General features: G+C 70.2%; 48 protein-coding genes, 1 tRNA gene and 5 pseudogenes (1 of these 54 running past the window's edge). 24 read left to right on the forward strand and 30 right to left on the reverse strand.

Annotation, left to right across the window (positions count from 1 at the left end; all coding sequences use genetic code 11):
* The first annotated feature begins 154 nt into the window (after positions 1–154).
* Complete coding sequence (locus tag ALLO2_RS13410) at positions 155–1,879, forward strand: transposase (RefSeq protein ID WP_157493382.1); 1,725 nt, start codon at positions 155–157, stop codon at positions 1,877–1,879.
* Between the two features lie 57 nt (positions 1,880–1,936).
* Here ALLO2_RS13410 and ALLO2_RS24535 read toward each other — a convergent pair whose 3' ends face one another.
* Positions 1,937–2,422, reverse strand: a complete 486-nt coding sequence (locus ALLO2_RS24535; protein ID WP_023840027.1) for a polyprenyl synthetase family protein — start codon at positions 2,420–2,422, stop codon at positions 1,937–1,939.
* 542 nt (positions 2,423–2,964) lie between these two features.
* Here ALLO2_RS24535 and ALLO2_RS24540 point away from each other — a divergent pair.
* Positions 2,965–3,573 (forward strand): annotated as a pseudogene (locus ALLO2_RS24540) (IS6 family transposase); the annotation flags it as partial.
* Between the two features lie 117 nt (positions 3,574–3,690).
* Here the strand turns inward: ALLO2_RS24540 and ALLO2_RS13425 are convergent.
* Positions 3,691–5,484 carry a reverse transcriptase domain-containing protein gene (locus ALLO2_RS13425; protein WP_051875230.1) on the reverse strand — a complete coding sequence of 598 codons (1,794 nt, stop codon included), beginning with the start codon at positions 5,482–5,484 and terminating at the stop codon, positions 3,691–3,693.
* A gap of 693 nt (positions 5,485–6,177) precedes the next feature.
* Between ALLO2_RS13425 and ALLO2_RS25655 the strand changes: the two are divergent.
* From ALLO2_RS25655 to ALLO2_RS13450, 5 genes and pseudogenes are all read left to right on the forward strand, one after another.
* Positions 6,178–6,279 (forward strand): annotated as a pseudogene (locus ALLO2_RS25655) (IS6 family transposase); the annotation flags it as partial.
* Between the two features lie 178 nt (positions 6,280–6,457).
* The gene (locus ALLO2_RS13435; RefSeq protein WP_023840030.1) at positions 6,458–7,306 is read left to right on the forward strand and encodes a hypothetical protein; all 849 of its coding nucleotides are present in this window, start codon (positions 6,458–6,460) and stop codon (positions 7,304–7,306) included.
* A 1,186-nt stretch (positions 7,307–8,492) separates the two neighbouring features.
* Positions 8,493–8,750 (forward strand): hypothetical protein, encoded by a 258-nt coding sequence (locus ALLO2_RS13440; RefSeq protein ID WP_131728916.1) that lies wholly within the window; start codon positions 8,493–8,495, stop codon positions 8,748–8,750.
* The gene (locus ALLO2_RS13445; RefSeq protein WP_011438401.1) at positions 8,747–9,175 is read left to right on the forward strand and encodes a type II toxin-antitoxin system VapC family toxin; all 429 of its coding nucleotides are present in this window, start codon (positions 8,747–8,749) and stop codon (positions 9,173–9,175) included. The genes ALLO2_RS13440 and ALLO2_RS13445 overlap by 4 nt, the downstream gene beginning before the upstream one ends.
* Positions 9,176–9,233: 58 nt before the next feature.
* The gene (locus tag ALLO2_RS13450) at positions 9,234–9,755 is read left to right on the forward strand and encodes an SAM-dependent methyltransferase (protein WP_023840032.1); all 522 of its coding nucleotides are present in this window, start codon (positions 9,234–9,236) and stop codon (positions 9,753–9,755) included.
* Between the two features lie 177 nt (positions 9,756–9,932).
* On the opposite strand, the gene ALLO2_RS13455 is transcribed toward ALLO2_RS13450, so the two are convergent.
* Together ALLO2_RS13455 and ALLO2_RS13460 are read right to left on the reverse strand one after the other, a co-directional pair.
* Positions 9,933–10,442 carry an ester cyclase gene (locus tag ALLO2_RS13455; RefSeq protein ID WP_023840033.1) on the reverse strand — a complete coding sequence of 170 codons (510 nt, stop codon included), beginning with the start codon at positions 10,440–10,442 and terminating at the stop codon, positions 9,933–9,935.
* Positions 10,443–10,722: 280 nt separating this feature from the next.
* Positions 10,723–11,565: an alpha/beta fold hydrolase gene (locus ALLO2_RS13460; protein WP_023840035.1), complete on the reverse strand. Its 843-nt coding sequence runs from the start codon at positions 11,563–11,565 to the stop codon at positions 10,723–10,725.
* Positions 11,566–11,641: 76 nt separating this feature from the next.
* Between ALLO2_RS13460 and ALLO2_RS27270 the strand changes: the two genes are divergently transcribed.
* The gene (locus tag ALLO2_RS27270; protein ID WP_232235087.1) at positions 11,642–12,517 is read left to right on the forward strand and encodes a helix-turn-helix transcriptional regulator; all 876 of its coding nucleotides are present in this window, start codon (positions 11,642–11,644) and stop codon (positions 12,515–12,517) included.
* 171 nt (positions 12,518–12,688) lie between these two features.
* Here the strand turns inward: ALLO2_RS27270 and ALLO2_RS13470 are convergent, their stop codons facing one another.
* On the reverse strand, positions 12,689–14,398 hold the full coding sequence (locus ALLO2_RS13470) for an AMP-binding protein (protein ID WP_035732475.1): 1,710 nt from the start codon (positions 14,396–14,398) through the stop codon (positions 12,689–12,691).
* A gap of 217 nt (positions 14,399–14,615) precedes the next feature.
* On the opposite strand from ALLO2_RS13470, the gene ALLO2_RS13475 reads away from it, so the two are divergent.
* Positions 14,616–15,479 carry a LuxR C-terminal-related transcriptional regulator gene (locus tag ALLO2_RS13475; protein ID WP_023840038.1) on the forward strand — a complete coding sequence of 288 codons (864 nt, stop codon included), beginning with the start codon at positions 14,616–14,618 and terminating at the stop codon, positions 15,477–15,479.
* A 248-nt stretch (positions 15,480–15,727) separates the two neighbouring features.
* Here ALLO2_RS13475 and ALLO2_RS24545 read toward each other — a convergent pair whose 3' ends face one another.
* The 4 genes and pseudogenes from ALLO2_RS24545 to ALLO2_RS13495 all read right to left on the reverse strand — a co-directional run bounded on the left by ALLO2_RS24545 (position 15,728) and on the right by ALLO2_RS13495 (position 17,815).
* Positions 15,728–16,354, reverse strand: a complete 627-nt coding sequence (locus tag ALLO2_RS24545) for a transposase (protein WP_023840039.1) — start codon at positions 16,352–16,354, stop codon at positions 15,728–15,730.
* A gap of 134 nt (positions 16,355–16,488) precedes the next feature.
* Positions 16,489–16,704: pseudogene (locus ALLO2_RS28275) on the reverse strand (IS66 family transposase); the annotation flags it as partial.
* 80 nt (positions 16,705–16,784) lie between these two features.
* Positions 16,785–16,922 (reverse strand): annotated as a pseudogene (locus ALLO2_RS28280) (hypothetical protein); the annotation flags it as partial.
* Between the two features lie 816 nt (positions 16,923–17,738).
* Positions 17,739–17,815: transfer RNA gene (locus tag ALLO2_RS13495), tRNA-Ala, on the reverse strand.
* A gap of 1,561 nt (positions 17,816–19,376) precedes the next feature.
* On the opposite strand from ALLO2_RS13495, the gene ALLO2_RS13505 reads away from it, so the two are divergent.
* Positions 19,377–20,705 carry a phosphoribosyltransferase family protein gene (locus ALLO2_RS13505; protein WP_023840043.1) on the forward strand — a complete coding sequence of 443 codons (1,329 nt, stop codon included), beginning with the start codon at positions 19,377–19,379 and terminating at the stop codon, positions 20,703–20,705.
* A gap of 36 nt (positions 20,706–20,741) precedes the next feature.
* Positions 20,742–20,954: a DUF1918 domain-containing protein gene (locus tag ALLO2_RS13510; protein WP_023840044.1), complete on the forward strand. Its 213-nt coding sequence runs from the start codon at positions 20,742–20,744 to the stop codon at positions 20,952–20,954.
* Positions 20,955–20,964: 10 nt separating this feature from the next.
* Here the strand turns inward: ALLO2_RS13510 and ALLO2_RS13515 are convergent, their stop codons facing one another.
* From ALLO2_RS13515 to ALLO2_RS13525, 3 genes are all read right to left on the reverse strand, one after another.
* On the reverse strand, positions 20,965–21,708 hold the full coding sequence (locus ALLO2_RS13515; RefSeq protein WP_023840045.1) for an ABC transporter ATP-binding protein: 744 nt from the start codon (positions 21,706–21,708) through the stop codon (positions 20,965–20,967).
* Entirely contained in the window at positions 21,705–22,721 is a 1,017-nt protein-coding gene (locus ALLO2_RS13520) for an ABC transporter permease (RefSeq protein ID WP_035732535.1), read from the reverse strand. The genes ALLO2_RS13515 and ALLO2_RS13520 overlap by 4 nt, the downstream gene beginning before the upstream one ends.
* 29 nt (positions 22,722–22,750) lie before the next feature.
* Positions 22,751–23,158, reverse strand: coding sequence for a molybdopterin-binding protein (locus tag ALLO2_RS13525; RefSeq protein WP_035732480.1), 408 nt, complete (start codon positions 23,156–23,158; stop codon positions 22,751–22,753).
* Positions 23,159–23,412: 254 nt separating this feature from the next.
* Here ALLO2_RS13525 and ALLO2_RS13530 point away from each other — a divergent pair, with 254 nt between their 5' ends.
* Positions 23,413–23,898, forward strand: a complete 486-nt coding sequence (locus tag ALLO2_RS13530) for an NUDIX hydrolase (protein ID WP_035732482.1) — start codon at positions 23,413–23,415, stop codon at positions 23,896–23,898.
* 268 nt (positions 23,899–24,166) lie between these two features.
* On the forward strand, positions 24,167–24,733 hold the full coding sequence (locus tag ALLO2_RS13535) for a hypothetical protein (RefSeq protein WP_369808156.1): 567 nt from the start codon (positions 24,167–24,169) through the stop codon (positions 24,731–24,733).
* Positions 24,734–27,213: 2,480 nt separating this feature from the next.
* On the opposite strand, the gene ALLO2_RS13545 is transcribed toward ALLO2_RS13535, so the two are convergent.
* Positions 27,214–27,972 carry a TetR/AcrR family transcriptional regulator gene (locus ALLO2_RS13545; protein WP_232235089.1) on the reverse strand — a complete coding sequence of 253 codons (759 nt, stop codon included), beginning with the start codon at positions 27,970–27,972 and terminating at the stop codon, positions 27,214–27,216.
* Positions 27,973–28,170: 198 nt separating this feature from the next.
* Between ALLO2_RS13545 and ALLO2_RS13550 the strand changes: the two genes are divergently transcribed.
* The gene (locus ALLO2_RS13550) at positions 28,171–29,754 is read left to right on the forward strand and encodes an MFS transporter (protein WP_011438353.1); all 1,584 of its coding nucleotides are present in this window, start codon (positions 28,171–28,173) and stop codon (positions 29,752–29,754) included.
* Between the two features lie 25 nt (positions 29,755–29,779).
* On the opposite strand, the gene ALLO2_RS13555 is transcribed toward ALLO2_RS13550, so the two are convergent.
* From ALLO2_RS13555 to ALLO2_RS13585, 7 genes are all read right to left on the reverse strand, one after another.
* Entirely contained in the window at positions 29,780–30,658 is an 879-nt protein-coding gene (locus ALLO2_RS13555; protein ID WP_232235090.1) for an acyl-CoA thioesterase II, read from the reverse strand.
* Between the two features lie 288 nt (positions 30,659–30,946).
* On the reverse strand, positions 30,947–31,351 hold the full coding sequence (locus ALLO2_RS13560) for a VOC family protein (protein ID WP_011438351.1): 405 nt from the start codon (positions 31,349–31,351) through the stop codon (positions 30,947–30,949).
* 162 nt (positions 31,352–31,513) lie between these two features.
* Positions 31,514–32,644 carry a family 43 glycosylhydrolase gene (locus ALLO2_RS13565; protein WP_035732488.1) on the reverse strand — a complete coding sequence of 377 codons (1,131 nt, stop codon included), beginning with the start codon at positions 32,642–32,644 and terminating at the stop codon, positions 31,514–31,516.
* Positions 32,645–32,716: 72 nt separating this feature from the next.
* Positions 32,717–34,297 (reverse strand): SulP family inorganic anion transporter, encoded by a 1,581-nt coding sequence (locus ALLO2_RS13570; protein ID WP_035732490.1) that lies wholly within the window; start codon positions 34,295–34,297, stop codon positions 32,717–32,719.
* Between the two features lie 110 nt (positions 34,298–34,407).
* Entirely contained in the window at positions 34,408–35,223 is an 816-nt protein-coding gene (locus tag ALLO2_RS13575; protein ID WP_035732492.1) for a DUF305 domain-containing protein, read from the reverse strand.
* Between the two features lie 40 nt (positions 35,224–35,263).
* Positions 35,264–36,754 (reverse strand): FHA domain-containing protein, encoded by a 1,491-nt coding sequence (locus ALLO2_RS13580; protein WP_035732493.1) that lies wholly within the window; start codon positions 36,752–36,754, stop codon positions 35,264–35,266.
* A 230-nt stretch (positions 36,755–36,984) separates the two neighbouring features.
* Positions 36,985–38,769, reverse strand: coding sequence for a glycoside hydrolase family 15 protein (locus ALLO2_RS13585; protein WP_011438346.1), 1,785 nt, complete (start codon positions 38,767–38,769; stop codon positions 36,985–36,987).
* Positions 38,770–39,159: 390 nt separating this feature from the next.
* Here ALLO2_RS13585 and ALLO2_RS13590 point away from each other — a divergent pair, with 390 nt between their 5' ends.
* Entirely contained in the window at positions 39,160–39,708 is a 549-nt protein-coding gene (locus tag ALLO2_RS13590; RefSeq protein WP_035732495.1) for a hypothetical protein, read from the forward strand.
* 41 nt (positions 39,709–39,749) lie between these two features.
* On the opposite strand, the gene ALLO2_RS13595 is transcribed toward ALLO2_RS13590, so the two are convergent.
* The gene (locus tag ALLO2_RS13595) at positions 39,750–39,947 is read right to left on the reverse strand and encodes a hypothetical protein (protein WP_006541195.1); all 198 of its coding nucleotides are present in this window, start codon (positions 39,945–39,947) and stop codon (positions 39,750–39,752) included.
* A gap of 401 nt (positions 39,948–40,348) precedes the next feature.
* Positions 40,349–42,058, reverse strand: coding sequence for a dolichyl-phosphate-mannose--protein mannosyltransferase (locus ALLO2_RS13600; protein WP_011438343.1), 1,710 nt, complete (start codon positions 42,056–42,058; stop codon positions 40,349–40,351).
* A gap of 40 nt (positions 42,059–42,098) precedes the next feature.
* Here ALLO2_RS13600 and rsmI point away from each other — a divergent pair, with 40 nt between their 5' ends.
* Positions 42,099–43,013: a 16S rRNA (cytidine(1402)-2'-O)-methyltransferase gene (rsmI, locus tag ALLO2_RS13605; RefSeq protein WP_035732497.1), complete on the forward strand. Its 915-nt coding sequence runs from the start codon at positions 42,099–42,101 to the stop codon at positions 43,011–43,013.
* Positions 43,014–43,026: 13 nt separating this feature from the next.
* Here the strand turns inward: rsmI and ALLO2_RS13610 are convergent, their stop codons facing one another.
* Both ALLO2_RS13610 and ALLO2_RS13615 read right to left on the reverse strand, forming a co-directional pair.
* Positions 43,027–43,578 carry a YdcF family protein gene (locus ALLO2_RS13610; RefSeq protein WP_023840053.1) on the reverse strand — a complete coding sequence of 184 codons (552 nt, stop codon included), beginning with the start codon at positions 43,576–43,578 and terminating at the stop codon, positions 43,027–43,029.
* 169 nt (positions 43,579–43,747) lie between these two features.
* Positions 43,748–44,908 carry an ABC transporter substrate-binding protein gene (locus ALLO2_RS13615; RefSeq protein WP_035732499.1) on the reverse strand — a complete coding sequence of 387 codons (1,161 nt, stop codon included), beginning with the start codon at positions 44,906–44,908 and terminating at the stop codon, positions 43,748–43,750.
* Between the two features lie 124 nt (positions 44,909–45,032).
* Between ALLO2_RS13615 and ALLO2_RS13620 the strand changes: the two genes are divergently transcribed.
* Positions 45,033–45,857 (forward strand): TatD family hydrolase, encoded by an 825-nt coding sequence (locus tag ALLO2_RS13620; RefSeq protein WP_011438339.1) that lies wholly within the window; start codon positions 45,033–45,035, stop codon positions 45,855–45,857.
* A 116-nt stretch (positions 45,858–45,973) separates the two neighbouring features.
* Positions 45,974–46,729 (forward strand): 16S rRNA (adenine(1518)-N(6)/adenine(1519)-N(6))-dimethyltransferase RsmA, encoded by a 756-nt coding sequence (rsmA, locus tag ALLO2_RS13625; RefSeq protein ID WP_011438338.1) that lies wholly within the window; start codon positions 45,974–45,976, stop codon positions 46,727–46,729.
* Positions 46,730–46,791: 62 nt separating this feature from the next.
* Here the strand turns inward: rsmA and ALLO2_RS13630 are convergent, their stop codons facing one another.
* The 3 genes from ALLO2_RS13630 to glmU all read right to left on the reverse strand — a co-directional run bounded on the left by ALLO2_RS13630 (position 46,792) and on the right by glmU (position 50,783).
* On the reverse strand, positions 46,792–47,817 hold the full coding sequence (locus ALLO2_RS13630; RefSeq protein ID WP_035732503.1) for a tryptophan--tRNA ligase: 1,026 nt from the start codon (positions 47,815–47,817) through the stop codon (positions 46,792–46,794).
* Positions 47,818–47,928: 111 nt separating this feature from the next.
* A complete protein-coding gene (locus ALLO2_RS13635) occupies positions 47,929–48,903 on the reverse strand; it encodes a ribose-phosphate diphosphokinase (RefSeq protein WP_011438336.1) in 975 nt (324 codons plus the stop codon).
* Between the two features lie 269 nt (positions 48,904–49,172).
* Positions 49,173–50,783, reverse strand: a complete 1,611-nt coding sequence (glmU, locus tag ALLO2_RS13640; protein WP_084588434.1) for a bifunctional UDP-N-acetylglucosamine diphosphorylase/glucosamine-1-phosphate N-acetyltransferase GlmU — start codon at positions 50,781–50,783, stop codon at positions 49,173–49,175.
* 702 nt (positions 50,784–51,485) lie between these two features.
* Here glmU and ALLO2_RS13650 point away from each other — a divergent pair.
* A complete protein-coding gene (locus ALLO2_RS13650) occupies positions 51,486–52,505 on the forward strand; it encodes an acyl-CoA desaturase (RefSeq protein WP_023840057.1) in 1,020 nt (339 codons plus the stop codon).
* Between the two features lie 25 nt (positions 52,506–52,530).
* On the opposite strand, the gene ALLO2_RS13655 is transcribed toward ALLO2_RS13650, so the two are convergent.
* The 3 genes and pseudogenes from ALLO2_RS13655 to ALLO2_RS13660 form a co-directional block, all read right to left on the reverse strand.
* Positions 52,531–53,814 (reverse strand): ABC-F family ATP-binding cassette domain-containing protein, encoded by a 1,284-nt coding sequence (locus tag ALLO2_RS13655; protein ID WP_369808158.1) that lies wholly within the window; start codon positions 53,812–53,814, stop codon positions 52,531–52,533.
* A gap of 83 nt (positions 53,815–53,897) precedes the next feature.
* Positions 53,898–54,369, reverse strand: a pseudogene (locus ALLO2_RS28285) (ATP-binding cassette domain-containing protein); the annotation flags it as partial.
* Positions 54,366–55,415 carry a 4-(cytidine 5'-diphospho)-2-C-methyl-D-erythritol kinase gene (locus ALLO2_RS13660; RefSeq protein ID WP_023840058.1) on the reverse strand — a complete coding sequence of 350 codons (1,050 nt, stop codon included), beginning with the start codon at positions 55,413–55,415 and terminating at the stop codon, positions 54,366–54,368. The pseudogene ALLO2_RS28285 and the gene ALLO2_RS13660, both read right to left, overlap by 4 nt.
* Before the next feature lie 425 nt (positions 55,416–55,840).
* Here ALLO2_RS13660 and ALLO2_RS13665 point away from each other — a divergent pair, with 425 nt between their 5' ends.
* The 5 genes from ALLO2_RS13665 to ALLO2_RS13685 form a co-directional block, all read left to right on the forward strand.
* Positions 55,841–56,326: an Asp23/Gls24 family envelope stress response protein gene (locus ALLO2_RS13665; protein ID WP_023840059.1), complete on the forward strand. Its 486-nt coding sequence runs from the start codon at positions 55,841–55,843 to the stop codon at positions 56,324–56,326.
* Between the two features lie 56 nt (positions 56,327–56,382).
* Positions 56,383–56,820 (forward strand): hypothetical protein, encoded by a 438-nt coding sequence (locus ALLO2_RS13670; protein WP_198031003.1) that lies wholly within the window; start codon positions 56,383–56,385, stop codon positions 56,818–56,820.
* Complete coding sequence (locus tag ALLO2_RS27275; RefSeq protein WP_049760994.1) at positions 56,817–57,155, forward strand: hypothetical protein; 339 nt, start codon at positions 56,817–56,819, stop codon at positions 57,153–57,155. Before ALLO2_RS13670 ends, ALLO2_RS27275 begins: the two co-directional genes overlap by 4 nt.
* 60 nt (positions 57,156–57,215) lie before the next feature.
* Positions 57,216–57,515 (forward strand): DUF2273 domain-containing protein, encoded by a 300-nt coding sequence (locus ALLO2_RS27280; RefSeq protein WP_011438329.1) that lies wholly within the window; start codon positions 57,216–57,218, stop codon positions 57,513–57,515.
* Positions 57,512–57,671 carry the beginning of an Asp23/Gls24 family envelope stress response protein gene (locus ALLO2_RS13685; protein WP_023840061.1) on the forward strand. It continues 224 nt past the right edge of the window, so the window shows 160 of its 384 coding nt (coding positions 1–160); the start codon lies at positions 57,512–57,514; its stop codon lies beyond the right edge, outside the window. The genes ALLO2_RS27280 and ALLO2_RS13685 overlap by 4 nt, the downstream gene beginning before the upstream one ends.

Genomic DNA, 57,671 nt, shown 5'->3' on the forward strand with positions numbered 1-57,671 from the left:
GTAAACCTTCAGCCGGTTCGCGCGGCGTGACGATCATGGGTTTGTTGTGGCTGTCGGTGACGGTCTGCCGGGGCTGGCGGGTTGTCAGACGGATTGGGTGAGTGATGGCCCTGTCGCTGCGTGGCGTGGGGTTGCGGCCCGTTAGATCCGTGGTGTGCCCACACCGGACGGCCCNTCCCACGACNGGCCAGCGCCCGCCGCGTCGGCGGCTGTGCCGTGGCTGGTCTGGGTGCTGGTTGCCCGTCTGGCGGAGGAGAACACGGCGTTGCGGGCCGAGAACGAGCGGCTGGTCGCGGTGAACGAGAAGCTCGCCGCGGTCAACGAGGACCTCGCGGCCCGGCTCGACCGGCTGGNGCACCTGATGTCGCGGAACAGCGGCAACTCCTCGTTCCCGTCGTCGAAGGACGACCAGCCCGGGAGGCCCGCGCCGGCCCCGAGGAAGACCCGTACCGGCGGTGGGCAGCAGCGTCGGCGTGGGGGGCAGCCCGGCGCGTCGGGCACGCACCTGGCCCGGGTCGAGGACCCCGACGAGCAGGTCGACCGGTTCCCGGAGGGCCGGTGTGGGTGCGGGAACGACCTGGCCACGGCCCTGGGACGGGGCACGGCCCGGGACCTCGGCGTCGTGGACTCCTACCAGCAGGTCGAGATCCCGCTGGTCACGGCCCGGGTGACCCAGTACGACCGGCACGTGCTGGCATGCGCCTGCGGGAAGGTCCACCAGGCCACCCGCCCGGACGGCGCTCACCGCGGGCCGATCGGCTACGGGCCGAACCTGCGGGCCTGGTGCGTCTACCTGATGGTCGTCCACCNCCTGCCGGTCGGACGATGCGTGGACCTGCTGGCCTCGCTGACCGGCGCCGCGCCGTCGACCGGGTTCGTGCATGGCCTGCTGAGCGCCGTCGCGGCCGCGCTCACGGCGGCGCACCAGCGGATCCGGGCGCTGATCNCCCTGTGCGCGGTCGTCGTGATGGACGAGACCCCGATCAGGGTCGGCCCGCGGCTGCCACGGCCCGGCNGCAAGGACGCCAGGCGCCACCTGCTGGTCGCCTGCACCGAGCTGTACACCCACTTCCTGCTCGGCGACCGCGACCTGGCGACGTTTCAGGCCTCTGTGCTCGGCGAGCTCGCCGCCGCCGGCGCGACCGTCGTCCACGACCGCTACCACCTCTACGACCACGGCTTCTTCAACCCCACCGTCGGTGACCCGCTCACCGACGGGACCGGCGACGACGGCGCGCACGATCCCGACGCCCCGGCCTTCCTCGGCTTGGTCCACCAGCTCTGCGCCCAGCACCTCCTCAGGGACCTGACCGCCGCAGCCGAGACCTACCCCGACCAGCACTGGCCCGCGCAGACCGCCGACGCGCTGCGCGGTCTGATCCACCACACGAACCTCACCCGCCACGCCGCCGACCTCGCCGCCGGCCGCGTCGCGTGCCACAACCCGGCGCACTGCCGCTACTGCACACCCCCGGCCCGACCGGCGCCGACCAGCGTCGAGGACCTGCTTGCCCTGTTCCGCGACGGCATGAAGGTCGGGATGTCCGCCACGACCTCGCACGGCACCCGCCCCGGCGAGCGCCCCGCCCGCCTGCTCGTGGAGTTCCTCAGCACCCGGCAGGCCGACGTGCTGCGGTTCCTCACCGACCCGGCCATCCCGGCGACCTCGAACGACGCCGAACGCGAACTACGCCCCGCGAAGCTGCAGCAGAACATCTCCGGGCGGCTGACCAGCGACACGGTCACCCAGGACCGGTACACGATCCTCGGCTACCTGCGCACCGCCGCGAAGCACGGCCGCGACGTCATGACGACCCTGCGCGAGGTCGTCACCGGCCGGGCCTGGATCCCCGACTGGCCGCCCGCCACCCCGGCCTGAAACACAACCCCCACCCGACAACACCACCGACCGGAGGCGCACCCGCGCCGACCGGCATCACGTCATGCCATCAAACGACACCCACGCGGCCCGGGCTGAATGTTTGCTGACGCGCAGCAGACGTTCCACCGGAACGTCCGGCGTGTTGATCAGGATGTATTCCAGAGAATGCACCAGGAGCGCGTCTCCGGTGAGTAGGGCGATGTCCGCCCCGAAGATCTTGTGATTTGCCGTCCTTCCACGCCGCAGATCGTCGTTGTCGATCACAGGCAGGTCGTCGTGAATGAGGGTCGCGGTGTGTAGCATTTCCAAGGCGCACGCTGTCGGTAATGCCGTTTGAACTTTTCCGCCCGTAATCTCGCAACCAGCAAGGCATAGCGCTGGTCGTAATCTTTTTCCGGCGATCATCAGCGAATAACGCATGGAGTCGAAGAGGCGCTCTGGATAGAAGCGGGTCACCGCCCGATCAACTTCGCTGTCGACCAGGACTTGCTTCGAGCGCAGATAGGAGGGTAGGTCAAATTGGCTTTCGCAACTCGGCATGCTTGTTCCCACCGCCCAGGGATTAATAAAGGAACTGTAGCAGTCCTGAACGTTCGATGTCAATGAGCTGAACGGCAGCCCACCCGCTCTTAGCATCGCGGCGCACGCGAAGCAAGTATGTGGCTAGAAATCGTGGTTGACCAGCGAGAATGGAGCCGCGTCGTTGTTTGCTGGTTAGCTAGGTCATCACGTGCTCCTGGCGGCGGCGATCCGCCGCCGGGAGGTCTCCCGCGCCCGGCCCTCGTTCCCTCCATAGGAGATTCGTGCAGGTCGCGCGCCTCTGGCACATGGTTCGGCACCCTTCGATCGGGGCGATGCTGCCATCTGTTGGGGTTGTTCGTGGTCGCGATACTGATCGCGGCCAGTGTTCGTGATGTAGATCACATTGTTTCCGGCTGGTTTCTTTTCGTGTCGCGATGTTCGGGTGGGTCCACCGCTGGGGTCTTACTGATCTTTAATGCGTGAAGTCGTGTGGGCTCACGATGGCTCTGTTGCATCCGCAGAGTCCGACATCGCGGCCTCTGATCGGCCATGATCGAGTGATGCGTCGACGTCGTGTCTGTCCGCCGGTTCCGACGTCGGAGTTCGCGGGGTTCCGGTTCCCACCGGAGGTGATCGTCCTCGCTGTCCGCTGGTACCTGCGGTACGCCCTGTCCTACCGGGATGTCGAGGAGCTGCTCGCCGAGCGCGGCCTCCTGGTTGATCACGTGACTGTCTACCGGTGGGTGCAGCGCTTTACGCCCTTGCTGGCCGAAGCGGCCCGGCCGTGTCGGCACCGACCCGGGGACAGATGGTTCGTCGACGAGACCTACGTCAAGGTCGCCGGCCGGTGGACCTATCTGTACCGGGCGGTTGACCAGCACGGGCAGGTCATCGACGTCCTGGCCAGCNCCCGCCGTGGCCAGGCCGCTGCCCGGCGATTCTTCGTCCGGGCGCTTACTCAAGGTCGCCGGCCGGTCGAGGTCACCACCGACAAGGCCGCGGTCTACCCGCGGATTCTCGACGAGCTGCTCCCCGAAGCCTGCCACGTCGACGCGGCCCGGGAGAACAACCGGATCGAAGCCGATCACGGCCGGTTGAAAGCACGGCTCCGGCCGATGCGCGGACTGAAACGGCTGCGTTCGGTCCAAACCGTCGGTGCCGGACACGGCCGGGTAACGGGGGCGCATTGCTGCGTCCCCGTCCCCTCAGAACCGTGCGTGCGCCTTCCGACGCACACGGCTCAAGCAGCCCGCTTTGGTTTGCAGTCTCTGCAGTTGCTGTCCGTGTCAACCGTGTCCACTGCCGGGGTGGCGGCGGGCGCAGTCAGCGTGCATATATATCCCCACGTGCATGGTTCGGGTCGTGCTTGTGTGGTGTCCAGCCCGGCCGTCCGCGTTTCCTGTGACGATGTGCTTTCGTTTGATCGCCGTGCGGAGCGTGCGGAACCAGTTCTCCCATTGTCCGGGGAGGTCGGGTGTGCGGTCGGTGAACAGCAGACTGTGGCCGCAGCCCGGGCACCTGCCGCCCTGTGCGCGTAAGGCGTGTTGGACGGACGATGCCAAAGGTGGGCCGTGACGGGTCTGCCGTCGACGTCGGTCGGCCCAGTAATCGGCAAGGGCCGGGTCGTCCGGAGACGACCGGCCCGCGACCATGACGTGCCGGGTGATCGGAGTCCAGGCGTATTTGTGCAGGTAGGCGCCGGTCTTGTGATCTCCGAATACCCACTGGTCGTTCCTGAACTTGTTGAACGGGCCCCAGTAGCGCTTTATGATCCACTGTCGGCCTTTGTTGGGGTGGGCACCCCGCGCCCACTGGTCGAGTTGCACCCAGAGAACCCGGTCCAGATCGCTGAACGCTTTCTTCGCCACCCCTGTCCGGTAGTAGGCCGCCTGCCCTCTGATGATGGGGTTAAGCTTGCCTATCACGGCCGAGGCGGGCTGTCCCCGTAGCGCCCGCAGTTCGGCCTTCATCCGCCGCCGTATCCTGATCAGCGCCTCCCCGCTGGGTTTTATGAGCAGTTTCGGGCCGTCCTTCGTCGGGTAACGGCGGACGTTGAATGAGAGAAAGTCGAACCCCTCGGTGTCGGTGGCGATCCGGGTCTTTGCGTCGTTGAGACACAGACCCTTCGGAGCCAGCCAGACAGCAAGGCGCTCCCGTGCCGTTTCGGCCTGTTCCTGGCTGTGGCACAGCACGACCAGGTCATCGGCGTAGACGACGGCGGCGGGGCAGTCCCGGGCAAGTTCTCCGTTCTTCCGGTATCTGACCCCGGCGGCTTCCTCTATGCCCTGCAACGTTATATTGAGGAGCAGCGGTGAAATGACCCCGCCCTGGGGAGTTCCCTCCGAGGTCGGGGCGTACCGGTTGTTGTCGACCACCCCCGCCCGCAACCACCCCGCTATCTGTTCCCGCGCAGGGAAGCCAGCAAGGCGGCCGAGTAAATGGTTATGGTCGATTCTGTCGAACGCGGTCTGGATGTCCGCGTCGAGGATCCACCCGCGTTTCGCTCCTTTCTTTCCCAGCAGGGAGAAGATCTTCTCGATCGCGTCATGGCAGCCTCGTCCGGGCCGGAAGCCATACTGGCTGGCATCCAGCCGGGCTTCCCACTCGGGTTCCAACGCGTTCTTGACCCGGTTCTGCTGGGCGCGGTCCACGATGACGGGTATACCGAGTGGTCTGCTTTTTCCGTTTTTCTTGGGGACGTGCACCCGTCGGACGGGGAGTGGGACCGTGCCCGATCCACGTCGTTGCAGCCACTGGGCCAACGAGACCCGCTGCCGAGAGGTCATAGCGACCTCGCCGTCCACTCCCGGCGTCTTTCGGCCGGAGTTGCGCTGGCTTACCTGCCGCACGCTGACCAACGTGTTGGCACGGCTGCGCAACATCAGTTTCTGTAGATTTCGGGCGCGCTTGATGTCGCCCGCCTGCGTTGCCTTGAAGATCCTCTGCCGTAGCCGCGCTACCTGCCTGTCCTGCGACGACCAGTCGATGGCGTCCCAGTCCGGCAGGTCCTCGGGTCCGTTCACCCCAGCTTCGGGCACGGTCGATACCGCCACCACGGCGGTGCTGGTCGTGTCCTTCACCGAAGCGCCCAACGTGCCCCTCGGACTCGGGCGGTTCCTTGTCATCGGTGTGTCCAAAGGGCCACCTGGCTCACGTCAGCTCCCTTTCGGGCCCAGGCACGGGTCAGGCCTGGTATACGGCCAGTTATACGGGCGCGGCCGGTTGAAGGTCCCGCCATCTGCACCCGCCTTCCTGTCGCCTTTCGGCTGCCGCCGTTCGCTTCCTGAGCCATCCTTTCCCGCCGTGGCATTAAGCCCCCCTTACGGTCGGCTTACCGAAGCCGGTCAGCTCTCCGGACCTCGACGGGGTTTCCGCGTTCCGCACATGTGAGATACAGCCGGGACGGGGTGCCCTCTCTACCCCGGGGCCATGGTGCTCATACGGCCAGAGGAAAGAACCCCAGCCGCCATCGCCGCCTCCCAGCGGCAGGCCCTGGACGCCGGTCTTGCATTCCATCTCCGGCGCTTCTGATTACGAGGCTTCCATCNAGGGTTCACCTTATTCACCCTTCCGGCCTTCCCCTCGCCTGTTCCCGACGGATGGACATCGGTTCTTGGGCTTTTCCCCGGGCTTCACACCCAGCGCATGGACTGCATGCGGCGCGCGTGCCAGGGCGGGGACGGGCTCCCGAGCACTAGCCCGGAGACTCAGTACCGACCACCGGCCCTCCATCACTGGTCTCACTCACTCTGTGCGACCTCGTCGTCGCACCCTTGGTGCAGAACATCCGCCGCGGCCACTACGAACTCGGGATCGACAGCANCCCGCNCCTACGGCTGGCAGCCGCGTTCACCGAACTCGCCGCCGCCCTCTGACCGGCAACCGCCCCGGCCGCCGGCATGCCCAGCTTCCCCGCAATGCAACTGCGCCCCGCACGGCGGGGCCGGCGTTCACCGACGAACCCGGCGGCCGGCGGGCGATCACCTCCGAAGTCCGCCTGCACGAGGACGGGTCGTGGAAGGTCACCCGGTTCGCCGTGCAGGGACTCGGGTCATGCTGAAGCGCGTCGTCCCTGCCGCCGTCTGCCTGCTGGGCGTCCTCGCGGTCGCAACGCCCGCCTACGCCGACATCTTCACCTCCGCGGACTGCGACCAGCACCCCTACCCGGGATGTGAACTCGCTGCCGGGCAGAACGGCCGGCCAGTTGCGTTCCGCTCCATCCCGCGCGACGGCGGACCGCACGTCGTGGCCGCGGTTCACCGGCCGGGGTCGCTGGGCGTGCTGCCCGCCGCGACCGGCCCGGACGGGCAGTCCGGGGCCTGGTACGTCTACCAGTGCCAGAACGACGGGTGGCGCGACGCGCTCTACCGGCCCCCGGTCTGGATACCGGACGGACAGGCCGGTCCGGCGGCTGCCGCCCCCGACCCGGCGGCCCTCGCCGAACAGGCCCGCAACCAGCTCCGTCTCCAAGGCCCGACGATCGCACTCAGCCCGACCGGCCGGCAGCTCATTCGTCTCCCCACCTGGATGTGGCTCGACCCCGCAGGCTGGCATCCCGTCTCCGCCACGGCTGCCGCCGGCGGCGTGTCGGTGACCGCCGTCGCCACCCCCGCCGAGGTCGTCTGGGCGATGGGTGACGGCGCCCAGGTCCGCTGCACCGGCCCCGGTACCCCCTACCGGCCCGACATCGACCCGAAAGCGTCCTCACCGGACTGCGGCCACACCTACCAGACCGTCTCCGACGACCAGCCCGGCGGCGTGTTCCCCGTGACCGCCACCGTCACCTGGAACGTCACCTGGACCGGCGCCGGCCAGACCGGCGCATTCAACGGCCTCACCACCGTCTCCACCACCCAGGTCACCGTCATCTCCATCCCCGCCCTGAGCACCGGCGGGGGCTGACCACAAGACCACCCACGCAAGGCTCCCTCGGGTCGTCCGGCCCCGCCCAGGGGTACGGCCCCCCGCCTTTCCGCGCTGCAACCTCGTCCGATGGAAGGATCGGGCTACCACCGACACCCTGGGTTTTGCGTGATCTACGTCACATATCATTGCCTATTTTGCGGGGAAATGACCGAAACGCCTGTTCTTTTACGGGCCGCCCGTCCGTTTACCTACCGGACCGCCCATCCGCCTACCTGTCTAGCGGGTAGGTCCGAGGTGGCGCATCGATGCAGGTCGGCCGGTATCTGACACCCGCCCAAGCGAGCCAGGAATCATGCCGCAATTGGCATCATATCTAATCGTGGGAGCTGGCGGAAGCGATCGACGGAACGCGCCCTGTTGGCGGTATCGGATAGTCCGGTTAGCTTTTATTTGCCGCATTTCCGCCGCCGGTTCTGTGAGGTGCCGTGGTCGATCCGTCCCGCGTCCGCCCGTCCCGCGTCCACCGTCCTGCACCCGCCGATTCGTGCGACGATCCACCGCAAACAGGGGACGGGACGGCGCGGGCCGACACAGAGGATACGGGCGGGAACGGCGCCACAGCGGTGCCGGACAGCGACGGACCGACAGCCCGCCTTCCGGCCACGGTGCAGAACGCCCACAATGCCGAATCGGACGCCGATGCGGTGGCACGCTGGCTGACCGAGACCCTCGCCGAGGCCCCACCCGTCCCGAAAGCGGCCACCACTCTCATCGCGGGCGTACTTGTCCGACGGCCACCCCCACCCCGCCTCCCAGGTAGGAAGCGCCGCCGTCCACGTACCAGCGCATAGATAGCAAGACGGCCACCCCCGGGTTGCATGTGCAATCCGGGGGTGGTACCGATCGTATCGGCGTAGATTCGGGCGTCTCACCAGCATCTTTAGGTAGCCGGGCCCGGCCTTTGGTCCGTACCCGAGTTGCACACGTCGCGCGGCTCGGACGCAGTGCGCCGGCCACCGCACTGCCAGAGCCTCGTCGACGAGGCGGAACAGCACCGGCGCGTGGCGCGGCAGCGCGGCGGTCACCGCTCGGGCGACCTTCTCGAGCGGACGGGCATGACCCCACAGCAACGCCCGCAGGAACGTCCCGACGCGTCGGCAGGGACGGCGCATCCGTCCCGACGACGCGCTACCGCCCCGTCCGAGCGGGCTACGCTGGCACCATGACAACCGCGCCGCATGTGGCCGATGTGCACCGGATGGTGGATCGGCTTGCGCCTACCCAGGTGGAGGCGCTCTATGTGATCTTGGGTGGCATGCTCGGCCCGCGTCCGGCCACGGAGTCAGCACGGCAGGTTGACGACAGCGCAGCCACACCGGGGCGCCGCTTGTCGTTCATCGGGATCATGGATGGTGAACGCGATCTGGCTGAACGTTCATCTCGAATCCTTCACGAGGAGCTAGGCGAGCCAGACCGGTGATAGTTATCGACACCGGTGTACTCGTCGCTGCCATCAACAAGCGGGACAAGTTCCATGAATCGTGTGCCCACCTCCTCGTGGCGGCCGCCGAGCCCCTGGTAGTTCCCGCGATGGTCATCACCGAGGTTTGTTACCTGCTTGCGCGCCGGGGGCACGGAACGCCGCAACTGGCCGCCACGTTCTTGGAGTCACTGGCGGCCGGAGAGCTTGACGTGGAGGCGCCGACAGCCGCGGACCTCGACCGCGCTGCCCAACTGGTGCGGCGCTATGCCGATCTTCCGCTCGACGCAGTCGACGCCGCGGTAGTCGCTACAGCGGAACGCCTGGGCACACCCAAGGTCGCGACGGTCGACCGCAAGGACTTCCAGATCGTCGTTCCCAGCCACTGCGGCGCCTTTGAGCTTCTGCCTACGACCCTCGGCTGACTTCCACGCACCAGGACGAAGCGATCTCCACTGGCACGCATAAGAGCGCTAGGACCGGATGCCGGACGCCATGTGCAGCCCAGGGGTGGTACCCATCGTGTTGGTGCACGCCCGAGCACTGCTCGCCAGTACCCCCGAGGGCCGGGCCGCCTATCTCGACGCCGACTTCCGCAACCCGGAGGGGATCCTGGAGCCCGAGCAACTGCGGGAAACTCTCGACCTGGGCCGGCCTATGGCGGTCAGTCTGATCGCGATCGTGCAGTTCATCACTGATGACGCGATCGTTCAGGATATCATCGACCGGCTCATGCGCCCGCTGCCGGCGGGGAGCATCCTGGCGCTGTCGACCGCCACGGCCGACAGCGCGCCCGAGGAAGCTCGCGCCGGGGAGGCCGCATACAACGCCGACGGCATTCCGCTGATCGCGCGCGATAAAAGCACGGTCGAGCGTTTCTTTGACGGGCTGGAACTGCTTGACCCCGGAGTAGTGCTCGTCCACCACTGGCATCCCGACGAGGAGGCGGCTGCGCTGGACGATGCCCACGTGTACATGTATGGCGGAATCGCCCGGAAACCGTAGCCCGCGCGCCTCGCCGTCCATGACACTGTGGATATGCGAGATCTCGCCCGGCCGGTAGGTGGTCAGCCGCCAGGGCGCGCCTGCGCGTTTTGTTGTCCNCGGCGGCCTTCCCTGCCTGTGCAGGACAGGGCAACGCCGCCGCCCGTTACGACGGCGCGCCCTGTCCATGGATGTGGGTTATGCGATGGTTGCGCGGATGGGTTCGCGGTCGGTCAGGCCAACTCCGCCGCGGGGGGCGTCGGCCTCCCCCTTCATCTGGCGGAAGATCGAGTCGTTGTCCCAGTACGCGCGTTCGGCGATGAGCTTGCCGGGGTTGTCGTCGCTGAAGAGGTAGAGTGCGGCGATTTCGAAGCGAACCACATGGTTCTGTGGAGTGATACCGGCGAACTCGCTCCGATGCGTTCCGGTGACAGTCACCTCTCGCCAGGAATAGCCGGGGAGGTCGTATTCTCCGGTGACGGTGATGACGAAGTCTGGTAAGGCGACAGTGAGCGCCTCGTAGAAGTCTTGCACGCCCCGGATGCCTTCGTAATGGGTGCTCATGGGGACGACATCGTAGAAGGAACGCTCGTCACGCACGAAGGTGTCGTAGACCTTCTCCCACTCCTTGGCGTTCTCCTGGCGAATGTGCTCCTCGATGGTCGCACGTTGCAGAGCAATCCGCTCCTCGACGGTAATAGTGATCATGGTATTGATTTCCTTTCTGATTGGTGTTTACTTTTCCATCTTGGTTTCTAACGGCCGTCCGTCTCCAGTGCGAAGAAGACCCACGAAGAAGACCATGAAGACGGCCACGAAGACGTCCTGAGTGAAAGCGTCGACCGGGTGCGGGCAGGTGCGGAACCGGTCGAATAAATGCCGTTCTTCAGAATGCGGACCCGCGTTCACCGGTGGGCCCTTATCTTCGCCCAGCTTCGGTACGGCACGGCGTCCGTCNCCATGCCGAATAATCGGGTGGATGCTGCGGTCAGCGCACGGCAGCAGTGGCAGATGAAAGGGTGCCGACGAACTCGGTGAGTTCGGTGTCGAAGCGTGTGGGGTTCTCCACGAACGGTATGTGNCCCACGCCGGGGTACGCGGTCACGGTCGCCGCGGCAATGATGGTGTCCAACTCGGCGAAGGCGGCCGGGATGATGACGGTGTCGTCGCTGCCGTAGATGATCCGGGTGGGGATGGTCAGTTCGGCGAGCGCCTCATCGCCGTCGTCGACGCGCCCGAGGATCGTGGCCCGTACCCGCGGCGGTACCGCGAGGACGGCGCCGAGCAGTCGTTCGCGGGTGGCCTGATCCCAGTCCCCGGCGCGCAGTAGATCGACGAACGCGCCCGCCGCGGGAACCGCCTCGCCGAGGTCGGTCGAGGTCAGTCCACCGGCTGTCGCGAGAAAGTCCGGTCCCAACAGCGCCAGGGCGTCCGCGCTACCGATCTTGCGCAACGGGGACACCAACACCAGTCCGGACAGACCGGACTGTCCGTAGGTGCGTAGAAAGTCGGTAGCCACCAGACCGCCGTAGGACCACGCCACCAGAACCACCGGCCCCGGTCCGGCGAGCGAGATAACCGCCGCGAGGTCCTCGGCCCACGTGCGGCTGAGCGCGTAGGTGTCGTCCTCGGGTACATCCGAGCGGCCGTGCCCACGAAGGTCGGGCGCCAGGATGCGGAACGAATTCTGGATCCGCGCAACGAGCGGGTCCCACACGCCCGCGTTCAGCGACAGGCCGTGGACCAGCACGACGGTGGGCGCCTTTTCCGGGCTGTGCTCGAGGACTCGTAGTCGTGCCCCCGCAGCCCCGGTAACGATATGCTCTTTCATGGATTTCACCTTGGACTAGAATGTGACCGACACCACTACAATGATTGTCGTGAAGGTCCGCCTCAATGCCACTTAGGTGGCATTGAAAATCTTGGCGGCGAGTGATATGGTGATTCGTTCGGAAGTGGCGTCTCTCCGGGCGGGTAACGTCGCGCTGGACGCATGTTTGCTGGAGGCCGTCGTGGAGCTGGAAGCTGCGGACTACCGCCGCACTCTCGCGGTGATCAACGACTGTGTCGGTGCGACCGAGTCACCGTCCTTCCNTAGCGTCGTCCTCGACGCGTTCTCGGCGCACCTTGGCTACGAGCACCTCACCTTCTCCCTCGGCCGCCACCCGTCATTGCAGCTGGAATTGAGCGAGCCCCGCACTCGTGGCATCCTTCCCGAGCTCATGGCACGCTACCTGGACAGGTATGCCGGTCGAGATGTCTTCGCGCACAAGTTCGCTCGTCAACTGATGCAGGAATACGGCCAGGCCGTGCTCCCGCAACTGGCAGAGATGGCCCTCGGCAACGACAGATGCGGAGAATTCCTCGAGGATTTCTTGCCGCAAAACGACATCAGCGACAAGATCCTCGTCTGGCTGGATACCTCGCTGCCCGTTCACGGTTACATCGGAGTCGTTGCGACGGGCGGGCGCACCTTCGATCGCAGAGATCACGAACTCCTGCGGGGACTTCGGCCGACGTTGTCGTACCTGCTGCGCAGCCATCTCGAACATCAGGTCGCGCCGGCGGGAATAGTCTTGTCGATCCGCGAGCACGAAATCGCCCGCTACGTTGCCGATGGATGGCCCAACAGATTGATCGCTCGGGAGCTCGGGATCTCGGAGTGGACCGTCAAACGTCACATCACCCATGTGCTCGCCAAGTGCGGCGTGCGGTCACGCACCGAGCTGGCCATCATGTGGCAGTCCGGCAGACGCGGAACCGACACCGCGGAGCTCCTCTGACCGATCTGACCAGATATCGGAAGCCCAGGTCATGCTTGCGGGCGCCCTCATTCGCCCCTCATAACCGAGTCGCCTGAGCGCCACCGGGCTCACCGCTGCCGAACTGGACGACCCCCGGAACGGGGCACGCACTCCAGCGCGCCCCATCCACGGCCCGTGGTGTCTGGTCGATCAGTCGGCCTTACGGCTGGTCAGCCTGGGAAAGTCGGTGTCGCGGTACTCCATGCTGAGGCGGGTGCCCGCGGCTTCGCTCTCCCTGCTGCGCAGCTCGACGCGCCGGNTCTTGCCGGNGATCGTTTTNGGTAGGTCGTAGAACTCCAGCCGCCGGACGCGCAGGTAGGGGGCAAGGTTTTCGCGGGCGTGACGGAGGATCGCCTCCGCTGTCTCGCGGTTCGGCTCCCATCCCGGAGCAAGTGCGATGTAGGCCTTCGGCACGGCCAGGCGTACCTCGTCGGGTGCGGGCACGACGGCTGCCTCAAGCACAGCCGGGTGTTCGACGAGGACGCTTTCCAGTTCGAAGGGGGACACCTTGTAGTCCGAGGCCTTGAACACGTCGTCGGTACGGCCGATGTAGGTGAGGTAGCCGTCCTCGTCGAGGGATGCGACGTCACCGGTGTGGTAGTAGCCGCCGGCCAGTACTTCCGCGTTGCGTTCGGGGCCGCCACGGTAACTGGTCATTAGCGCGAGCGGGTGCGCGGCCAGATCGAGGCACAGCTCTCCCTCAGTGCTGGAGCGCTGGCCGCTCACCGGGTCGACCAGGACCGTGGGCACGCCCGGCAGCGGACGGCCCATCGACCCCGGCTTGACAGCGGCGCCAGGTGAGTTGCCGACCTGGGCGGTCGTCTCGGTTTGGCCGAACCCGTCGCGCAGGGTCAGGCCCCAGTGGGCGCGGACCTGGTCGATGACCTCCGGATTGAGGGGTTCACCGGCCGACAGCACCTCGCGCAGCGCGCCGGGCCCGCCGGAAAGATCGACCTTGATGAGCATGCGCCACACGGTCGGCGGCGCGCACATCGTGGTTACGCCAGCCCGGCGGAGCTGCGCCAGCAGCTTGGCGGGGTCGAACGTGCCGTAGTTGTAGACGAAGATCGTTGCTTCGGCGATCCACGGCACGAAAAACGAGCTCCACGCGTGCTTTGCCCAGCCAGGGGAACTGATGTTGAGATGCACGTCACCGGGTTGCACCCCGGTCCAGTACAGGGTGGACAGGTGCCCGACCGGATAGGACACCTGGCTGTGCTCGACGAGTTTGGGCCGGCTGGTGGTTCCGGAGGTGAAGTAGAACAGCAGCGGATCGGTGGGGGCGGTACGGGATTCGAACCGGTGCACCTCGGTGACGCCGTCGGCCTCGGTGTAGGGGCGCCAGCCGGCGGCCTCGCCACCTACAATGACACCGTTCAGGTTTTTCAGCTTGACCTTCACCGCGTCGGCGGCATTGGCGATCACGCAGGTGGCGCCGCCGCGTTCGATCCGGTCGGCGAGGTCCGTCGGACCGATCGCGGTAGTGGTGGGTATGATTACCGCGCCCAGCTTCATGAGCGCCAGCATCGACTCCCAGAGCTCCACCTGGTTGCCGAGCATGAGGATCACCGGATCGCCCTTGCCGATGCCTAACCCGGCAAGCCAGGTCGCTACCCGGTCCGAGCGACGGGCCATCTCGTCATAGGTGCACCGACGTTCCGAACCATCCTCTTCCACGATCCACAGCGCCACCCGGTCGTTGTTCCGGGCGATTGGGTCAAACCAGTCGATGGCCCAGTTGAACTGGCCTTCGAACCGTGGCCAGCGGAACTCCTCCAGCGCCTTGCCGTAGTCCGTGCGCAAGTTGATCAGAAGATCGCGGGCAGTGCGGTAGGTCTCGGTCGCGGCAGTCGACGTCATCGGCAAACTCCTTCCAACACCGCACAGAGTCGTGCCGAGCCGCCCCCGCCGGCCACCCCCGAAAGTTGGTAGCAGGCGGGGATGGCCACGGGGTGGTAGCGGAGGTAGCCGCGTGATGGTCGCGTGATGGTCACGGGGATGGCCGGTCGACGGCTTGCCTCGGCCGGGTTACTGTGACGTGCACAACATGGCGGTGTGCGCAATGAGGACGGACGCGATGAGTGACACCCGATTACTTCGTCCAGACGACCGCGCGGCCTTGCGGGCCGAGCTGCGCACCATCATCCGGCAGGGCGGAGTCCCGGTGGCATTCGCCGGTGAGGTGGGTGGCAACCGCTTGCGCCTGACGGAGTTCCTGGGCACTCGCACCACCGGCCTGCACAATCTGGAGGTCTGTCCCGGCACGGGACTGGGCGGCCGGGTGATCCTGCAGGGCCGCCCGGTCGGGGTGACCGACTACGCCAGCGCGCGGAGCATCACGCATGACTACGACCGGCCCGTCCTCCGCGAAGGTCTCGCCTCGTTACTCGCGGTTCCCGTTCACGCTGGTGGCCGTTGCCGTGCCGTCCTCTACGGCGCGGTGCGCCAGCCCGCCGCGTTGGGCGACCGGATACGGGACGAGATCGTTGCCGCGGGCCGGCGGCTCGTCCACGAGCTCACCATCCGCGACGAAGTCGATCATCGGTTGGCGATGGCCGAGTCGCTCGCGGCCGTCAGACAGCTCGAGCCCGCGCACGCCGCCACGCTCGAGGAACTTCGTTCGGTGCACTCCGAACTGAGGGCCATCGCGGGAGCCATGTCCGATTCGGCGCTCCAGCGCAGGATCTACGCGGCCGCACAACGTCTCGTCGCCGTCGGCGAGAGCGGGCCGGGAAAGAATTCCAAGGTACGCCTGTCCACCCGTGAGACCGACGTCCTCGCCCAGGTCGCGCTTGGCTGCACCAATGCCGAGGTCGCAAACCGGCTTTCGCTCTCCCGCGAAACGGTCAAGGCATACCTGCAATCCGCCATGCGGAAACTGGACGCGGGCACACGCTACGAAGCCGTCGTCCGCGCCCGCAAGGCGATGCTGATCCCCTGAAATTACCCTGACTTCGCCCGGCGGGGACTTCCGCCCACGGAGAGCCGTGCCCGGTCTTCGTCGCTGAGCTGTTCGGGGCTCTCGTGGGCGTCGTGATGCGCCGAGAACCGCGTCGAGGGTCGGGCCGCCAAGTCGTAAGCATTCACCTGGTTTAGGGATCTTGCTGTAGGTGGCGGTTCGTGGGCGTGGCTGTGGGCCGTGCAGGCGGGGCCGGCGCGGCGGGATCGGTGGGATCGGTGGGGTGCCCGTCAGGTGGGGGCGACGGCGGGTGGTGGCATCCAGGGGGTGCCGCGGAACGCGAGCCGTAGGGCGTGCAGGGCGGAGACGCTGTGTTTGCGGGTGGTGGACAGGTAGCTGGCGATCTGGAGGCGGCAGGCGGCCACGGCCGCGGAGGTGAGCCGTCCGGAGATCTTCTGCTGGGTCTTGAACGGCCGTAGGTCGCCTTCGGACTGGTTGTTCGTCGGCCACACGTCGAGGTCGAAGACGAACCGGAGCATGTCGTCTTGGCGGTCGCGCAGGCACTCGAGTAGGCAGCGGCCGACCGGCTGCTTCGCGCCCTTCTCGGCCGCGGGGACATCCCTGAGCCCGACGCGGACCGCGCCGCGGTACTCGGCGACCAGCGGGTCGCGCAGCGCGGCGGGGACCTCGGCCAGCACGGCCGCGCGGGCGAGGTTGGCCTGGTGGAGCAGGCCCCGCAACGCCTGCTGGAGCTGGACCGGCCACACCGCCTCCGGGTAGGTCTCGACGGCGTCCTGGAGGTCACGCAGCAGATGGCTGACACAGAGTTGGTGCAGGAAACCGACGAACTCCTCGGCGTCGTAGAGGGCGTAACGGTCGTGGACGACGACCCCGAGCATCCGGCCGAGCAGGAACACCCAGAAACTCGCCTTGTCGCGCCGCCCAGCATGAACAGCGTGAACAGCAGCGTCGACGCGGACAGCACGTAGCGCTTCTCGCCCTTCGGCCCGACCTTCAGCGGGGTCTCGTCGAACCCGACGACCTTCTCCGCAGCGATCCGCTGTTCGATCGCGTCGACCGGCTCGGCGACCACGTCCGCGCCCAGGGCCAGCAGCGAGCGCAGCCAGCCCGCCGAGACCTCCCCCCCCCACACACACAGCTCGGCGATCGCCTCCCTGGCCCGCTCGACCGGCAGGTGCTGGCGGACCAGGAAGTACAGCGCGAGCGCACGCAACTCCGGCCCGTAAGACACCGGCGCCCCGGACACCCCGCCGGGCCGGGCGGCTTCCGCCCCGGGATCGCGTCGTCCGTGGACGGCGACAACGACGAGTTCCGCGAGTTCCGCGACACCTTCCGCTCCAGGTCAGCGACCTTCGCCGTCAGCTTCGCGATCTCCCTGGCCTGTGTCGCCACCGTCGCCCGCAACTCGGCGATCAACTCCGCCTGCGCGCGGACGAGGGCGATCAACCCCTCCCTACCCGCCATACCTAGCCTAGGCTGACGATGACCTCTGTCTCACATCATCTTGGCAGGTAGGGTGGGGAGGCTGTGTCGCTTCCGGCCGGAGTTCTACGACTGGCGGGGNCAAAGGCAAGCATGGCGACGAGTTCGCTTACTACGTCTGCGGTGGCCGTCATCAGGGCAGAAAGTGCAGCTTGCCGTATCTGCCCGCCCATCACGTGGAAGACAACGTTGTCCGTGGCTGGCCCCTATGGGTGCGGATGCACGAGGTTGACGCCGAAGCGGCAGAGGTCGCCCTCCAAGACAAGTTGAACCTTGGGAGCGCGGACCGCGCGGAGACCNGGCAACGGGCTGCCCGCCAGATGAAGGTCTTGGATGACCAACGGCGCAAGCTTGTCCAGATGGCCTATGCCGACGCCATCCCACTCGACCTCCTGAAGACGGAGCAAGACCGCATCGGCCGGGAGCAGCTGGCCGCCCAGCGGGCTCTTGCCCAAGCCGAAACCGAGCACGAAGACATCTCCGAGACCTTCCGTCAGGCCGTCACCCTGATGCGCCTGGGCCCTGCGATCTACCAGCAGGCCACCCCGGAGATCCGGCGGATGTTGAACCGGGCCTTTTTGGTGCGCATTGAACTTGATGTAAAAGAGACCGGCACGATGCTGGCCCAGCCCTGGGCATCCATGGAACGTGTGGTACGTCACACACGGGAGTTGCGGCTCGCGGATATGGCCGACGTGACATGTATCACAGAAGGGTCGGGACTGGGCCCATCCGAGGGCCCAGAAACGACGGACCCCGGCCATGAAGATCATGACCGGGGTTCGAGTATGAATCCTTTGGTGGAGGTGAGGGGACTCGAACCCCTGGCCTCCTCCGTGCGAGGGAGGCGCTCTACCAGGCTGAGCTACACCCCCTGGAAGCATCTGAAGCTTACAGGACCGCGTAGCCCATGTGACGACCACCCGGTTCGGATGGACCGCCACCTCCGGCCGGCCGTCAGCTGATGCTGATGCCCTCCTTGCCCCGAGCCCTCGATCGGGCGGCCGGCACGGCGACCTCCCGGGTGAGATCTGGCTGGATGCGCTCCGACAGGGCGAGGTCCGACAGGGCGAGGCCGGACCTCGCGACGGTGGCCATCAACCGGTCGAACAGGGGGGCCGCGGCGGCTGGCCGGAGCAGCCCCGCCTCATGGCCGCACCATCCCCACACCCGAGCGCCGTCGATGACGAGCTCCTGGTCCGGCTCGGTGCCTCGGGGGAAGGCCAGCCGGGCGTCGGTCGGAACATCCGGCGTGCCGAGCGGGTGGTGCGTCCACAGCTGCAGGGACTCCTCCGGGCACCACGCCTTGTCGCGGACGGCTATCTGCCATACCGCCCGTCCGGGCCGGTACAGGGCGAGCCGGATCGCCGTTCCCCGGCAACGGAACAGCAGACCGACCCCGNCGGGACGAACACCTCGTACCTCGACGGGCACCGGGGAGCTCCCCGAGCAGACGAGGTATCCCTCGCTCCGCAACCGGGCCATCCACGACTCGAAGGTCACAGCGAACGCTGCCTTCCTGATAGTTCTCGATAGCTACACAGTGATTACGTGATGATTACGCAGTAGTTGCGCTGGTCTGGGAAGCCCCATCGGGGGATCGGCCGGTCGGGACCGGACCAGCCGCCAGGACCGGACCAGCCGCCAGGGCCGGATCAGCCCGGCTGGCCCTGGCGGCGCGGCCACAGGTGACCGGGGCGGGCAGCGGGCTGGCGTGTGACGGGAGAAGACGGAGACGGCGCGACCTGGCTCATCCGGCGGAGCGCACAGCTCAGCCGGTTATCCGGGGAGCGCACACGGAGCACTCCGGTGAACGAACCGGCCGGGGCAGGACGGGAGTCCGGGAATACGGATGATCGATAGCTGCTCCCACCGGGAGCAAAAAGATCATCCGTTCAGGTCTGGCGCCGAGCTCCGAGGCCCCTCGCGCCCAGAACGGTCCCAGAATTACAGGACCGATGTGCTCGTCGCGCGTGCGGCGAGGCTCAGTGGACGCGAGGGCTGGGACAACACCGACAGCGCCCTGGACAACAGACCTCTCGCCACGCCCAGTGAGGGGTGGAGTCGGGCTGCCAACGGAGCGTCACATCTTTATTATGCACGGCAGCCCGGCCGGGCGTCGGAGCGCAAGTGGCCGCCGGAGATCGGCTCAGGCCCATGCGGACACGGTGATTCCGGCTGTCCGGAGTGCCTTGACGATCTTCACGCCGCACGCCGCACGCCGCGAACCGCACGCCGCGAACCACGCGCCACGCGCCACGCGCCACGCGCCACGCGCCGCACGCCGCACGCCGTGTATCGCTCGTCTCGGGGCAGGTGCCCCGAGACGGTGTGGGTCGGTATCCCGGCGACTACCGGGGAACGACAACCACAGGACGATGTCCGGTCCGGACGGCGAGCACGAGGAGTCCGCCCGGCCGGCACGAGGAGGTTGTCGTGATCTTCGATAATCGGGAGGAGGCCGGCCGGCAGCTCGGGCAGCGGCTGGCGCATCTACGCGGCCGTGATGTCGTTGTCGCCGGGCTGCCCCGCGGGGGCATTCCCGTCGCGTTCGAGGTGGCGCGGGCGCTGGAGGCCCCGCTGGACGTCATCCTCGTCCGCAAGCTCGGTGTCCCCTTCCAGCCTGAGCTCGCGATGGGGGCCATCGCCGAGGGTGGGGTGCGGGTCGTCAACGAGGAGGCCCGGCGGCTGGCCAACGTGGGGCCGGACGAGTTCGCCGCGGTTCAGGCGCGCGAGTTGGTGGAGCTTGATCGTCGGGCCCGGCGGTTCCGGAACGGCCGGCCAAGGATCCCGCTCGCCGGGCGGACGGTGGTCGTGGTGGACGACGGGATCGCGACCGGATCGACGGCCTCTGCCGCGTGCCAGGTCGTGCGGGCCCAGGGAGCCACCCACGTGGTGCTGGCGACCCCCGTTGCCCCCCGTGACCGGATCGGCTGGCTGCGCCGGCAGGCAGACGAGGTGGTCTGCGTCCAGACGCCCGACGCCTTCTTCGGTATCGGCGAGTTCTACGCGGACTTCTCCCAGACACCGGACGAGGAGGTCGTCGACCTGCTGCGCCGGGCCGCGCTGACGATGCCGGTCGGCGGCGCGGTAGCCGACCCGTCCGGCGGCGACGTCGAGGTCGACATCCCCGTCGGTCGAGTGCGGCTCGCTGGTCGGATCACCGTGCCCGACCCGTCCCGGGGAGTGGTCGTCTTCGCCCACGGCAGCGGCAGCAGTCGGCACAGCCCACGTAACCAGTTCGTGGCCCGCGACCTCAGTGCCGCGGGGCTCGCGACCCTGCTGTTCGACCTGCTCACCCCGGACGAGGAGCGTGACCGGGCGAACGTGTTCGACATCAGGCTGCTTGCCCGGCGGCTGATCGATGTGACCGGTTGGCTGCGCGGCCAACCGGTCACGGCTACCCTCCCCATTGGTTACTTCGGCGCCAGCACCGGCGCCGCCGCGGCGCTGCGGGCCGCCGCGGAAGGGGGGTTCCCCGTCGCGGCCGTCGTGTCGCGGGGCGGCCGACCGGACCTGGCCGCGGCGCAGCTGACCGCGGTACGCGCCCCGACGTTGCTCATCGTCGGTGCGCGGGACGATCTGGTCCTCGAGCTGAACCGGCAGGCCCAGGCCCGACTGCTGGGCTGCGAGAACCGGCTGGCGATCGTCCCGGGCGCCACGCACCTGTTCGCCGAGCCGGGTGCCCTGGAGCAGGCGGCCGCGCTCGCGCGTGACTGGTTCGTCGATCACCTGGCGTTGGCCGGCCATCCCGGTCGCGCCTGACCGGGTACTGACCTGCCCTCCGCGCGACGCCGGGCGATGCGTGCCCACCCGGGCGACACTCTGGTGGTCCACCGTCACACCACCCGGCAGCCGGATCGACTCGGCGAGATCTTCGAGGTGCGCTCGGTGGCGGGGGATCCGCCGTTTGCGGTCCGCTGGTCCGGCACGGGGCACGTCAGCTTCGTCTACCCGGGTCCGGATGCCGAGATCCGTCACCGCGACGAGGAGGCATGCGGCGGGGCCGGCTGAGCGGACCGGATCAGGCCTGGTCGACGACCCGCCCCGCATCGAGGGCGAGGATGCGGTCGGCGAGAACCTCGGCGTCCGTGGGATCGTGCGTGACGATGAGCACCGGAGCCGCCAGCGTCGGTAGCACATTATGCAGGAAGGACCTGACCTCGCGGCGGGTCGCGGTGTCGAGCGCGGCGAGCGGTTCGTCGAGCAGCAGCAGTCCGGGCCCTGATGCCAGCGCCCGCGCGAGCGCCACCCGTTGCCCCTGGCCGCCGGACAGGGCATCCGGTCGCCGGTCGCCGAGATGGCCGATCCCGAACCGTTCCAGCCAGGTGTCCGCGGACGCCCGGGCGTGCCGCCGGCCCTGACCGAGGCGGGCCCGCAGGCCGAAGGCGATGTTGTCGCGGGCCCGCAGGTGTGGGAACAGCAGGTAGTCCTGGAAGACCATGCCGACCGGCCGCTGTTCGGACGGGACGAAGCGGTGCTCGGCCGGGTCGTCGAGAACCTCGCCGGCGAGGGTGATCCGACCCTCGTCGAGCGGGAGGAGACCGGCCAGGGCCCGCAGCAGCGTGCTCTTGCCCGCCCCGCTGCGGCCGAGGACGGCGACCGTCTCCCCCCGTGCCACGCTGACCTCGACGTCGAGCACGAACTGGCCCCGTCGCACCGTCATCAGCGCGCTGAGCCCGCCTGACGCCGGATCCAGGCCGGGGGCGGAGGGCGCCGCCCGCGCCGAATCTCCGGTGACGGTGTTCACGGGACGCCCTGTGTTCACGGGATGCTCCGCTCGAGCGCATCGGGGGCGCCGTCACGCGTTCCCCGGTTGCGTAAAATTCGCCGGGTGCCGGGGAACCACCGGCCCCGCAGCGCCACCAGAACCCCGACGCAGACCGCGAGCAGTACGAGTGACAGCGCGATGGCGGTGTCCGAGTCCGTCTCCAGCGCCAGGTAGACCGCGAGCGGCGTGGTCCGGGTGGTCCCGGGGAAGTTGCCGGCGAACGTGATCGTGGCCCCGAACTCGCCGAGGGCGCGGGCCCAGCACAGCGCCGCGCCGGCGGCCACCGCCGGCGCCGTCATCGGCATGGTGACTCGGCGAAACGTCATCCACGGCCCGGCGCCGNGGGTGGCGGCGGCGTCCTCGAACCGCCGATCGGCGCTGTTCAGCGCGCCCTCGACGGACACGACGAGGAACGGCATGGCCACGAAGGTCTGCGCGATCACCACGCCGACGCTGGTGAACGGGATGGTGATGCCGAACCAGCCATCGAGGTACTGGCCGACGATGCCGCGCCGACCCAGTACCAGAAGTAGGGCCACGCCGCCGACCACTGGCGGCAGCACGAGCGGGAGGGTGACCAGGGCACGCAGCAGAGACCGGCCGGGAAAACGCGTGCGGGCCAGCAGCCAGGCCAGGGGGACACCGAACAGCAGCGACAGCACGGTCGTGGCGGTGGCCGTCTCCNCCGACAGGAGGAGGGCCTGCCGGACCGCGATCTCGGTGAGCAGATCGGGCAGGGCGGACCAGGGAGCGCGGACGAGCAGGCCGACGAGCGGCAGGAGCAGGAACAGGCCAGCGATCCCGGCCGGCACCAGCAGCGCCCAGGACATCCGGCGGCGCGTTTCCCGGCGAACCGTGCGGCGTGGATGTCCGCCGGTCCGCGGGTCACCCGGCCGGGGTGCCCGATCGCGCGGGCCGAACCGGCCGCGCGGGCCGAACCGGCCGCGCGGGCCGACGGCCCGTTGCTCCGGCTGACCCCCTCGAAGGAGCGAACCGCCGCGGGTCGACACGGCGGGCAGGCCCTTCTCGCTGATCGGGGTCAACGACGCTCGGGAAGCTCGATGACGACGTTGGTCGACTTCACCGCGCCGACCGCGAGGACGCCGGCTTCCAGCCCGAGTTCGTCGGCGGCCTCCCGGCTCATGAGCGAGACCAGGCGATGCGGGCCGGCCTGGATCTCGACCTGGGCCATCACCGTGTCGCGCACCACGCGGGTGATAATCCNGGGGAAGCGGTTACGCGCGGATTCGGCGACGACCGGCGTCTGGGCGGCGGTCTGCTCGGTCGCCAGATCCTTGGCGAATCCGGCCAGGGTGCCGCCTTCGATCGCCCGGCGGCCGGCGTCGTCCAGGACGGTTGGCAGTCGGCCGCTGTCCGCCCACCGGCGGATGGTGTCGTCGCTGACACCGAGCAGCGCGGCGGCCTCGCTGATCCGGAATCTCGGCATGGGGTGATCGTACCCGCATCTTCGGGGGAGCTGCGACGCATGATCCGAAATTACGGAGAAATCACAGAGAAATATCCGCTCCTGCGGGTCGGGCGGCGAGGTGGTCGGATTGACGGGACCGTGTCCTCGACCGACCCGATGTCGGCCGGATGACCGGTTGGCGCATCACGATCCGGTCCGGCGGGGCACGATGCGGAGGTTGCCCTTCTCGGCCCGACTCGCCCCCTGCCCGACTCGCCACTCCTGGAGCACCCGTGACACCGCTCGCTTCCAAACCGACCGCCACCACGTCCTACGGTGACCCGGTCGCCGGCCCCGTGCGGATCAACGCGCGCGCGCTGCTCGTGGCGGGNGATCGGGTGCTGCTCGCCAACGAGCGTGGCCAGAAGTCGTTCCACTTGCCGGGAGGCCGGGNTGAGCCGGGGGAGACCGTGCAGGCGGCGCTGCGCCGGCTGCTGAACGAGCAGGCCGGTATCGAACTGGACTACCTGACGTTCGTGGGCGGCATCGAGAGCATCTCGATCGAACGCGGTGGGCGGACGGGGGTGCTCGACGTCGTCTTCGCCGCTGACCGGTCGTGGGGCGCCGACTTCGGGAGCAGGCTGAATGATCTCGACATCGTCTCGGTGTCCCTTGGGAGCCTGCTCGACCTGGAACTAAGGCCCGCCGACCTGCGCCGACTGGTCCCCGCCTGGCTCACTAACACCCGTCCGGCCTGGTACGGGTCGGCCAGCCGCTGACCGTAGGCGCGCATCCTCACCTTCGCACGGTTGACCTCATCTCGACTTCAGGTTCTAGCGTTCCACGCCCGCACGCCCGCACGCCCGCACGCCTGCGGGTCGGAATGCGGTCGGATGCAGGAGCCAGGCGNCCCCCGCCACAGCCCCGTGACAGGCCCGATCCGGTGACGAACCGCCCTGGCCCCGGATCCCCTTGGGTACATTCGCCCGGTGTTCTCTCGACGCCGACCCTGGCCGTCGCGGTCCGCATCGGGCGCTGCATCGCGCGATGGTCACCGCTGTTTCCGTCGTCACCGCCGGACGGGGTGACAACGGCATGGTCGTCATCGGGGTGACGNGTCACCGCGGGCTCTCCGGCGGGCAAGCCGAATACACGGCCGGCGAGATGCGCCGGGTGCTGGCGCCTCTCGCCGCGGCCGGGTTGACCGGGATCAGCTGCCTGGCCGAGGGAGCAGACACCATCTTCGCCGACGTGGTCCTCGAACTTGGGGGCCGGCTCATCGTCATGATACCCGCGGCCGGTTACCGGGACTTTCAACCCGCTACGCATCGGCGCAACTACGACCGGCTGCTCGGCCGCGCCACCGAGATACGCAGCCAGGACCGGGCGAAGCCCGATCTGCCCAGCCTGATGTCGGCGAGCCGCCTTCTGGTCGACGCATCCGACCGGGTTCTCGCGGTGTGGGACGGTCTGCCGGCGCGTGGCTTCGGGGGGACGGCGGACGTCGTCTCCTACGCGCGCTGGCGACGCAAACCCCTCCAGATCATCTGGCCCGACGGTGCCGTACGGGCGGGGGCGACCTCCGTCGCCGGCTCGGGCGAACGACAGCGGTAACCGGCGGAGGTCGCCGCGGGGCCTGGGCTACCGCGGGGCCAACGTCACGACGTCCACCTGCACCGGGGCGAGACTCCTCCTGGCCGGAGCCGTCGTGGCCGGTGGCCGGGTCGTTGCCGGCCGGGTCGTTGCCGGCCGGGTCGGGGGCTTGGTCGCCGTGGACGTCACGGAAGCTGCGCTGGCGGTCGTTGCCGCGCGGGTGGTCCGGCCACCGGTGGCCGGGGTGCCGGTGGTCGGGGTGCGGGTGGTCGGGGTCCTGGCCTCGATCGGCCCGGCGGCCACTCCTGCCGCCGCTGCGGACGGCCTGGTCGGCACCGGCGGGGCGGCGGCGAGAACGGGCGGTGCCTGGTGCGCAGGCGGGGAGGCCGCCGACGCCGGGCCGCCGGAGGAGCGCCCGGGCGGCGCGGACCTGCCACCCGCCGCGAGGCGCAGGGTGTTCAGAGCGAAGTCCTCCGCCGCCAGGTCGTTCTGCTGTTCCTCTTCGGTCGGGCCGAGGACGGATCCGCCGCCGGGGGCGCTGGGCCCACCTGAGCCGGGTTCGTCCACGGCGAGCTCCTCCGTGGCGGGGCTGCCTGACGCGGCGGGCCGGGGGGCGGCTGGTGTCCGCACGGGCGGGCGGCCCTCGCGGGATCCGGACCGGCCGCTGCTCGGAGTGTCCACGGTGCCGCCGTCGTCCGGCTGTGACTCGTGCAACGGAGCACGCGCACCCGTGGTCACGTCGTCGGGCGAGGAGTTGAGCCCCGCAGCGGTGGCTGCGGCGGCCACAGCGGCCACCGCGGCCACCGCGAATGCGGCGACCGGGCGCATCCGGGACCGGCGAGCACGAACGAGCGGGTCCGCCGGCAGGCGTTCCACCCGTGGCTCGGCCGCCCGCCTCGCTGATGTGGATCTCACCGATGCCGCTCGCCCGGAGTCCGCTCGCCCGGAATCCGGACGCGGGGAGGCCTCCCGGCGCTCCGGCGGTGGCAGTGTCGGGGGCGGTGGCAGTGTCGGGGTCGGGGTCGGCGGCAGTGTCGGGGGCGGCGGCAGTGTCGGGGGCGGCGGCAGTGTCGGGGGCGGCGGCAGTGTCGGGAGCGGCGGCAGTGTCGGGAGCGGCGGCAGCGCCCGGGCGGCCATCGGGTCCGGGACACTCCCGGTGGGGCTCGGTGCCCGCCGACCGGTGCTGTGCCGCCCGCCCGTGGCCGTCCTGAGGGGAGCCTTTCCGGGGGGAGCCGTCCGGGTCGGTGGTCGAGGATCGGTAGGCTCAGGCCGCGGATCCGCGCCTGTCGTCGCGGCGCCCGCCCGCCCGCCGTGAGCCGTGGCGGCCTGTCGGCCACGGCCCCACGCCGCTCGGGTCGACCGCGGCTTCGATCCGGCGAGCAGCGCCAGCAGTTCGGTGGTATCGGGCAGAGAGGCCCCATCGGCCTGTCGCACACGGGCGAGCGCTCGCCGCACCCCCTCGCCGATGGGAGCCGTGTGCTCCGACCGGTCGGCGCGGCGTCGTCCGGCCCGGGCCGCGGGTTCGACAGACCCGCTGGGCTTTCCCGTCGCGGCCAGATCGACGATCCCGGCCCACGCGACGATGTCAGCGGCGGGGCCCNCCCNGCCNCCCNCCGCGGGACCGTAGCCATAGCCGGGCACATAGCCGGGGCTGCTGGGGGGAGGCCACAGGTGGCCGGAGCGCCCGGCGACGATGTGCGGCGTCCCGGGCGCCGTCCCGCCGGCCGAGCCGGCCGCGGGGGACAGCAGCAGTGGCCGCAGGGCCGCCGCGACACCCAGGTCTACCAGCCGCGGCCCGGTAACGGAGAGCACGACATCCGTTGCCGTCAGGTCGCCGAGTGCGCCGACCGTGCGGTGCGCCGCATCGATGGTCTCCAACAGGGTCCGGGCAAGGCGGTCGATCTCGTCCGAGGACAGCGGTCCGCGTTCGGTGAGCTCGCGGGCCAGGGTCGGGCCCCCGACGAACTCCGTGACCATGTAGGGCCGCTCGGCGGCGGGCGCGGCGTCGAGCACGCCGCAGGTGTGTGCCCCGGCCAGCACGCGAGCGCGGTCGATCGCCGCCGCGAACCGGGCCCGCATGTCCGCGCGCAGGGCGTCGCCCGGGTGCAGCGCGCGGACCGCGACCTGCGCGCCTCCGACCGCACGGCTCAGATAGACGATGCCGGTGATGCCGGCGTCCAGCCGACCGAGCAGCTGGTAGGGCCCGAGTGAGGTGGGCTCGCCAACGGCGAGCGGCGCGACGTGACGAGGTAGCCGAGCGGTCATGGTGATAATGCCCCGAATGCGGCTCGTGGACGGTCAGCGGCGTTTATTCTCTCCGACGGTAGCTACTCCAGTCGTGTCCGTGAAGACCGCTACGCCTCCTTCTTCGCCCTTCTTCGCATCCGCAGCNAATTCGGCATCCGCCGTGACGTCGGCGGGCACGGGGCACGAGCGCAGTGATCATCGTCGGCGGAACATCGCCCGGCTGTTCCCCGGTCGGCTACGTCCCGGCCGACCGATCATTGGTCGGTTGGCGGCTCCGGCGCGTACGCGACGGCGATCCCGTCGAGAAGCCATTTCAGCGCCTGCTCGAAGCGCGGCGCCGTGTATCCGCAGCCGAGGGCGGCGATGGCGCGCAGCCGTGGGTACTCCTTCTCGGCGGTCTGTGCGTCCTCGGCGCTCTGCGCGCGGTTGAGGACCTGGGCGTCAAGGACCTGGACGGAGAAAACCGGTTGCGCCGTCGGGACACCGGGGCGATTCTGGGCGTCGGCCGCCGGAGGCCGTCGGCGGTCGAAATCCTCTCGGTCGCCGAGTTCGCGCAGCGTGCAGCCGACCACCAGATCATTAAGCGAGTGGATGATGCGCAGCTGGTCCTGCGGATCATCGGTGATCTTCGAGGCGACGGTCAGGCACTGCTCGATGTGCCGCAGCTTGTTGGGACCGAAACCCCGGCGGATGCCGATCCGAAGGGCCCAGGGATGTTCCTGGAAGGACCGCCTCGCGCGCCGGGCGATCTGGGTGAGGCCGTCCCGCCAGTCCTCGGGAATCTCGTCCAGCAGATGCCCGGCCAGGAACGCGTCCCACATCAGGCCGGTCAGTTCGTCCTTGTCCCGGACGTGGTGGTAAAGCGTCATCGTCCCGACGCCCAGATGTGCGGCGATCCGCCGCATCGACACCGCCGCGAGCCCCTCCGCGTCGGCGATCTCCATCGCGGCCAGGGCCAGCCGTTCACCGCTCAGGGGCGTCCGGCATCCCGGTGGGGTGGACACCCGTGCCATCGGCTTCCCCGGGGGCCGCCCCGGGGCCGCNCTCGGCGGCGCCGCCATCGCCACTCACCTCCTGGCAGGACGCCTCCTGGCAGGAGGCACGGGCTGCCATTTTGGCGTTGGTACATCGTACGGCGTAGGGTTGGCCCAGCGTTCGTACGGTGTACGAAGGCTGGAGCTGTACGAAGGCTGGAGCTTGGAGGTATTCGGGTGAGGGCAGATTCGGACGAGGGTGGTTCGGGTGAGGGTGGTGCCGTGGTCGGCAGGACCGCCGGTACCGGGGCGGGCGCCTCGCCGGAAGGTGGCGCACCGCCGGGCCGGCGGATTCCGGGCTGGGCCGTGCTGGCCGTCTGCTGCCTGGCCCAGTTCATGGTCGTTCTGGACATTTCGATCGTGAACGTCGCGCTGCCGTCGATGCAGACCGATCTCGGGATGACGGCGAGCGGCCTGCAGTGGGTGGTCAACGCCTATACGATCGCGTTCGCGGGTCTGCTGCTCTTCGGCGGCCGGGCGGCGGATCTGTTCGGTCGCCGCCGGGTGTTCGTGGCCGGGCTGGCGCTGTTCACCCTGGCGAGCCTCGGCGGTGGTTTTGCGCGGACCGAGGCGCAGCTCATCGTCGCCCGGGCCGTGCAGGGGCTGGGCGGGGCCGTGCTCGCCCCGGCGACGCTGACCCTGTTGATGACCTCCTTCGCCGAGGGGCGGGAGCGGACCCGGGCGTTGGGCGCGTGGGGCGCCACCGCGGCCAGCGGCGGGGCGCTTGGCGCGATCGTCGGCGGTGCGCTGACCGAGGTCGCGAACTGGCGGTGGGTGCTGTTCGTCAACGTGCCGATCGGCGTGGCGCTCCTCGTGGCCGCCCGGCTCGTGCTCGTCGAGTCGCGGGGCCAACTGAGCCGGCTGCGTGATCTCGACATTCCCGGCACGGTGACCGTTACCGGGGGTCTGGTGCTGTCGGTCTACGTCATCGTCCGCACCGAGAGTTCCTCCTGGACGTCCCCGGTCACACTCGGGATGCTGGCCGGGGCGGTAGTGCTTCTTGCCGCGTTCGTGGCCGTCGAGGTCACGACCCCCGCCCCGCTGGTGCCGCTGAGCGTCTTCCGCTACCCCGGGCTCGCCGCGGCGAACTCGGTCGCAGCCTTCCTCGGCGCCGCTATGTTCACGATCTTCTTTTTCCTTACCCTCTTCCTCCAGCAGGTTCAGGGTTACAGCCCGCTGCGCGCCGGGGTGGCCATGCTCCCGATGCCGCTCATGATCATCGTTGCCTCGCGGATTGTCACCCGGATGATCGGGCGGCTCGGTCCGCGGCCGATCATCGTGTTCGGTCTCGTGAGCGGAACGGCGGGTCTGCTCTGGATGTCGACGATCACCCGGGACGGCTCGTACTGGGTGCACGTGTTCGGCCCGGTCCTGATCGTCGGGCTGGGGGTGGGGTCTATCATGGTCGCGATGGTCGCTGCGGCCACGGCGGGCGTGCCGATGCGCCTGGCGGGCCTCGCGTCGGGTCTGATCAACACCAGCCGCCAGATCGGCGCGGCGATCGGCCTCGCCGCGGTGTCGACGATCGCGACCAGGCATACCGACGGCCGCCTCAGGCACGGGGCCGCGCGGCTTGACGCGCTGGCCTCCGGCTACTCCCTCGGGCTGTTCATCGGCGGCTGCGTCCTCGCGGTCGGGATCCTGGCCGCGCTGCTGCTGCCCCGTGTCCGGCGGCCCGAGCCGGAGCCGCCCCTCGGCGCGACGGAGAAGACCGCGTCCGGGGCCTCGGATGACGAGGACCAGGCACTCGCGGAGATCTGATCCATTTCTATCAGCCGTGCGGACATCAGATCGCGGATCCGCGCAGCAGCCCGACGAGCTCACTGCCCGCGCGTAGCTCCCCGTCCGGGCCGAAGACCTCGACGCGACCGATCGCCCGGCCGTGGCCCGCGTGCAGGGTACGCACCCGGAACAGATGCCAGTCCCGGACGTCCAGGTCGTCGTAGAAGGTCACATTCTGCGATAGGACAGCGACTGCCAGGCGCTTGGTGGGGGTCAGGCCGGTGACGGCCAGCAGGTCGGACAGCGGCAGCAACTCGCAGCTGTGCGCGATGAACGCCCTCCACAGGGACCGGTCCTCCGGCGCCTCGGGGATGCGCTGCCATTGGTCCAGCTGATGGGTGTCCGCTCGGGGAAGCACCCGAACTTCCCAGGGCATCATCGGACGGTCAAGGGGGCTGGCGTGCTGCGGGCCGAGGAAGTCGGACTCGGTGGAGCGCAGGCGCAGGAAGTCCGGCTCCGGGGAACGGAGCATCACGTCCGCCCGGCAGATCTGCAACGAGTCCTGCCGGAAGGTCAGGGCCAGGGAGTCGATCGACCGCCCGTGGGCCAGCCGCTCGACGTCGATCCAGACCGGTTGGCGGCAGTCGCCGGGGCGCATGAACACCGTTTGCAGGCTGTGCGTGATCTTGTTGGGGGTCATGCGCTCGGCGAGAACGATCTGCTGGCCGAGCAGCTGCGCCCCGAGGACGCCGCCGTGTGTGCTGGGCAGGCATCGGGCCGGCACCGGCGGAACATCCCCGCCGAGGTCGAGAACTGCCAGTAGTTCACTCAGAGTGCACTGGCCGGGCGCCGGCACCGCATCGACCTGATCCTGCGTGCTTGCCCGTTGCTTGGGGGCCTCGCCGGCTCGTGCGTCCGTTGTCTTCGCGGATTGTGTACCCACAGCGCACCCTTCCCGTGGACGCTCGCCAGGTGCGGATGCCGCGGACGCCCGCGCTGGACGCCCGCGCTGGACGTCCAGGTCGGGGGACCGCGACCGGTCGCTGCACTCTCTGGCGAACTGCCACACGTGGATCATGACTCCGCCCGGCGCGGAGCCTCGCGGCAAATATCGACCTGTTCGCCGCTGACCGCTGGCCGCAGTGGCGCACGCCACGTTCCATCGAGCCCATATGACCGATAAAAGGTGCTCCTTATCGGTCTGCTCGCCGATTTCGGACTGTTCCCGATCTCAGACTGCTCTGGAATCTGCTTCGAATCCCCCGTAGGGACGGGTGATGATCTCCATGCCGTGACCGGCCGGGTCCAGGAAGTACAACCCGCGTCCGCCGTCATTATGATTGATCTCGCCCGGGTGCTTGCGCTGCGGATCCGCATAGTAGGTGATCCCGGCCCGTTGGATCCGCTCGAACGCCGCGTCGAACTCCTCCTCGGAGATCAGGAACGCGTAGTGCTGCGCAGTGATCGACCCAACCGGGGCGGTGGCGAAGTCCAAGGTGACACCGTTTGCGGTGACGACTGGGATGAACGGCCCCCACGCGGCGCCGACCTCGAGATCCAGGATATCCGCCAGAAACTCGGCCGATTCCCGGTTATTCCGGGCATGCACAATAGTATGATTCAGTTCGACTGGCATATGGAACTTCTCCGTAAGTCGCTTGGTCTGTAAGGCGCTTTGTTCGCGAGTCGCTCTGTCGGCATCTCCATGGCCTCGTGGTCCTCGGTGGAGATGCCGGGAATGCCCGGATTCGGAATGTCGTAGTCCGCGAAGACGACGGGGAGCCGGCCCACCACCTGGTTATCCCATCCGGTCCTCGCCGTCTACCCGATCCTCGTGCTGCCGGCGGCGCTCGTGGGGCGGGTCACGCTCATCCGGATCAAGCACCCGTCCCCGGACGAGGGAATCGACGTGCAGCGTCACCGCGTCCCGGGTGACGTCGAGCGGAGCGACGACGAACCGACCGATCGGCAGGTAGACGCCGTCGGGTCGGGAGTCCCAGCTGTGCAGCCCCNCCCACCAGCGGNCCCGCGCGTCGGTGAAGGCATGGGCCCCGCTCGGTCCGAAGCCGNCCTTNCCCCCGGTCAGCATCGGTTCGCCCGCCGGCAGGCAGGGCCCGAGCGGCCCTTTGCACGACGCGGTCGCCACCACCTGCCGTCCACCGAGCGACGACGCGGCCGAATAGAGCAGATGGTGACGCCCGCGGGCTGAGATCATCGATGGTGCCGAGATCCGCCCCTGCTGCCAGGACAGGCTCGGGCGGAGCATGACGGCGGGTTCGCCGGTGAGCACGAGTCCGTCGGACCGCAGCCGCGCCGCCCACAGGGTGGGCGGCGCGCCGTGGTTCCGGTCCGAGCCGCCGCCCGCACCGGGGCTTGCCCAGGCCAGGTAGGCGCGTCCGGCTTCGTCAACGAAGGGACTCGGATCCGAGCTGCCGCCGTCCGCGGTCTGGCAGATGAAGGGCGCGAGGGAGGTGTCGACGAACGGACCGTCGGCGGAGTCGGCGGTCGCCGCGGAGATACAGCGGACGCCGAGGCCACGCACGGCCGTCGCGTAGTACATGACGAACCCGTGGCCGAAGGCGCCGACGGCAGCCGGGCCGAGGCCGCCCGCGGGGTCGGCCCAGGGCGGCAGGGCGCGCAGCGCGGCCGGCTCGATCGTCCAGCTCCGGCGGTCCCGGCTGGAGAGCACGTCAACGGTGCCGGGGGAGTCCGGGTCCACACCGAAGGCATAGGTTGTCCGGTTGCGGGTGATCAGGGACGGGGCTGAGAACTCGATCCCGGGGACGAGGACGGCCCGGGAACCCGGGCCCGGACCGGACCTGGCAAGGTACAACCCGCCTAGGACGATGATGATGACGACCACGGCGGGCTGGCGCCGGACGAAGTCGATCAGACCCTGAGCGAGCCCGGCGCCCTTCTCTCCGGCCATCCCGCCACCATCCTCAGGGCAAGTATCTGAGTAAGCATCTAATGGCAGAGTGTATTCGCGGTCAGCTCGACCTCACCGGACGCGGGTCGGTGCCGGTTCGGTCGGTGCCGGTTCCACCTGCGCCGGCTCGGCGGACAGCTTGTGCAGCAGAGCGGCACTGCGGGCGTTCACCCCGACCAGGTTCACCTGCGTGCCGCGTTCGCGGTACTTCGCGCGCACGTCGTCGAGGGCGGTGACCGCCGCCGAGTCGAGAAGGTGGGCCTCCGAGAGGTCGATGACCACCCGTTCGGGGTCGCACGCGTAGTCGAAGGCGTTCACCAGATCACTGGTCGATGCGAAGAACAGCGTGCCCTGGACGACGTAGATCCTCTCCCGGCCCTCCGGGTCGAGCACGCTGGTCACCAGCGCCAGGTTCGCGGCCCGGCNGGTGAACAGCAACGCGGCCAGCATGACGCCCACCCCGACGCCGTAGGCGAGGTTGTGGGTGGGCACCACGACGGCGACGGTCGCCACCATGACCGCGGTCTCGCCGCGGGGCATCCGGCGCAGCGTCGAGGGCTGGATGCTGCGCCACTCGAAGGTCATGACCGACACCAGGATCATCACCGCGACCAGCGCCGACATCGGGATGACCCGCACGAGGTCGCGCAGCGGGACGACCAGCATGAGCAGGAAACCGCCGGCGGCGAAGGTCGACAGCCGGCCCCGCCCGCCCGAGTTGACGTTCACCATCGTCTGGCCGATCATGGCGCAGCCGCCCATCCCGCCGAAGAACCCGTTGACGATGTTGGCGACACCCAGGCCCCAGGATTCGCGGTTCGGGTCATGCGTGGTGTCGGTCAACCGGTCCACGATCTGCGCGGTCAGCAGCGTCTCCACCAAGCCGACGGCGGTGAGCGCCACCACGTACGGGGCGATGATCCGCAGTGTCTCCCAGGTCAGCGGCACGTCGGGCACACCGGGGACGGGCAGTGAGCTCGGCAGCCGGCCCTCGTCGCCGACGGTAGGGACGGAGATGTCGAAACCGGCGGTGACGAGGGTGAGGACCGCCACCGCCACGAGCGGCGGCGGGACCGCTCTGGTCAGGCGGGGGAGAGCCAGCAGGATAGCGAGGCCCGCGGCGACGAGGGCGTAGACCTGCCACGACTTGCCGATCACGTGCGGCATCTGCGCGGTGAAGATGAGGATGGCCAGCGCGTTGACGAAGCCGATCATCGCGCTCTGCGGGACGAACCGCATCAACCGTGCCACCCCGAGCCGGCCGAGCACAAACATCAGCAGGCCCACCCCGATGGTCGTCGCCAGCAGGTAGTTCAGGCCGTGATCGCGGACCAGGGGGGCGGCGACGAGGGCCATGGAGCCTGCCGCCGCCGAGATCATCGCCGGGCGTCCGCCGGTGAACGCGATGACCACCGAGATGGTGAACGACGCGAACAGACCGACCTTCGGATCGACCCCCGCCACCACGGAGAAGGAGATCGTCTCCGGGATCAGCGCGAGCGCGGTCACCAGGCCNGCGAGCAGTTCCACCCGGATGTGACGAACTCCCGGCCAGCGGCCGGTGCGGCGGCGGGAGTACCAGGGGCCGCTGGGGGCCGTCCGGCGAACGGAGCCCCCGGCGTCGGCGGCCTCTCGGGCGGTTACATCAGGCACGGCGGCGGCCTCCCCTGCCCTGCGACGAGGGGGCTGCCTTCCCCGAGTCCGGTTAGTCCCACCCGACTATACAAAGCCGGTTTCGTCGTGACAGTAGGTGGGTTCGCCGGTCAGGCCCGAGGCGCGCCGAGGCGTACCAGATCGCGCTGCATCTGGTCGATCTCCATTGACTGGGCGAGCACCATCGCCCTGGCCATCGCCCGTACCCGGTCCTCACCGGCGTGCATCGCCGCGTACTGGGCCATGGCCAGCCCCCCCTGATGGTGGTGCACCATCAGGGTAAGGAAGAGGACGTCGAGGTCATGGCCCCGGATCGAGGCCAGCCGTTGCAGTTCGGCGGGGGTCGCCATGCCCGGCATGCGCGCGGTGTCCCGCGGGTCGCTGGACGCGTCCTGCGCCGCACCCCCGGCCAGGCCCGGCAGGTCCATGCCGGGCATGGCGGCGCCAGGCCCGGCATGACCGTCATGCCCGCCCGAGGCGCCGTTGACGGNGCGGGAGTCCCGCATCCACCGCATCGGTGTCCCGGAGGTGGACTGGGGCCGCCCCCATCCGGACAGCCATGAGGACATGATGCCGATCTCGCGTTGCTGGGTCAGCGCGATGTCCTGGGCCACGCTGCGGGTGTCCTGGTCACCGCCGTGACTGAACTCGATCATGGCCATCTGCACGGCCTGGGCGTGATGCTCGGACATGTCCCGGGCGAAGCCGACATCGACCGACCCCTCGTCCGGTGACCGGCTGGCGAGGTTGCCCAGCGCCGCGCCGGCCGCCAGCAGGCCGGCCAGCACGGCGAGCACCATCGGCGTCCACCACAGCCGGCTTCGGGCCCAGCGGCGCCGCGGCCGCGCGTCACTCCCGCGCGCCGCATCGCCATCGCTGGCCGGCGGGTCGTTGCCGGCTGGCCGGTTGTCGTCCGTCGTCGTCATGATCCCCTCGGCTGGGCGGGTGGGTTGCCCGGGCAGGTGGTCAAACGTGCAGGTGGGAGTTGAAGACGAACGTCCGCTTGCCCACCTGCACGCGGGTGCCGGGGATCAGGGGAGCCGGCTGGTGCGGGCTCAGCGGCGTCCACACGGTCGCCTCCGGCGGGGCGATGTAGGTGCCGTTCGCCGAACCCTGGTCGGTGATGACCGCGTCCCAACCGTTGAGGGTGATGACGGCATGCACCCGGGAGACGGCGCTCTCACCGTCCTCGACCGGCAGCGCCCGTGCCTTCCCGGCCCGGACCGCATCGTCGCGGTCCGGCTGGCGGCCGATCACCAGGTCCATGTCGACGTTCATGGTCTGGCCGTCGTCGAAGACGAGGACGCCGACGGGCGGCCGGGGACCCCAGACCGTGCGGGTGTTCTGCTGGGCGAGCGACAGGCCGCACTCGGAGCAGTACGGCGCCTGCGGGTGGTTGAAGTGGCCGTTGGCGCACAGCACACCCTCGACCTGAGGCTCGCCGCTGCTCGGCAGCATCGTCGGTGCCTCGTCGTCCTCGATGAGGTCGGAGACGGTGAAGCTCTGGCCCGGGAGCTGGGTCAGGGCGTCGTGCTCGTCGTCGGTGAGGTCGTCGCCCAGACCGTCGGAGAGGCCCTCGCGGTGGCCGACGGGCCCGGCGTGGCCGTGCCTGCCACCCAGATCGCTCCCGGCACGCGGGACCGAGTCACGCTGGGCCAGCTCGGTGGGCGGATCTTCGTCGAGCTCGTCGAGCTCGTCGAGGTCGGCCGCCTGCGTCGGTTCGGCGGCGGCGCGGCGTCGATGGGCCTCCTCCTCCTTGCTGAGCAGGGGGGCGAGCGCCGGCGGGGTGGTCGGCATCGGATCGGGGGCGCGGGTTCCCGGCGTGGGGATGGGCGCGGCGCCGGTCATCGGCTCCCGGACCGGATCGAATCCGGCGAGCAGCTGCTCGGCGGAGGCCTTCGGCGCGGGCAGCGACGGCGTGTCGCTGAGCAGCAGACTCACCCCGATCCCGGGCACGGCCCCGATGCGCAGGTCAAGCGGGAAACCGAGATCGCCGAGCCCGCCGGGGAAACCCGTCGGCCCGACCAGGCCGGTGGGGCCGACGTCGATCCGGCTGATCTCGGTGGGCAGTAGCCGGTCGACCCACGTGGCCGAGTCGACGCCGGAGAGCGTCACTCCGCAGCTGCCCGTCGCGACGACGTCCATCGCCCCGTGGACCAGCGCGGCGACCNGGTCATTGACCGTGGTCAGCAGGCTGAAGTCGGGCACCCGATCCGGATCGGCATCGGCCAGCAGCCCCGCGACCCGACGCACCAGCCGGCGACCCATGGTCGACGCGGTGGCGCCCACCTCGGCAGCGACCTCGGCGCACAGCGCCAGCAGCCTGGTGGTCGTCTCGGCCGTCTCCGCCCGGCCGGCACAGGCGACGATGAGTGCGCCGGGCAGCCGGACGACCACTCCCGTCCGATCNCCGCGCCCGGATNCCACGNCCNCCCGNAAACGGTCCAGTCCCGCCATGACCTCGCCCCTCGTATCCCGCACCCCGGAGGATCCCGACCTTGAAGGATCCCGCATTCCGAACATCGGTGCCGATCTTCAGGCTATCGGCTCCGGTGCGTGTCCTCGCCGCCTATCCTGCCGTGCCGCGCCGGCACCGGAAACCGCCTGTGGTCACCGCGCACCTGTGGTCACCGCGTACCTGTGGTCACCGCGTACCTGTGGTCACCGCGCACCTGTCCTCGGGTCGGTCACCCCAGCGCGCGGTCGAGATGGATCGCGGCACTGATCAGGGCGAGGTGGGTGAACGCCTGCGGGAAGTTGCCGAGCGCTTCCCCGGAGGAACCGATCTCCTCGGCGTAGAGCCCCACATGGTTGGCGTAGGTGAGCATCTTCTCGAAGACCATCCGGGCCTCGGCGACCCGACCGGCCCGGGTCAGTGCCTCCACGTACCAGAACGAGCACAGGTTGAAGGTGCCCTCGTCACCCGTGAGGCCGTCGCTGCCGTCCGCGGCGTACCGGCGCACCAGACTGTCGCTGACCAGGTCCCCGCTGAACCGTTCCAGGGTCGACAGGAACCGGGGGTCGGTGGGGCCGGAGAACTTCACCAGCGGCATGCACAGCAGGGATGCGTCCATCCGTGGTGAGCCGGGGAACTCCATGTAGGCGCCGCGGGCGGGGTTCCACGCCTCGTTCTGGACGAACCGGTAGGCCCGCCCGGCGTAGTCCTTCCATTCGTTCGTCGGCCCGGGCAGGCCGCGCTGGCGCGAGATCCGGCAGGCCCGTTCGAAGGCGACCCAGGTCATCACGGCCGAGTAGGTGAAGCGCTGGCGCCCACCCCGGGTCTCCCAGATGCCCTCGTCCGGTTCGTCCCAGTGCCTGGCCAGCCAGTCGAGCTGGCGGCCCAGCGCCTCCCAGAGCTGGAAGGAGATCGGGACCTGCTTGTTGTACAGGTACACCGAGTCCATCAGCTCGCCGTAGATGTCGAGCTGGAGCTGCGTGGCGGCGGCGTTGCCGATGCGCACCGGCTTCGAGCCGCGATAGCCGGACAGCTGGTCGAGGACCAGCTCGTCCAGGTCGGCGTTGCCGTCCACGCTGTAGAGCACGTAGAGCCCGCAGTGCTTGGGTGCCTCGTGACATCGCTGTTCGAGCCAGTCCATGAACGCCGCGGTCTCGTCGGTGAATCCGAGCGCCATCAGCGCGTACACCGTGAAGGCCGCGTCGCGGATCCAGGTGTAGCGGTAGTCCCAGTTGCGCACGCCGCCGAGCTCCTCGGGTAGCGAGGTGGTCGGCGCGGCCACCAGCGCCCCGGTGGGCCGGTAGACGAGCAGTTTGAGGACGAGAGCGCTGCGTAGCACCATCTCCCGCCACCGGCCGTGATAGCGCCCGCGCCGGATCCAGGCCTGCCAGTAGTTCAGCGTCCGGGTGAACAACGTCTCCGCCTCGCCGATGATCAATGGGCGGATGGTCGAGTTCCATTCGAGCACGATGTCGGCACACTCGCCCATCGCCAGCTCGAACTCGGCGACCACGGCCGTGGCCTCGACGCGCAGCGGCAGGGCCGTGCGCAGCACAAGGGTGCCGGCGGTCGACTCGAACACCGCGCCCGAACCAGGCACCAGGGTGACGGTGTGCGGGGCCCGGCCGTAGTCGAACCGGGGGTCGCAGCGCAGCCGGAACGTGGCGGTTCCACGCACCGCTCGGGCCTGGCGGACCACGACGTGCGGTGTCTCGGTGACGTCGCTGTCCACCGGGACCATGAAGTCGATGACCTCACCGACCGCGCGGGGGGCGAGGAAACGGGTCATCAGGATGTTCGAGTCGGGGAGGTAGAGCTGCCTGGCCCGGGAGTCCGGACAGTGGATACGGAACGATCCGCCACGGTCGGCGTCCAGCAGACTCGCGAAAACCGACGGCGCGTCGAAGCGCTGCGGGCAGTACCAGTCGATCGTGCCGTCCGTGGCGACCAGGGCCACGGTACGCAGGTCGCCGATGACCGCGTGCTCTTCGATGGGCGGATAGTCGGTGTCGGGCATTCGTGGGCTCCGCGAAGCGTGACCGGCCGAGGTCGGCCGTGGGGGTTGCGGACAGGGGGGAGGATGGACCGTGTCGCCGCGGCCCGCTAGGAGCCGCCCGCGTCCTCCGACCGCCGCCGGTCGCCACGCGATTCGGTGGCAACCAGGCGAAGGTAACCCGTGGCGGAGTCCACGGGACCATCACCGGGCATAAGCCACAGTGGCCGCGGCGAGCCGGTGAACGTGCGATGCCGGCGGTGGTTCGCGGCCACATCGGTGGCTACCAGGATCGTTGGCACCGGTTCACCGGTGCGAAACGGTGGTTCCCGGCGCGGGNGTGCGGGNGTTGCGGATGCGCCCTGGTGGGGTCTCGGCGCTCGGGCCCTCACAGTGGCCACCTACGATCACGCCATGGCCGCCCNCCCGCCGATCGCCGAGGACGGTCGTGCCGCGTTGGTGATGTTCGCCCGGGGTGACCGGGTCTTCCCCGTTGACGACCTCGGTGGCGGGGTCTGGTCGCGGCGCGGCACGGTACTCGCCGTCCACCCGGCCGGCCGTCGCGAACCGGCCGGGAACGCCGACCCCGTGCGGGTCGAGTCGGCCCGCGGCGTGACCCCCGTCACGGCCCGAGCGACTGTGCTGTGGGACGACGGCACCGCGGAGGTGATGGCGGAGGACCAGCTGTGCCTCGTCTACGACCAGGAGGCACCCGTCGGTATCCGGGTCGTCACGCTGCCGATGGTCGAGCCGGTGGACGTGGTGCAGCACGGTGGCCACGTCGTGCTGGTCCTGCGCGACGGTCTACTGACACCCGCCGACGTGGAGATCCTGCGCGGCAAGCTGCGCTCGGTGCGTGCGGCGCTGGCCTCCACGCGGCCGGATCCGTCGTCCGTCGCCGAGCTGCGCCGCCGGGATCTCGACCTGCTGCGGGCTCTGATCGCCCAGCTGACCGGGGGATAGCCCGACACCGGGGGGACAAGCCCGGCTCGGTGCCGGATGGCTCAGGACGTCGAGTAGGGACCGGGGCGCACCCCGGGGCCGTAGGCGTTGCCGTTCATGCCGGCTCGCGGCTGCTCGGTCATCGCCTGGCTGACCTTCGACGCGATCGCCTCCGTGAGCCGGATCGCCTGGGTCAGCGACAGGTTCAGCACGATCTCGCTGTCATCGGTCATCGCGAAGCGTACCGACACATCCGCCATGGTGGTTCCTCCCAGTCTCGGCCCGCCCGACACCCGTCTCCGGTGGTTGGAGGTCGGAGGGAGGCCCGTTTGGGCGCTCACTGCCGCACGGCCTCGGGGCATGGTGACCACCCCACCCTCTCGGATCGACTTCTCGAGCTGTACGCGACCCCCCCGTTCAAGGGCCAGGGCGGTGCTGCTAGTGGCATCCTGGTCCGACTCTTCGTGACCGTCCAACTTCGATAACCCCTGTCGCCGCGGCTGTCGCCGTTCCAGCTTGCCGATTCGTAATGGTTGCATCGCCTACGGTGGTGATGCCACGAATGGGGTGCGGAGCCGTGAGTCGGATCACGTTGAGGCGACGCCGTGGGGCCTCGTCGGGGGTCCACGGGTCGGCGCTGTGGGCCTGGTGTGGTGTCCTGTCAGATCCAGCCCGGGAACCACATCCGGGCGCGCCACGAGGAGTAGGGGATCACCTCGGCGGCCAGGATCGGGTAGAAGTACGCGAAGAGCAGCACGACGATGATCGTGTAGACCCCGACCGACAGCGCCCCGACCAGGCGGCGGGTCTCCGACGCCTCGCGCGGGCCGAGGACGAGCCCGGCCAGCGCCGTGATGGCGAGGACCAGGAACGGCAGCGACGGCAGCGCGTAGAAGAAGAACATCGTGCGGTTCGGGAACAGCAGCCACGGCACGAAGGCCGAGCCGAACCCGACCAGCACCAGGGCCGCCCGCCAGTCCCGCCGGGAGACCCACCAGGCGAGCATCGCGACCAGTGCCGCCGTGCCGACCCACCAGATCGCCGGGTTGCCCAGGGCGATGACCTCCCGGGAGCAGCCGGCCGGATCGTGGCAGCCCGAGGTCCCGTACGCCGGCGAGGAGTAGTAGTACGCGACCGGCCGCGCCATCACCAGCCAGCTCATCGGATGCGACGCGAAGGCGTGCCCCTCGTGGAGTCCCTCGTGGAACTTCAGCACCGCCATCTGGTACTTCCACCAGCCGTGCCACGCGGCGCCGAAACCGTTGCCGTAGTAGTGGCGGTAGTAGCCGCCGTCGGTGACGAACCAGCCGGTCCAGGTGGCGAGGAAGGTCACGATGGGGACGAGTACGAACGCGGCGAACCAGGCCGGGCTGTCCCGGCGCAGTGCTCCCAGCACGGGTCGGCGGGCTCCGCCGGTGCGCCGTGCTCCGATGTCCCACGCGAGGGCGAGCGCCGCGAAGCCGATGATCGTGTAGAGGGCGCTCCACTTCACCCCCATGGACAGTCCCAGGGCCGCTCCGCAGGCCAGCCGCCAGGGGCGGAACCCCAGCCGCGGCCCGTACATGTCGAGGAGGCGGTCGGCCCGGGTGGGCGGAGCCGTCGTGGTCGGGCCGCCGTCCGGGCCGGCGTCCGTACCGCCGTCCGGGCCGGCGGCCTCGTCCCCCAGGGGTGCTGAGCCGGGGCTGGAACCAACCGGTTCCAGCCGGTCGGCGAGCCGGCGGCGGCCGTCGTCCCGGTCGAGCAGCAGACAGGCCAGCGCTACGACGACGCCGGTCATCAGGAAGATGTCGAGGATCCCGATGCGGCTCTGCACGAACTCCAGCCCGTCGAGGGCGAGGAGCAGACCGGCGAAGCAGCCCAGGAGCGTGGAGCGGAACATCCGTCGGGCGGCGCGGGCGAGGACCAGGACGGCGAGCGTCCCGAACAGCGCGGACGAGAACCGCCAGCCGAGCTCCGGACTGCCGTGCGGGACCCCGGCACAGTCGGTATAGCCGAACAGGCCCTCGGAGGCGGCCATCAGCCATTTGCCGAACGGCGGATGGACGACGTAGGCCGGACCGGAACAGGTCGTCGAGTTGATCTCATACCCGGCCGTCAGCAGGCCCCAGGCGTCCTTGGTGTAGTAGACCTCGTCGAAGTAGATCCCGCGGGGCTCCGTGAGGTGCCAAAAACGCAGCAGCCCGGCGACGATCGCGACGGACAGGGTCGCCAGCCACCCCATGAGCGGCGACCGCGGCATCGGTGGACACAGCCGCTCACGCACCGAGAGCGCCCGACCGCCGGCCGGGCCGGCGGAACCCGGGCCGGTCACCCGCGCCGCGTCCCCGCGACCGGTCGCCGTCCAGGGCAGGTGAGCCGTCGTCGCCGTCACACCGATCAGGGTAGGTCCTGGCTCCTGACAGACTGGTCGGGTGTCCGGGACCCTGGTGCTGTGCGGTGCCCCCATCGGCGACGTCCGGGACGCCAGCCCTCGGCTCGGCGAGATCCTCGCCACCGCGGATGTGATCGCCGCCGAGGACACCCGCCGGGTCCTACGGCTGGCGCACGCGCTCGGCGTGACGGTGTCCGGGCGGATCGTGTCGTGCTACGACGCGGTGGAAGGCGCCCGGGCCGCCCAGCTCACCGACTACCTGCGCCAGGGCGCCACCGTCGCGCTCGTCACCGACGCCGGGATGCCCGCCGTCTCCGACCCCGGGTTCCGGGTCGTGGCCGCGGCCGCCGCCGCGGGGATGGCCGTGACCGTCGTTCCCGGTCCGTCCGCCGTCACCGCGGCCCTGGCCGTCAGCGGGCTGCCGACGGACCGCTGGACCTTCGAGGGCTTCCTGCCGCGCAAGGGCGGCGATCGGCGTGGACGCCTTCGCGACCTGGCCGGCGAGCCGCGGACGATGGTGTTCCTGGAGTCCCCGCACCGGCTCGTGGCCGGCCTGCGCGACCTCGTCGCGGCCTTCGGCGCCGACCGGCCGGCGGTGCTCTGCCGCGAGCTGACGAAGACCTTCGAGGAGATCGTCCGCGGCGACCTCGCCGATCTGCTCGGCTGGGCCACCGACGGCCGGGTCATCCGGGGGGAGTTCACGCTGGTGGTCGCCGGCGGTGCCCGGGGCCGGGCCGAGCCGAGCGGGGCCGAACCAGGCGGGGCCGGGCTGAGCGGGGCCGAACCGATCATCGACGGCAGGATCCTCGTCGCCGAGGTAGCCCGACGAACCTCGGTGGGGATGTCCCCGAAGGACGCGCGCAAGGCCGTGGCCGCCGAGTACGGCGTCTCCCGCAACGAGGTCTATGCCGCGGAGCTCGCCGTCCGGGCCGGGGACCGGGCTGGCGGGCGCTGAGCACGGTCGGCGGTCAGCAGTGGCGTTGGAGAACGAGGGCCTTGCCCAGCGCCGCCCACTCGTAGGCGATCACGTACGGCCAGGCCCGGCGGGGGGGCGGGACCCCCTGCATCCGCGTCTCGCCGTCATAGCAACGGGCGAGGCGCAGCCGGGCGCGCGTGCTCTGCGAGGTCGAGGCGACGACTATGAGTGAATGCCACCCGCGGCGTGCCGCCGCCGCGGAGGTCCACCGCGACTCGCCCTGGGTCGTCCGCGGATCGGGCGAGAAACAGATCACCTCCACCCCGGGAATGGGCCCGGGGCACGGGTCCTTCTCCGTCGGCGCCGAGACCGCGAGCACGGGTGCGTAGCCGGCCCGCGCGAGTGCGACGGCGCGTTCGAGCCGTCCCGGGCTCCCGGCGAACATGACGATCGCGTCCACCGGGGCGGGAGCATCCTGGTGCGGAAAGACGAACAGCCGGGCCGTCGCCACCGCGAAGGCCACCGTCAGGCCGCCGAGGATGCCCACCGCGGCCCGGCGGCGCCACGGCCTCGTGGGAACACGACCGAGTGGACCCGCCGTCATGTTTCCCCCTCCGCGGCCCGCGCAGGTGCCGCCGTAGAGCTTCTCAGTACCACGGCGGCACCCGAACCAACCACCGTTCACCCGCTCCGGGTGGTCCACCGCTCCGGACGGTTCACCCGCTCCGGACGGTTCACCCGCCCCGGACGGTCCGCTGGCGGCGGAGAGCCACTCACGTGGTGGGGAGTGTGCGTGAGGCCGGAGGCGTCCGAGGCTGCGTGGGCGTGGGCGTCCCCGGCGAAGTCCGAGACGCCATCCCCGGTCGGCTGGTGAACAGCCGGGGATGGGCGAACGGTGCCCGCGCCGACTCACGGGGCCAGACCGTCCGGGAGGCACCGGCCTGCCACTGCACGATCGGGATCTGGTGGCCGACCTGGAGCCCCGTCGCCTCGTCCAGCCGGAAGCGACCGAGCAACGTGGTCGTGTCGATGCCCCGGGCGGCGGCGAGCACGGAGGCATCCTGCACGCCTCCGCAGTAGCGAATGGCCCGTCCCAGGATCAACCCGGTGACGTAGGCCCAGGCCGCCGTTTCGGTCGGCGCGACGCCGTGCAGGGCGGTGAAGTCGGCGGTGAACTCCCGCGCGGTCGGGCCGGTCGCGGTCGGCTGGGTGCTCTCGGGCATCCAGCTGCCCGGCGCCAGCAGCTGCTCGCGCAGGTCGCCCAGGCTCGCGGTGGCCTGCGCGCTGACGGCNGNGGAGAANGCGGCCGCCCGCCACGGCCGGCGCAGCAGGATGTTCGCCGCCGCCAGCTCGTCGTCCGGGCCGGCGTGGACGATGAGGATGTCGCCCGGGGGCAGCCGGGTCGCGGCGAGGGCGGCCTTGCCCGGGGGGAAGACGTGCGAGGCCACCTCGAACGACTGCGCCACCGCGGCGGCCTTCGTCACCGATGTGATCTCGACGGCGGTGTCCCCGGAGGCGAGCAGGACGACCTTGCGGGCCCGTCGATCGGCCGCCCGTACGGCGGCGAGGACCCCGCGCGGCCAGGTCGAGGTGGCCGCGGCGATGTTCACGACGTTCGGGAACGCCTGCCGGACGAAGCGCGTGGACGGGGCGCCGGTGTTGAAGACCACCCGGTCCGTCGAGGCGCAGGCCGCGAGTGCCGCCCGGTGGCCGTAGGGTCCGAGCAGGGCGTCCGGCCCCGCGGCCACCGCGGCGCGCATGGCGGCGGCCGAATCGGGATACGCGTCGTAGGCGGTGAGACTCACCTCGTCCCAGGGCAGTGGGAGGCGTTCGTCACGCGCCCACAGGGTGACCCCTCGTAGCCCGGCGAGGCCTTGGGCGGCATCGGGACCGGTCAGCGGGGTGACCAGGGCAACGGTCAACGGTGTCGTCATCGCGTGGGGTCCTTGCGCTTGCTCACCCGATTAGCGTCCCATGCCGGGTTGTCTGGCACACCCGGCGGCGGTCGTAGACTTCAGACCTCAGGAAACGAAGGGCGGGCACGAGAGGGCGGGTGAGGTGGCGCGAAACTCTGGCCGGTCGGGTGATCCGCCGCCACCGCCGGACCCTCTTCCCGTGGCCGTGGTCGACAGCCACTGTCATCTCGACCTGATGGGCACCGAAGTTCCGGCGGCGATCGCGGCGGCCCGGGCGGTCGGTGTCACGCGGGCCGTCACCGTCGGCATCGACCTGCCCACCAGCAGATGGCAGGCCGAGGTTGCCGCGGCGCATCCGGAGATCTACGCCGCCGTCGCGATTCATCCCAACGAGGCGGCCCGGGGGGTCACCGAGGAGACGTTCGCCGCCATCGCCGAGTTGGCCCGCGCCGATCGCGTGCGCGCGGTCGGCGAGACGGGCCTGGACTACTTTCGCACCCCACCCGAGGCGCATGCCGTGCAGCAGGAGAGCTTCCGGCGCCACATCGCGATCGCCAAGGAGACCGGCCGGGCGCTGATGATCCACGACCGGGACGCCCACGACGACACGCTGCGTATCCTCGCCGAGGAGGGCGCCCCGGAGAAGGTCGTCTTCCACGCCTTCTCCGGGGACACGGCGATGGCGAAGATCTGCGCGGACGCCGGGTACGTGATGTCGTTCGCCGGCAACGTCACCTTCTCCAATGCCGCCAATCTGCGGGAGGCGGCGGCCGTCGCTCCGGCGGATCTCATCCTGGTGGAGACCGACGCGCCGTTCCTCACCCCGACCCCCTGGCGGGGCCGGCCCGGCGGCCCGTACCTCATTCCGCTGACGCTGCGGGTGCTGGCCGAGACCCGCGGCGTCGGCGTCGCCGAGCTCGGCACGCACATCGCCGCGAACGCGGAGCGGGTGTTCGGGCCCTGGTAGACACCGACGCGCTGTTCTCGCCGGCTGAACTTCGGGCCCTCGCGCACGAGCTGGGCCTGCGGCCGACGAAACGGCGCGGACAGAACTTCCTCGTTGACGCGAACACCGTCCGCCGGTTGGTGCGGCTCGCCGGCGTCGGCCCGGACGACACGGTGCTGGAGATCGGGCCAGGACTCGGGTCGATGACCCTGGGGCTCGTCGAGGCGGCGAAGGCCGTCGTCGCCGTCGAGGTGGATCGCCCCCTCGCCGCGGCCCTGCCGGTGACCGTGGCCGCCCGGCTGCCGGCCGACGTCGCCGAGCGGTTGCGCGTGGTGGCCGCCGACGGTCTGCGGGTCACCCTGGCCGACCTGCCCGCCGACGTGGCCGCGCCCGGGGTGCTCGCCGCGAACCTGCCCTACAACATCGCGGTGCCGCTGCTGCTCGGGCTGCTGGAACGGCTGCCCTCGCTGCGCCGTGGGCTGGTGATGGTCCAGGCGGAGGTTGCCGACCGGCTCACCGCGCCGCCGGGCAGCCGGGTGTATGGGGCGCCCAGCGTCAAGCTGGCCTGGTACGCGCACGCCCGGCCGGCCGGCGCGGTGCCCAGACCGGTCTTCTGGCCGCAGCCGAACGTTGATTCAGGGCTGGTGGCCTTCGCCCGCAGGCCCCTGCCCGGTCCGGCGCGGCTGCGGGCGGACGTGTTCGCCGCGATCGATGCCGCGTTCGCGCAGCGCCGCAAGACCCTGCGTACGGCCCTGGCGCCCTGGGCCGGATCGCCCGCCGCCGCCGGGGACTTGGCGCGTGCCGCCGAGGTCGATCCCGGTGCCCGGGGCGAGACCCTCGACATCGCGGCCTTCTGCCGGCTGGCCGCTGCCCGCGCCGCCCGCTCCGACTGAGCCACCCGGCGCAACTGAGCCACCCGGCGCAACGGCGGGGAAGGGCGCAACGGCGGGGGAGGTCAGAGGTGCGAGATCCCGATCGCGCGCCGGACGCCGGCGAGCACCGGCCGGGCCCGGTCGCGGGCCCGCTCGGCACCCGCCGCGAGGATGCCGTCCAGCTCGCTGTCCGGGGCGATGAGCTCGGTGTAGCGCTCCCGCAGCGGTGACAGCCAGTCGTTGAGCGTCTCGAACAGGGCGTTCTTCACCTCGCCCCACCCGGTGCCGCCCTGCTCCAGACGGCCGCGCATCTCCTTGATCGTTTCTGGAGTCGCGAAGTTCTCGAGCAGAACGAAGGCCGCGGAACTGTCCGGGTCCTTCGGGTCCGCCAGCGNTGTGCTGTCGCTCACGATCCCACGGACGAGTTTCCGTAGCTGCTTCTCCGGCGCGAAGAGGGGGATTGTGTTCCGGTATGACTTGCTCATCTTGCGGCCGTCGATGCCGGGCAGTACCTTCGCCGAGCTCCCGGCCGGGAGGACCACCTCCGGGATCTTCAGGCTGAACACGTCGCCGAACAGATGGTTGAAGGAGCCGGCGATGTCGGCGGCGTATTCCACATGCTGCGACTGGTCCTGGCCAACGGGGACCACGTCGGCATTCATGATGAGAATGTCGACGGCCATCAGAATCGGATAGTTGAACAGGCCCATGTTGATGCCGGCGTCCAGATCGGGGACGCCGGCCTCGGCGTTGCGGTCACGGGCCGCCTTGTAGGCGTGGGCCCGGTTCATCAGACCCTTGCCGGTGACGCAGGACAGCACCCAGGTCAGCTCGAAGATCTCGGGGACGTCGGACTGGCGGTAGAAGATCGTGCTCGTCGGGTCGAGCCCGAGCACGAGCCACGTGGCCGCCACCGAGCGGGTATAGCTCGCCAACTCCTCGCGACTACGCACGGATGTCAGGGCGTGATAGTCGGCGACGAAGTAGATCGACTCGTAGGCCGAGGTGAGCTCCAGCGACGGCCGGATCGCTCCGATGTAGTTGCCGAGGTGCGGCTCGCCCGTCGGCTTGATCCCGGTGAGAGACACCTTCGGCTGTTGCGCTGCCATGGCAGGGCAGTCTACGGACGCGGGGCGGCCGCCGGGACGCCCCAGGTCGTTCGCCGCGGCCGTTCGCCTGCCCGCGCCTGTCTCGCGGCGGGGNGGGGATGCGAGCCTCGGTCAGGCGTCTCCGCCGAACAGGCCGGTCACCGACCCGTCCTCGAACACGGCCTTGATGGCCGCGGCCAGCAGCGGGGCGATGGACAGTTCGGTGATCTTGTCGATGCGAGCCTCGCTGGGCAGGGGCAGCGTGTTCGTGAGGACGACCTCGCTGATCTCCGAGTTCTTCAGCCGGTCGGCGGCGGGGCCGGAGAGCACGCCGTGGGTTGCCGCCGCGATGACGCCCGCCGCGCCGTGCTCCTTGAGTGACTCCGCGGCCTTCGTGATCGTGCCGGCAGTGTCGATCATGTCGTCGACGATGACGCAGGTCCGTCCGTGCACCTCGCCGACCACGTCGAACATCTTCACCTGGTTGGGAACGTCCGGGTCACGCCGCTTGTGGATGATGGCCAGCGGGCAGCCGAGCCGGTCGGTCCACCGCTCGGCCACGCGGACCCGGCCCGAGTCGGGGGCGACGACGGTCACCTCGGACGTGTCCAGCTTGGACTCGATGTAGTCGGTGAGCAGCGGCAACGCGAAGAGATGGTCCACCGGCCCGTCGAAGAAGCCCTGAATCTGGGCGGTGTGCAGGTCGACCGACATGAGCCGGTGCGCGCCGGCGGTCTTGAACAAATCGGCGACGAGGCGGGCCGAGATCGGCTCCCGGCCACGGTGCTTCTTGTCCTGGCGCGCATAGGGGTAGAAGGGCGCGACGACGGTGATCCGTTTGGCGCTGGCCCGCTTCAGCGCGTCCACCATGATCAGCTGTTCCATCAGCCAGGTGTTCACCGGAGCCGAATGGCACTGGAGCACGAAGGCGTCGCAGCCCCGAACCGATTCGGAGAAGCGGACGAAGATCTCGCCGCTGGCGAATTCGTAGGCATGGGTGGGGACGGGCTCGACGTCGAGCGCGGCCGCGACCTCCGCCGTGAGGCCCGGGTGCGAACGTCCCGCGAAGAGCATCAGATTGCGCCGGTTCTCGGTCTGGTAGGCCACCGCGTACTCCTCGGGCGTGACGGGATGATCGGGCTGGCGTGATCGGGCTGGCGGGGGCAGCCCCCGGGCGGGNGACCCGTCCGGGGGAACGGCCGTGAGGCTGCACGGTTCAACACTCGGGCATACCCGGCCCCGCCCCTGTTTGCGCAGGCGGGATGGTACCCACGTGCCCGGATCGCCGCCTGCGGACCCCGGGCGGCCGACCCGGGCGGGGCAGGTCGGGCGGTGTGCATCCCCTCGCTGGCCAGAAGGTTTGGACGGACGTCTCTTTACGTTCTGCTCCCCGCGCCGGGAATGCCAGCGATGCCGGCCTCGCCCTCGCCGGTATGCGGCAACTCACTCCGGTGCGCCACGTCACCCTGATGAGCTGGGATCGGCACGGCGGCCTCGGCCGCGGACGGTTGCGGCATTTCATCGGGATGCTCGGGATCCCCGACGCTGCCGGGGGCCTGGACGCCGGCAGCGGCGGCCGCTCGTGCCGCCGGGCTGCCGGGACGGCGGCGGGAGACCCAGCCTTCGATGATCCGTTGCCGCCCCTCCCGGACCGCCAGCGCGCCCGGCGGAACGTCCTCCCGGATCACGGATCCGGCGCCGGTGTAGGCCCCGTCCCCGACCGTGACCGGAGCAACGAGCATGGTATCGCTGCCGATCCNGACGTCCGAGCCGATCACCGTGCGGTGCTTGGCCACCCCGTCGTAGTTCACGAAGACCGTCGTGCATCCGATGTTGCTGCGCTCGCCGACCACCGCGTCGCCGACATACGCCAGATGCGGGACCTTCGTCTGGTTCCCGAGATCGGCCGACTTCGTCTCGACGAAGGAGCCGATCTTGCCTTCGCGGCCCAGTCGGGTGCCCGGTCGGAGATGGCTGTAAGGCCCGACCACGGCCCCGGCGCCGATCTCGGCCCGCTCGGCCGTGGTCCGCAGGACGGTCGCGCCCGCGCCTACCGTCGTGTCCGTCAAGGTGCATTCGGGGCCGATGACGGCGCCGCGAGCGACGTGCGTCCGGCCGTGCAGGAAGGTGTTGGGGGCGATAGTCGTGTCCGGTTCGAGAGTGACGTCGGCGTCGATCCAGGTGGTCCGCGGGTCGACGACGGTGGTGCCGGCGCGCATCGCCGCCTCGACGATCCGGTCCCGCAGCACCCGTCCGGCGGCGGCGAGCTGGACGCGGTCGTTCACCCCACCGGCCTCGCCGGGATCGTCCACGACCCGCGCGGCCACCGGCTGCCCGGCGGCGACCAGCAGCCCGACGACGTCGGTGAGGTACTCCTCGCCTTGAGCATTATCCCTGGTCAGCCGCGCGAGCGCGGTCTGGAGCGGGCCCGCTGCGAACGCGTACACGCCGGTGTTGATCTCTCGGATCGTCGCGGTGGCGGCGTCGGCGTCGCGATGCTCGACGATGGCCCGGACCGCGCCGTCGCCGTCGCGCACCACCCGGCCGTAACCGGTGGCGTCGTCGATGACGGCCGACAGGACCGTCGCCGCGGCCGCCCGGGCATGGTGCTGGGCCACCAGGGCAGTGAGTGTCGCGCTGGTCAACAGCGGGGTGTCGCNGGGCAGCACGACCACCGTGTCGCCGGGCGCCAGCTCGCCGAGCGCCGCCAGGGCCACCCGGACGGCGTGGCCCGTGCCGTGTTGGCGGTCCTGGACGACCGGGACGACCTCGGGAGCCTGCTCCGCCAGCATCGCCGCGACCTGTTCGCGGCCGTGGCCCACGACGACCGCGGTACGCGCCGCCGCGAGGGCTCCGGCCGCGCTCAGCACGTGGTGGAGAAGGGAGCGCCCAGCGATGTGGTGCAGCACCTTCGGTCTCGTCGAGCGCATGCGCTTGCCTTCGCCCGCTGCCAGGATGATGACGGCCACCGGACGTGATGATGTCACGCGATCTCCCGAGTCTTCGGACCTGGACAGCGGTGGGGCGACGGCGCCCACACTACTCGTCGACCGGAAGGCGCCGGCAGATGCCACGGCCATCCCGGGAACACGCCGGCCCCGGACCGGGAAATGATGTGGGCCTGGCCACCGCCGTGGTGATGGTGCGGCGGCGGTGCTTCCGGAATATTCTTTTCGATGGTATTACTGGTGGTGCCTGGTAGTGCTCCGCCGCCACGACTCGAACGTGGACTAAGAGAACCAAAATCTCCTGTGCTGCCGATTACACTACGGCGGACCGCGAGAAAACACGCCAACTCTACCATCGTGGGGTGGCTCGGATGGTAAAAGCCGGGCCGCCACCGGCTACCCGGCCCGCCGGCCGGCGCGGGCGGCCGGCGCGGGCGGGCGTCCCGGACCGGGTTTGGCCGGCTGTCGTTCATCTCTTCGTCGCCTGACTGTCACTGACTGTCACCGACTGTCGGCTGATGGCGTTAAATGTCATTGGATGTCATTATTTGTCATCGGCTTGTCATCGACCTGTCGGTGATCGTGGTGCGCGGCGGTGCCGATCGATCCGGGTCGGGTCGGCGACGGATGGTTTGTTTGCGTGGCGGACGTGGAGGAGGGGGGACGTTGTCATGTCGGCGGGCTACCGTGGCGGATGGAGCGCCGGCACAGTGGGCCAGCCGCGACGGATGGAACGAGGCAATGACCGCTACCGACACGGTGACGCCGAGCGATAATCGGGCNCCGCGGGACAACCGCGAACCCACCACGGGTCCGGTTCCCCGCCGGGCTGATCCCGCGAACAGCCGCGGTAACGCCACGCGGCCCCGCTCGATGGCGAAGGCCCACGCCGAGCAGATCGTGATGGTGGTGACGATCGTGGTGCCGCTGGTCGCCCTGGCGGTCGCGATCCCGGCGATGTGGGGGCAGTGGATCTCCTGGCGGGACGTCGTCCTCGCCGTGGTGTTCTACGGCATCACCGGCCACGGCGTGACGATCGGCTTTCACCGTTACTTCACCCACCGCGGCTTCCGGACGTCCAGGCCGGTGCGGATCGCGTTGGCGGTCGCCGGCAACATGGCGATCGAGGGTCCGGTCATCCGCTGGGTGGCCGACCACCGGCGTCATCACGCCTTCAGCGACACCGAGGGCGACCCGCACTCGCCGTGGCGTTACGGTCCGGGGACGTGGTCGCTGATCAAGGGTCTCTGGCACGCCCACGTGGGTTGGCTGTTCGACGTCGAGCAGACCGACCAGCGTCGGTTCGCCCCGGACCTGCTCGACGATCCCGACATCATGAAGGTCAGCCGCTCGTTCGCGCTGTGCGCGTTCGCCAGCCTCGCGCTGCCCGCCGTGATCGGCGGCCTGTGGGGGGGTTCGTTCGCCGCGGCGCTGGAGGCGTTCTTCTGGGCCGGGCTGGTCCGTATCGCGCTGCTGCACCACGTCACGTGGTCGGTGAACAGCATCTGCCACGTCCTCGGCTCGCGTCCCTACCGGTCGCGGGACCGGTCGACCAACGTGTGGCCGCTGGCCCTGCTGTCGATGGGCGAATCCTGGCACAACCTGCATCACGCCGAGCCGACCTCGGCCCGGCACGGGGTGCGGCCCTGGCAGATCGACACCAGCTTCTACCTGATCAAGATGATGGAGACCGTTCACCTGGTGTGGGACGTCCGCTGGCCGGACCCGGCGCGTCTCGCGGCGAAACGCGCCACCGCCTGACCGGACGGCGGGTGGCGGTGGCTTGTCAGCCNCCCTCGATCTCGGCGGCGAGGGTGAGCCAGGCCTCCTCGGTGCTGTCCTTGTCCGCGACGACGGCGCGCAGCTCGGCGTCCAGCGTCAGCAGACGCTCGTGATCCGTCGCGGCCTCGGCCAGCTCGTGATGCAGCTCCTGCTCGCGTCGGCTCAGGCGATCCAGGGCGCGCTCGAGCCGGGTCAGCTCCTTGCGGGCGGCGCGCAGCTCGCCCCCGGACAGGACGGGCGGCCCACCTGTCCGCCCGGCTTCGGCGACGGTGGTGGTCTGTCCGCCCGCTCCGCAGCCGGCGGCCGACGAACCCCGGGATGACGGTGCCCGAGCCGCGGCGTCCTGCCGGGCGGCCGCGCGCCGGGCGAGGTACTCCTCGATGCCGCCGGGCAGCATGCGCAGGTGCCCGTCGCCAAGTAGCGCCAGTGTCACGTCGCAGGTGCGTTCGAGGAAATAGCGGTCGTGGCTGACCACGATCAGGCTGCCCGGCCACGAGTCGAGGAGGTCCTCGAGCGCGGTGAGGGTGTCGGTGTCGAGGTCGTTGGTCGGCTCGTCGAGGAGCAGCACGTTCGGTCTGGCCATCAGCAGGCGCAGCAGCTGCAGCCGGCGGCGTTCGCCGCCGGAGAGGTCCCCGACCCGCGTCCACTGCCGTGACGACGGGAGGCCGAACTGCTCGAGTAACTGGCCGGCGGTCCGTTCCCGGCCCTTCTCGACCTCCAGGACCTGCCCGACCTGTTCGACGGCCTCCAGCGCCCGCAGCGACGCCGGTAGTTCGGCAATCTCCTGGGACAGCAGGGCCGGTCGCACGCTGGCCCCCACCCGGACCCGGCCGGCCTCCGGCGTCACCGCACCCAGCAGCACGCGCAGCAGGGTGGTCTTGCCGGCTCCGTTGACACCGACCAGCCCGATCCGGTCCCCCGGTCCGACCAGCCAGGTGACGTCGTCGAACAACGTCCGGTCCCCGATCCGGACCGTGATGTGCTCGGCGTCGTAGACGTCCTTGCCCAGCCGGGATGCCGCGAAGCTGCGCAGCGCCATGGTGTCCCGGGGCGGCGGCTCGTCGGCGATCAGCGCATTGGCGGCGTCGATGCGGAAGCGCGGCTTACTGGTCCGGGCGGGCGGGCCGCGGCGTAGCCAGGCGAGTTCCTTACGCAGCAGGTTCTGGCGCCTGGCTTCGGTGGCGTCGGCCCGCCGGGTGCGTTCGGCCCGCGCGAGCACGTACGCTGAGTAGCCGCCCTCGTACGCGTCGACACGCCCGTCCACGACTTCCCAGACCCGTCCGCACACCTCGTCGAGGAACCAGCGGTCGTGGGTCGCGACGAGCAGTCCACCGCGGAAGCCGGCTAGATGCCGGGCGAGCCAGGCGACCCCCTCGACGTCCAGGTGGTTCGTCGGCTCGTCCAGGATCAGCAGGTCGGTGTCCTGGACGAGGAGCCGGGCCAGCGCCACCCGGCGGCGTTCCCCGCCCGACATCGGTCCGACCGGGTCGTCGAGCCGTTCGAGCAGCCCGAGCCCGGCGAGGATGCCCCGCTGCCGGGGATCCGCCGCCCACTCGTGCTCAGCGACGGTGCCCACGACAATCTCGCGCACGGTGCGCTCGGCGGGGAGCACGTCGGCCTGCGCCAGGGTGGCGACCCGGGTGGAACCGGCGGGCACGACCCGGCCGGCGTCCGGGGCCACCTCGCCGGCGATGATCCGCAGCAGGGTGGACTTCCCGGCCCCGTTGCGCCCCACGACCCCGATCCGTTCCCCGGCGCCGATCCCCAGGCTCACCCGGTCGAGCAACGTCCGGGTGCCGAACGCGGCGTTGACGTTCTCGAGGCTGACCAGGACGGCGCTCACGGCGCTTCGCCTGCTCCCTCCACCATCCTGGCGCCGCTCGCCGGCCCGGAGGCCCGGCGTACCGCGCGGGCGACCCCCATCCCGGCGAGGCTCGCCGCGAGCGCGATGCTCTCCTGCGCTCCGGCCGCGAGGAAGGCGCAGGTCGGGCCGGAGCCGCTCACGATCGCCCCGACGGCTCCCAGCTCCCGGCCCGCCTCCAGGACGCGGCGCAGGGACGGCCGAAGCCGCAGCGCTGCCGGCTGCAGGTCGTTGACCAGGGCGGCTCCGAGCTGGCCGGGGTCGCCGGTGCGCAGCGCGGCGAGCACGTCGTCGGCGGGGGTCGGGCCGGTCCGCAGTTTGCCCTCGGTCAGCCGGTCGAACTCCTTGTAGACCGCGGGGGTGGACAGGCCGCCGTCGGCGAGCGCGAACACCCAGTAGTACTCGCCCGTCGCCAGGACGTCGGTGAGCTGCTCGCCGCGCCCGGTGCCGAGTGCGGTGCCGCCGGCCAGGGGGAACGGGACGTCGCTGCCGAGCTGGGCGGCGAGTCGGGTCAGGGTCGCCCGGTCCAGGCCGGTCTGCCAGAGCGCGTCGCAGGCGACGAGCGCCGCCGCCGCGTCGGCGCTGCCCCCGGCCATCCCCGCGGCGACGGGGATGCCCTTCGTCAGGGTGAGATGAACCCGTTCCGAGGTGATGCCCGCGGCCTCGGCAACCAGGTGAGCGGCCCGGACGGCGATGTTGTCCCGGCCGGTGGGGACGATGGAGACCTCCGGCGTGGACGTCGCCGGACCCAGCGACGCCGGGTCGGCGCCCTCCCCGGACACCTCGACGGTCACGACGATGTCCCCGCTGGACCGGCCGTTCCCGTCGAACCCGCCGTTCCCGTCGGACCCGCCGTTCCCGTCGGTGGTCGATGGCCCCGGGTCGTGGAACCGCGGGGGATCGACGGACGTCGCCGAGACGTCGTCGAACAGCGAGACGGCCTGCAGCACTGTGATGACGTCGTGGTAGCCGTCCGGTCGGAGCGGTCCGACGCCGAGATGCAGGTTGACCTTGGCGGGGGCTCGCACGGTGACGGTGGCGGGGCCGGCTCCGACGCTTCGGCGCGGACCCGGGTGGGATCGAGGCAGCGGATGCTCCTTCGCTCGGACGCACGCGCGCCCGCTGGGCGGCGTGGCGTTCGGTGGCGGCCGGCACCCAAACCTATCCGCCCACGCCGGGAGCGGATGAGCGTCCGCCCGCGAAGGATCGCGAGGGACGCAGCGAATCGGCCCCCGGCGACGCGGCGGGGACGATGCGCGCTTCCGTTCAGTGATCGTAGCTGTGCCGACGGGAACGGGTTGTTGTCCGACCGGAGAATTCGGGTATCCCTGATCGTGAACGGCCGCACCGGAGAGCGCCCGGACGGATCGTCCCTCGACGTCCCGCTCCTGGTCGGACCTGACCCCTTCCACCGCTTCGGGCGCTCCGACGATGCCGGCCAGGAAGGAGCACCATGACCACCACAACCAGCGCGGCCGGGCCCGAGGCGAAGGCCTCGGACGCAGGTGGTGCGCGTCGCACCACCGTGCCGGAGCGCAAGACATCCACCGAGCTGGTGACCGGCCGGGGCCGGACGTCGATCGCGGACGCCGTCGTCAGCAAGATCGCCGGTGTCGCGGCACGCGAGGTCTCCGGGGTACACAACCTGGGCTCGAGCGGGGCCCGCGCGATGGGTTCGTTCCGGGCCCGCATCCCCGGCGCGTCGGCCAGCGTCTCCCAGGGGGTCGCGGTGGAGGTCGGGGAACGGCAGGCCGCGATCGACCTCGACGTCGTCTGCGACTACGGGGTCTCCATCGTGGATCTGTCCCACTCGATCCGGCACAACGTCGTCACCTCTGTGGAGGGAATGACGGGCCTGGAGGTCACCGAGGTGAACATCGCGATCGATGACGTCTACATCGGCGAGGAGGAGTCGGAAGAGTCGCGGCGGGTCGAATGAGCACGAACCCGACAGCGGCCGGGCCGGNGAGCGGGNTCGCCTGGAACCCGGATGCCGTGGCCCGGACCGTGCTGTCCTGTCCCGGTGTCGTCCGGCTCATCGGCGCGCCGGTCCGGCACAAGGATCGTCACCGTGTTCCGGACGGCGGGGCGGGTGCCGCGGCCGAGGTCGCGACCTACCTTCCGGGCCGCCGGGNGGAGGGGGTACGGGTACGGCCGGACGGGATCCTGGTGCAGATCGTGTGCCGGTACGGGGAACGGCTCGGTGAGCTCGCCGCCCGGGTGCGCGCCGCGGTGCTGGTGGTCGAACCCGGCTGTCCCCGGGTCGACGTCGTCATCCGTGATCTGGCAATTCCGGATCCGGACCTGTCGTGTCCGCAGGGGCCGGACGCGGCGGTAGTCGGTCCGGGGACGCCCCGTTCGGGGGTGCCGGGTGCGGGGGTGCCGGGTGCGGGGGTGCCGGAGATGGGGGTGCCGGAGATGGGGGTGCCGTGACCTCCGATCGGCGGCAGGAGTCATCCCGACGCCAGCTCGACGCCGCCCGACGCAGGGCCGAGATCCGCGCGTTCATCCGCACGCACCATCCGGATCGGGGAGGTGATCCACAGGCGTTCGCCGCCGGCCTGCGGGCCCTGCGATCCACGCCGGATGGGCCGGACGGGCCGGGTGTTCCGGGTGTCCGCCTCACCACCCATCACCGGCCCAACGCCGCGGACATCCTGTTCGCCTGGGTTCGCGGTCGCGGGCGCCGCTGTTCCGACTCCACGCGTCGGTGGTGGTCGCACCGCCGGGCGCGGTTCGGCCCCGGCCGTGGTCCTCGGGTGCGCTGAGGCGACACCGGGTCCGCGGGACCGCACCCCGGGCTCGGTTCCATGTGACGATCACGCGGGATGCCCCTCGATCTGCCGGTCCAGAGGGGCGGACCGGGTACTGCGGCCGGGCTGGACGGGGCCGGGCTGGACGGGGCCGGGCTGGATGGGCCAGGAAAGGGGAAGAGCCACATGCGATCGAGCGCGCTTGGCCTGATCATCGGTCTGATCGCCGGACTCGCCCTCGCCTTCGGGGGCTTCAGCGAGTTTCTGATCGTGCTGGTCTTCGGTGCGATAGGGCTGGTCATCGGCAAGGTGGTGGATGGTGATCTCGATATCACCCGTTATGTGGGCGGTGACCGGCGTCGGGGGCGGCGGTGAACGAGAGGGAGCGTGCGCGACCGGGCCGTCCCGCGGGTAGGCGGGCGGGGGCCGGTTCCCTGCGGGTGGCGGACCGGGTTGTCGAGAAGATCGCGGCCATGGCGGCGGCGGATGTCGTCGGCGTTACCGGACCGCCACGCGGATTCCCGCGCCATG

The organism is Frankia sp. Allo2, assembly GCF_000733325.1.
GTDB classification, from domain to species: Bacteria; Actinomycetota; Actinomycetes; order Frankiales; family Frankiaceae; genus Frankia; species Frankia casuarinae.

Excerpts from the sequence above, each read along its gene's own strand:
- ALLO2_RS24535 (WP_023840027.1), bottom strand. The coding sequence starts at position 2,422 with ATGCCGAGTTGCGAAAGCCAATTTGACCTACCCTCCTATCTGCGCTCG.
- ALLO2_RS13435 (WP_023840030.1), top strand. The coding sequence starts at position 6,458 with ATGCTGAAGCGCGTCGTCCCTGCCGCCGTCTGCCTGCTGGGCGTCCTC.
- ALLO2_RS13440 (WP_131728916.1), top strand. The coding sequence starts at position 8,493 with ATGACAACCGCGCCGCATGTGGCCGATGTGCACCGGATGGTGGATCGG.
- ALLO2_RS13450 (WP_023840032.1), top strand. The coding sequence starts at position 9,234 with ATGCCGGACGCCATGTGCAGCCCAGGGGTGGTACCCATCGTGTTGGTG.
- ALLO2_RS13455 (WP_023840033.1), bottom strand. The coding sequence starts at position 10,442 with ATGATCACTATTACCGTCGAGGAGCGGATTGCTCTGCAACGTGCGACC.
- ALLO2_RS13475 (WP_023840038.1), top strand. The coding sequence starts at position 14,616 with ATGAGTGACACCCGATTACTTCGTCCAGACGACCGCGCGGCCTTGCGG.
- ALLO2_RS13510 (WP_023840044.1), top strand. The coding sequence starts at position 20,742 with ATGCGTGCCCACCCGGGCGACACTCTGGTGGTCCACCGTCACACCACC.
- ALLO2_RS13545 (WP_232235089.1), bottom strand. The coding sequence starts at position 27,972 with ATGGCACGGGTGTCCACCCCACCGGGATGCCGGACGCCCCTGAGCGGT.
- ALLO2_RS13560 (WP_011438351.1), bottom strand. The coding sequence starts at position 31,351 with ATGCCAGTCGAACTGAATCATACTATTGTGCATGCCCGGAATAACCGG.
- ALLO2_RS13585 (WP_011438346.1), bottom strand. The coding sequence starts at position 38,769 with ATGCCCGACACCGACTATCCGCCCATCGAAGAGCACGCGGTCATCGGC.
- ALLO2_RS13595 (WP_006541195.1), bottom strand. The coding sequence starts at position 39,947 with ATGGCGGATGTGTCGGTACGCTTCGCGATGACCGATGACAGCGAGATC.
- ALLO2_RS13610 (WP_023840053.1), bottom strand. The coding sequence starts at position 43,578 with ATGACGGCGGGTCCACTCGGTCGTGTTCCCACGAGGCCGTGGCGCCGC.
- ALLO2_RS13665 (WP_023840059.1), top strand. The coding sequence starts at position 55,841 with ATGACCACCACAACCAGCGCGGCCGGGCCCGAGGCGAAGGCCTCGGAC.
- ALLO2_RS27280 (WP_011438329.1), top strand. The coding sequence starts at position 57,216 with ATGCCCCTCGATCTGCCGGTCCAGAGGGGCGGACCGGGTACTGCGGCC.